General features: G+C 59.7%; 40 protein-coding genes and 3 pseudogenes. 21 read left to right on the forward strand and 22 right to left on the reverse strand.

Annotation, left to right across the window (positions count from 1 at the left end):
• Positions 1-157 precede the first annotated feature (157 nt).
• The 3 genes from DW49_RS0118080 to gabT form a co-directional block, all read right to left on the reverse strand.
• Positions 158-646: an Lrp/AsnC family transcriptional regulator gene (locus DW49_RS0118080; RefSeq protein ID WP_002555947.1), complete on the reverse strand. Its 489-nt coding sequence runs from the start codon at positions 644-646 to the stop codon at positions 158-160.
• Between the two features lie 47 nt (positions 647-693).
• Positions 694-1,350: an HAD family hydrolase gene (locus DW49_RS0118085; protein ID WP_024420216.1), complete on the reverse strand. Its 657-nt coding sequence runs from the start codon at positions 1,348-1,350 to the stop codon at positions 694-696.
• Positions 1,351-1,431: 81 nt separating this feature from the next.
• Positions 1,432-2,736 carry a 4-aminobutyrate--2-oxoglutarate transaminase gene (gene gabT / locus DW49_RS0118090; RefSeq protein ID WP_005613686.1) on the reverse strand — a complete coding sequence of 435 codons (1,305 nt, stop codon included), beginning with the start codon at positions 2,734-2,736 and terminating at the stop codon, positions 1,432-1,434.
• Positions 2,737-3,020: 284 nt separating this feature from the next.
• On the opposite strand from gabT, the gene DW49_RS0118095 reads away from it, so the two are divergent.
• The gene (locus DW49_RS0118095) at positions 3,021-3,950 is read left to right on the forward strand and encodes a 2-hydroxyacid dehydrogenase (RefSeq protein ID WP_024420217.1); all 930 of its coding nucleotides are present in this window, start codon (positions 3,021-3,023) and stop codon (positions 3,948-3,950) included.
• Positions 3,951-4,124: 174 nt separating this feature from the next.
• Here DW49_RS0118095 and DW49_RS0118100 read toward each other — a convergent pair whose 3' ends face one another.
• From DW49_RS0118100 to DW49_RS0118150, 11 genes are all read right to left on the reverse strand, one after another.
• Positions 4,125-5,582, reverse strand: coding sequence for an NAD-dependent succinate-semialdehyde dehydrogenase (locus DW49_RS0118100; RefSeq protein ID WP_005613681.1), 1,458 nt, complete (start codon positions 5,580-5,582; stop codon positions 4,125-4,127).
• A 114-nt stretch (positions 5,583-5,696) separates the two neighbouring features.
• Entirely contained in the window at positions 5,697-6,854 is a 1,158-nt protein-coding gene (gene argE, locus DW49_RS0118105) for an acetylornithine deacetylase (RefSeq protein ID WP_005613679.1), read from the reverse strand.
• Positions 6,851-8,005: an NAD(P)/FAD-dependent oxidoreductase gene (locus tag DW49_RS0118110; RefSeq protein WP_005613677.1), complete on the reverse strand. Its 1,155-nt coding sequence runs from the start codon at positions 8,003-8,005 to the stop codon at positions 6,851-6,853. Before DW49_RS0118110 ends, argE begins: the two co-directional genes overlap by 4 nt.
• On the reverse strand, positions 8,002-9,411 hold the full coding sequence (locus tag DW49_RS0118115; RefSeq protein WP_024420218.1) for an FAD/NAD(P)-dependent oxidoreductase: 1,410 nt from the start codon (positions 9,409-9,411) through the stop codon (positions 8,002-8,004). Before DW49_RS0118115 ends, DW49_RS0118110 begins: the two co-directional genes overlap by 4 nt.
• Positions 9,390-9,701 (reverse strand): (2Fe-2S)-binding protein, encoded by a 312-nt coding sequence (locus tag DW49_RS0118120; RefSeq protein WP_003382315.1) that lies wholly within the window; start codon positions 9,699-9,701, stop codon positions 9,390-9,392. Before DW49_RS0118120 ends, DW49_RS0118115 begins: the two co-directional genes overlap by 22 nt.
• Entirely contained in the window at positions 9,698-11,539 is a 1,842-nt protein-coding gene (locus DW49_RS0118125) for an ABC transporter ATP-binding protein (protein ID WP_024420219.1), read from the reverse strand. Before DW49_RS0118125 ends, DW49_RS0118120 begins: the two co-directional genes overlap by 4 nt.
• Position 11,540: 1 nt before the next feature.
• Positions 11,541-12,419 carry an ABC transporter permease gene (locus DW49_RS0118130; RefSeq protein ID WP_024420220.1) on the reverse strand — a complete coding sequence of 293 codons (879 nt, stop codon included), beginning with the start codon at positions 12,417-12,419 and terminating at the stop codon, positions 11,541-11,543.
• Positions 12,416-13,372 (reverse strand): ABC transporter permease, encoded by a 957-nt coding sequence (locus tag DW49_RS0118135; protein ID WP_005613662.1) that lies wholly within the window; start codon positions 13,370-13,372, stop codon positions 12,416-12,418. The genes DW49_RS0118130 and DW49_RS0118135 overlap by 4 nt, the downstream gene beginning before the upstream one ends.
• 32 nt (positions 13,373-13,404) lie before the next feature.
• On the reverse strand, positions 13,405-15,042 hold the full coding sequence (locus DW49_RS0118140; protein ID WP_003382322.1) for an ABC transporter substrate-binding protein: 1,638 nt from the start codon (positions 15,040-15,042) through the stop codon (positions 13,405-13,407).
• A 93-nt stretch (positions 15,043-15,135) separates the two neighbouring features.
• Positions 15,136-16,410 (reverse strand): NAD(P)/FAD-dependent oxidoreductase, encoded by a 1,275-nt coding sequence (locus tag DW49_RS0118145; protein ID WP_005613661.1) that lies wholly within the window; start codon positions 16,408-16,410, stop codon positions 15,136-15,138.
• A gap of 66 nt (positions 16,411-16,476) precedes the next feature.
• On the reverse strand, positions 16,477-17,145 hold the full coding sequence (locus DW49_RS0118150; RefSeq protein WP_003382325.1) for a haloacid dehalogenase type II: 669 nt from the start codon (positions 17,143-17,145) through the stop codon (positions 16,477-16,479).
• Positions 17,146-17,677: 532 nt separating this feature from the next.
• Here DW49_RS0118150 and DW49_RS0118155 point away from each other — a divergent pair.
• The 4 genes from DW49_RS0118155 to DW49_RS0118170 all read left to right on the forward strand — a co-directional run bounded on the left by DW49_RS0118155 (position 17,678) and on the right by DW49_RS0118170 (position 21,456).
• Complete coding sequence (locus tag DW49_RS0118155; protein ID WP_005613660.1) at positions 17,678-18,535, forward strand: GNAT family N-acetyltransferase; 858 nt, start codon at positions 17,678-17,680, stop codon at positions 18,533-18,535.
• 486 nt (positions 18,536-19,021) lie between these two features.
• A complete protein-coding gene (locus DW49_RS0118160) occupies positions 19,022-19,735 on the forward strand; it encodes a cupin domain-containing protein (RefSeq protein WP_005613659.1) in 714 nt (237 codons plus the stop codon).
• 436 nt (positions 19,736-20,171) lie between these two features.
• Positions 20,172-20,621 (forward strand): cupredoxin domain-containing protein, encoded by a 450-nt coding sequence (locus DW49_RS0118165; protein WP_024420221.1) that lies wholly within the window; start codon positions 20,172-20,174, stop codon positions 20,619-20,621.
• A gap of 127 nt (positions 20,622-20,748) precedes the next feature.
• Positions 20,749-21,456, forward strand: a complete 708-nt coding sequence (locus DW49_RS0118170; RefSeq protein WP_005613655.1) for a hypothetical protein — start codon at positions 20,749-20,751, stop codon at positions 21,454-21,456.
• A 98-nt stretch (positions 21,457-21,554) separates the two neighbouring features.
• Here the strand turns inward: DW49_RS0118170 and DW49_RS0118175 are convergent, their stop codons facing one another.
• Positions 21,555-22,058, reverse strand: coding sequence for a GNAT family N-acetyltransferase (locus DW49_RS0118175; protein ID WP_005613654.1), 504 nt, complete (start codon positions 22,056-22,058; stop codon positions 21,555-21,557).
• 395 nt (positions 22,059-22,453) lie between these two features.
• Here DW49_RS0118175 and DW49_RS0118180 point away from each other — a divergent pair.
• Together DW49_RS0118180 and DW49_RS1000000130480 are read left to right on the forward strand one after the other, a co-directional pair.
• Positions 22,454-22,905 (forward strand): annotated as a pseudogene (locus DW49_RS0118180) (hypothetical protein).
• Positions 22,906-23,022: pseudogene (locus DW49_RS1000000130480) on the forward strand (T6SS amidase immunity protein Tai4 family protein); the annotation flags it as partial.
• A gap of 72 nt (positions 23,023-23,094) precedes the next feature.
• Here DW49_RS1000000130480 and DW49_RS0118190 read toward each other — a convergent pair.
• The 3 genes from DW49_RS0118190 to DW49_RS0118200 all read right to left on the reverse strand — a co-directional run bounded on the left by DW49_RS0118190 (position 23,095) and on the right by DW49_RS0118200 (position 26,289).
• Complete coding sequence (locus tag DW49_RS0118190) at positions 23,095-24,639, reverse strand: phosphoenolpyruvate carboxykinase (protein ID WP_005613653.1); 1,545 nt, start codon at positions 24,637-24,639, stop codon at positions 23,095-23,097.
• A 179-nt stretch (positions 24,640-24,818) separates the two neighbouring features.
• Entirely contained in the window at positions 24,819-25,721 is a 903-nt protein-coding gene (hslO, locus tag DW49_RS0118195) for an Hsp33 family molecular chaperone HslO (protein ID WP_005613652.1), read from the reverse strand.
• A gap of 160 nt (positions 25,722-25,881) precedes the next feature.
• Positions 25,882-26,289, reverse strand: a complete 408-nt coding sequence (locus tag DW49_RS0118200) for an RNA-binding S4 domain-containing protein (RefSeq protein WP_005613651.1) — start codon at positions 26,287-26,289, stop codon at positions 25,882-25,884.
• Between the two features lie 167 nt (positions 26,290-26,456).
• Between DW49_RS0118200 and rimA the strand changes: the two genes are divergently transcribed.
• The 7 genes from rimA (at position 26,457) to DW49_RS0118235 (ending at position 34,281) form a co-directional block, all read left to right on the forward strand.
• Complete coding sequence (gene rimA, locus DW49_RS0118205; protein ID WP_024421346.1) at positions 26,457-27,239, forward strand: S6 modification regulatory phosphodiesterase RimA; 783 nt, start codon at positions 26,457-26,459, stop codon at positions 27,237-27,239.
• A gap of 16 nt (positions 27,240-27,255) precedes the next feature.
• Positions 27,256-27,732, forward strand: coding sequence for a retropepsin-like aspartic endopeptidase RimB (gene rimB, locus DW49_RS0118210; RefSeq protein ID WP_005613649.1), 477 nt, complete (start codon positions 27,256-27,258; stop codon positions 27,730-27,732).
• On the forward strand, positions 27,729-28,634 hold the full coding sequence (rimK, locus tag DW49_RS0118215) for a 30S ribosomal protein S6--L-glutamate ligase (protein ID WP_003318100.1): 906 nt from the start codon (positions 27,729-27,731) through the stop codon (positions 28,632-28,634). The genes rimB and rimK overlap by 4 nt, the downstream gene beginning before the upstream one ends.
• Positions 28,635-29,086: 452 nt before the next feature.
• Positions 29,087-30,418 carry a glutamate/aspartate:proton symporter GltP gene (gene gltP / locus DW49_RS0118220; protein ID WP_005613648.1) on the forward strand — a complete coding sequence of 444 codons (1,332 nt, stop codon included), beginning with the start codon at positions 29,087-29,089 and terminating at the stop codon, positions 30,416-30,418.
• A 93-nt stretch (positions 30,419-30,511) separates the two neighbouring features.
• A complete protein-coding gene (locus tag DW49_RS0118225) occupies positions 30,512-30,787 on the forward strand; it encodes a hypothetical protein (RefSeq protein ID WP_005613647.1) in 276 nt (91 codons plus the stop codon).
• 216 nt (positions 30,788-31,003) lie between these two features.
• Positions 31,004-31,252, forward strand: a complete 249-nt coding sequence (locus tag DW49_RS0118230) for a TIGR02647 family protein (RefSeq protein WP_005613646.1) — start codon at positions 31,004-31,006, stop codon at positions 31,250-31,252.
• A 182-nt stretch (positions 31,253-31,434) separates the two neighbouring features.
• Positions 31,435-34,281 (forward strand): class I adenylate cyclase, encoded by a 2,847-nt coding sequence (locus tag DW49_RS0118235; protein WP_005613645.1) that lies wholly within the window; start codon positions 31,435-31,437, stop codon positions 34,279-34,281.
• A 107-nt stretch (positions 34,282-34,388) separates the two neighbouring features.
• Here DW49_RS0118235 and rnk read toward each other — a convergent pair.
• Positions 34,389-34,734, reverse strand: a pseudogene (rnk, locus tag DW49_RS01000000128535) (nucleoside diphosphate kinase regulator).
• Here rnk and DW49_RS1000000133715 point away from each other — a divergent pair.
• A complete protein-coding gene (locus tag DW49_RS1000000133715; protein ID WP_229687548.1) occupies positions 34,654-34,824 on the forward strand; it encodes a hypothetical protein in 171 nt (56 codons plus the stop codon). The pseudogene rnk and the gene DW49_RS1000000133715 overlap by 81 nt on opposite strands.
• 107 nt (positions 34,825-34,931) lie before the next feature.
• Here DW49_RS1000000133715 and DW49_RS0118245 read toward each other — a convergent pair whose 3' ends face one another.
• A complete protein-coding gene (locus DW49_RS0118245; RefSeq protein WP_005613644.1) occupies positions 34,932-35,168 on the reverse strand; it encodes a DUF1289 domain-containing protein in 237 nt (78 codons plus the stop codon).
• 2 nt (positions 35,169-35,170) lie between these two features.
• Positions 35,171-35,503, reverse strand: a complete 333-nt coding sequence (gene cyaY / locus DW49_RS0118250) for an iron donor protein CyaY (RefSeq protein WP_005739883.1) — start codon at positions 35,501-35,503, stop codon at positions 35,171-35,173.
• Between the two features lie 206 nt (positions 35,504-35,709).
• Here cyaY and lptM point away from each other — a divergent pair, with 206 nt between their 5' ends.
• From lptM to DW49_RS0118280, 6 genes are read left to right on the forward strand one after another with little or no spacing between them, the layout of a single operon-like run.
• Positions 35,710-35,856: an LPS translocon maturation chaperone LptM gene (lptM, locus tag DW49_RS01000000128540; RefSeq protein ID WP_003377923.1), complete on the forward strand. Its 147-nt coding sequence runs from the start codon at positions 35,710-35,712 to the stop codon at positions 35,854-35,856.
• Positions 35,857-35,865: 9 nt separating this feature from the next.
• Positions 35,866-37,113 carry a diaminopimelate decarboxylase gene (lysA, locus tag DW49_RS0118260; RefSeq protein ID WP_005613642.1) on the forward strand — a complete coding sequence of 416 codons (1,248 nt, stop codon included), beginning with the start codon at positions 35,866-35,868 and terminating at the stop codon, positions 37,111-37,113.
• A gap of 4 nt (positions 37,114-37,117) precedes the next feature.
• Complete coding sequence (gene dapF, locus DW49_RS0118265; RefSeq protein ID WP_005613640.1) at positions 37,118-37,948, forward strand: diaminopimelate epimerase; 831 nt, start codon at positions 37,118-37,120, stop codon at positions 37,946-37,948.
• Positions 37,949-37,961: 13 nt separating this feature from the next.
• Positions 37,962-38,696: a DUF484 family protein gene (locus DW49_RS0118270; protein WP_003377929.1), complete on the forward strand. Its 735-nt coding sequence runs from the start codon at positions 37,962-37,964 to the stop codon at positions 38,694-38,696.
• Positions 38,697-38,698: 2 nt separating this feature from the next.
• Positions 38,699-39,598 (forward strand): tyrosine recombinase XerC, encoded by a 900-nt coding sequence (xerC, locus tag DW49_RS0118275; RefSeq protein ID WP_005613639.1) that lies wholly within the window; start codon positions 38,699-38,701, stop codon positions 39,596-39,598.
• The gene (locus tag DW49_RS0118280; RefSeq protein ID WP_005613638.1) at positions 39,591-40,283 is read left to right on the forward strand and encodes an HAD family hydrolase; all 693 of its coding nucleotides are present in this window, start codon (positions 39,591-39,593) and stop codon (positions 40,281-40,283) included. Before xerC ends, DW49_RS0118280 begins: the two co-directional genes overlap by 8 nt.
• Positions 40,284-40,357: 74 nt before the next feature.
• On the opposite strand, the gene sutA is transcribed toward DW49_RS0118280, so the two are convergent.
• Positions 40,358-40,690 carry a transcriptional regulator SutA gene (gene sutA / locus DW49_RS0118285; RefSeq protein ID WP_005613637.1) on the reverse strand — a complete coding sequence of 111 codons (333 nt, stop codon included), beginning with the start codon at positions 40,688-40,690 and terminating at the stop codon, positions 40,358-40,360.
• Positions 40,691-40,833: the final 143 nt, after the last annotated feature.

The raw sequence follows: 40,833 nt of genomic DNA on the forward strand, positions 1-40,833 counted from the left end.
GATTAATCGATCGATTTTTCAACAAATAGCGGCTTATTTTAGGAAAAGTCCGGCTATCGGCCACGGCGCGGTGAGTTGATCGGAGGATCCCTAGGAGATTATCCATTGTGGGATGCGATCTGGATTTGATCCCGTCGCATCCACACTTTACGCAGTATCAATGCCGCAACAACTTGCGTAACGGTACGCCGTCTTTCATGACCGGGGATTTGATGACGATGTAGCTGAAGTACTTGGAGATGCCGATGTTCTTGTCCAGCAGCTCTTCGATCACTTCCTGATAGTGCTGAATGCTGCGGGTCATGAAGCGCACCAGGTAGTCGTAACCGCCACTGATCAGGTGGCACTCCAGTACTTCGTCCACATGGCGGATGTTCGCTTCAAATTTGGCGAAGTCTTCGCGTTTGTGGTCGCTCAGGGAGATTTCGGTGAACACGGTGACCGATTCGGTGATTTTTGCGAGGTTGAGGTGCGCCTTGTAGCTGGAGATGTACCCAGCCGACTCCAGACGTTTGACGCGCTGCAGGCAAGGGCTCGCGGAAAGCCCGACGGCGTCGGCCAGGCTGACGTTGGTCATGCGCCCGTCTTTCTGGAGTTCTACCAGGATATTGATATCAATCCGATCCAGTTTGACCAAGCCTTCCATCACCTACCTCTTGTATTGCCATTCACGGTGCCTACCTTCTAGCAAAATCAGCGCCGTAAAGACAGCTGATGCTGAGCAACGAGGTCGGCCATGCTGCTGATACAGATGTCTGCGGTACAGGGCTGGCGGTGCTGTTCGCGGCGGCGACGGATCAGACACAGCCCGCCCAGACCCGGCGCAGCGGCAGGCGGACGGGACACCAGCAGGGTGTCGCGGGTGTCCAGGTCCATCTCGGCGAGCCAGCGCGTGTCGTCCAGCGGGTGAGTGGCCCGCGACAGCAGGCTGTCCGGCTCAAGCCCCAGGCGCTCGTACAAAATGCCGCGATCCTGCAGGTCGCGGTCGGCGTACACCAGCAGTCGATAGAACTTGCGCAGATAAAGCATGGCGCCCGGCGCGTCCTCGAACAGCGTCCAGTCGGGCACTGAACGGGCGAAGGTCATGCCCTCTTCCCAACTGGTCTTGATGGCAAGGCGCTCGGCCAACTGACGGTGCGCAAAGCACAGCAGGCCGCTGAAACCCAGCTCGTCGAAGCGCGGATACAGCGTGCGCACCACGTCGTTGAATTCGGTCAGTATCGACTCTTTATCCGGTGTGTTCAGGCCGTTTTCCAGCAACGGCTGCAACGCCGCCCAGACACCTGAATCACGGTCCACCAGAACCTCGTCACAATCGATCAACAGTGCGCGGTAATCAATAAGCCCCATGGCAGGCAACGTCTCCATTCAACAATGATCCCCAGCGCTGGTGGTCGCAGCGTCTCGCGACAACCGCGACCACGCCGACGCTTAGCTGGACTTCAATACTCGTGCCAAGGCGGCATCGAGAATGCTCAGTGCTTCATCGATCTGCTGCTCGGTGGTCACCAGCGGTGCGAGGAAACGCAACACGTTGCGGTACACACCACACTTGATCACCAGCAGACCGCCGATGCGTGCCTGATCGATGACTTTCTGGTTGAGATCAGCGTCCGGGCTGCGTGCAGCGTCGTTCTTTATCAGCTCCATCGCCAGCATGAAACCGGTGCCGCGTACGTCGCCGATGCAGGCGTGGCGGTCCTTGAGCTTGAGCAAACCGGCACGCAGGTGCTCGCCCAACTGTTCGCCACGCGCCAGCAGATTGTCCTGCTCGTAGGTATCGATTACCGCCAGCGCTGCGGCGCAGGACAGCGCATTACCGCCGTAAGTGCCCCCCAGACCGCCCGGAAGCGGTGCATCCATGATCTCGGCCCTGCCGACCACGCCCGACAGCGGCATGCCGCCCGCGAGGCTCTTGGCAACCGTCACCAGGTCCGGCTGGATACCGGCGTGCTCGAAACCGAACCACTTGCCGGTTCGACCAAACCCGGTCTGGATTTCATCGAGAATCAGCACGATGCCGTGTTGTTCAGTCAACGCGCGCAGGGCCTTGAGGAATTCGACCGGCGCAGTCAGAAAGCCGCCGTCGCCCTGAATCGGCTCGATCAGGATGGCCGCGACGCGATCCGGCGCGACCTGGGTCGCCAGCAGTTCATGCAACGCCGCCAGGGCCACTTCTGTGGTCACGCCGCGGTACTCGTTCGGGTACGGGGTGTGGAACACTTCCGGCGCCATCGGGCCGAAATTCTGTTTGTACGGCTGGCTCATGCCGGTCAGCGTGGTGCCGAGCAAGGTACGGCCGTGGAAGCCGCCGCGGAACGAGATGATCGCCGGGCGATTGGTGTGCGCGCGGGCAATTTTCACCGCGTTTTCCACCGCTTCGGCACCGGAGGTGAAGAACACCGCTTTGTGATCAATACCGCTCTGACCGGCGATCATCAGGCTCAGGCGTTTGGCCAGATCCAGGTAGGGCTGATAGGACGCCACCTGAAAACAGGCGTGGGTGACTTTGCTCAGTTGCGCCTGAATCGCCTTGACCACGTTCGGGTGGTTGTGGCCGATGTTCAAGACGCCGATGCCGCCGACGAAATCCAGATAGCGCTTGCCGTCGACGTCCCACAGTTCAGAACCCTGCGCGCGCTCGATGACCAGCGGGTGGGCTGTGACGATGCCACGCGGCACAAACTGGTCGCGCTGGCGGAGCAGATGAGGGGTTTCGTCAACTTTGCTGTTCATGGTTTTACCTATCGTGGGCCTGGCAGCCGGCGGGGTGGCTGCGATGTTGTTCAGGTTAAGCGTTCAGCGAAATGATCTACGCCGAACTTGCCCTCTCAGATGTCCAGATCAACTGTTTTTCGCCTCGCAAACGGCAGATTCCTTCATGCCCTGCGAGCACCACGCAATCTGCCGGGCAGCGCTGCTTTTCAGTCACGCCGACGCTCTGCAAAAGGCTGTTTCGACAGATCCTGCTTGCGACTTGCGGCATGATGGGGCTCCACTTTCATACTCAGGAAATGCCCATGCCCGCCCTGCTCTACAAAGCCGACCCCGCACGTGCCGAACGCTGGCGTGTCCTGTTTGCCGAGCACGCGCCGGACATCGAATGGCGCGTGTGGCCGGACATCGGCGACCCGGCCGATATCCACTATCTGGGTGCGTGGCTGGCACCTGACGACCTGCAGGAGCTGCTGCCCAACCTGAAAGTGCTGTTTGCGCTGTCGGCGGGCGTGGATCAACTGGACCTGAGCCGTATTCCGAAATCGTTGCCGGTGGTTCGCCTGCTCGACCCCGGCATCAGTCACGGGATGTGCGAGTACGCATCTTTTGCGGTACTGAGCCTGCACCGGGAAATGCTGCGCTATCGTCAGCAGCAGGTTGAAGGGCTCTGGAAAGCCCGACCATTGATACCGGCGAACAAACGTCGAGTGGGCGTGATGGGGTTGGGCTTGCAGGCGCAGCATATTCTGTCGAGCCTCAAACCGTTCGGTTTCCAGCTGTCCGGCTGGGCGCGCAGTGCGCATCAGGTCGAAGGTGTGACGTGTTACGCGGGCGAGGAGCAGGTGAGCGAGTTTCTTGGGCAGTGCGACATTCTGCTGTGTGTGCTGCCTTTGACCGCGCAAACCGAAGGCATCCTCAACCGCCAGCTTTTCGAGCGCCTGCCCGAAGGTGCCGCCCTGATCAACATGGGGCGTGGCGGGCATCTGGTGGAAGCGGACCTTCTTGAAGCACTGGACAGCGGCCAATTGAGCGCTGCGGTGCTGGACGTATTACAGAAAGAGCCAGCACCTGCCGATCATCCCTTCTGGCAACACCCGAAGATCCTGCTGACACCGCACGTCGCGGCCATGACCCAACCGGAAAGTGCCTTTCCCGGTTTGCTCGACAACATCCGCCGTTTTGAGCGCGGTGAGGCGATGCAAGGACAGGTGGATCGCGGGCAGGGTTATTGACGACTTGGATTAGCGTACACATAAGTCTCGTGGGAGCGAGCCGGGCGACGCTTCGCTTGCTCGCGAAGAGGCCGGTACAGCCGTTAGAAATAGGGCGTTTGCACCAACATCTTCGCGAGCAAGCTCGCTCCCACACCCTAAGAGCAGAAATCTGTCAGTAGGATTTTTTTGCCCTTACAACCCACCCACATGAAACGCTTTCACTTCCAGGTATTCATCCAGGCCGTAGCTGGAGCCTTCGCGGCCCAGGCCGGATTGTTTGATGCCGCCGAACGGGGCGATTTCCATGGAGATGATGCCGGTGTTGAGGCCGACCATGCCGAACTCCAGTGCTTCACCAAAGCGCCATGAGCGACGCAGGTCCTGGGTGAAGTAGTAAGCGGCAAGGCCGTAGGGCGTTGCGTTGGCCAGTGCGAGGGCCTCGGCTTCGTCGGTGAAACGCATCAACGGCGCAACCGGGCCGAAGGTTTCTTCGTTGGCCAGCAGCATGCCCGCATGGGTATCACCCAATACCGTTGGCTGGACGAACTGGCCGTCACCGTTGGGCAACTCGCCGTACAGCAACTTCGCGCCCTGGCTCAGCGCATCGTCGATGTGTCGGGCAATCTTGCTGACCGCTGCCGGGTTGATCAACGGGCCGATGGTCACGCCGTCTTCCAGACCGTTGCCGACCTTGAGTTTGGCGACTTCTTCCACCAGCCGCGCAGCGAAACGGTCGTAAATGCCGCTCTGCACCAGAATCCGGTTGGCGCACACGCACGTCTGCCCGGCGTTGCGGAATTTGCTGAGCATGATGCCGGCCACTGCCTGCTCCAGGTCAGCGTCGTCAAACACAATGAAAGGCGCGTTGCCGCCCAGTTCCAGGCTCAGGCGCTTGATGTGTTCGGCGCTCTGGCGCATCAGCAGACGGCCGATCGGCGTGGAGCCGGTGAAAGAAATCTTGCGCACCACCGGGTTGCCGGTCAGCTCTTCGCCAATGGCGGTCGGCATGCCGGTGACGACGCTGAACACGCCAGCAGGAATGCCCACGCGCTCGGCCAGCACCGCCAGCGCCAGCGCCGACAGCGGCGTGAGGTCCGACGGTTTGACGATGATCGTGCAGCCTGCGGCCAGGGCTGGCGCGCATTTGCGGGTGATCATGGCGTTGGGGAAATTCCACGGGGTGATCGCAGCGCAGACACCCACCGGCTGCTTGAGCGTCATCAAACGACGATCAGCGCTGGGTGTGGGAATGGTTTCGCCGTACGAGCGGCGCGCTTCTTCGGCGAACCATTTGACGAAGCTTGCGCCATAGCGGATCTCGCCACGCGACTCGTTCAGCGGCTTGCCCTGCTCAAGGGTCATGATCAGCGCGAGGTCTTCGACGTTGTCGAGCATCGCCTGATGCCAGCGCTCCAGCAGCGCCGCACGCTCGGCGGCAGGACGCGCGCGCCAGGCAGGCCAGGCACGCTCGGCGGCTTCAATGGCGCGGCGGGTTTCAGCGCCTTGCAGGGCCGGAACCTGCGCGATCACCTCGCCGGTTGCCGGGTCGCGGATGGCCAGGATTGCACCATCGTCAGCGCTGATCCATTGCCCATCGACGTAGGCGCGGTCCACCAGCAGGCTGGGGTCTTTCAACTGATTCTTGAGCATGGTCGAGTCCTGTTTCGGGGTACCTGCCAGTCTAGGCAGGCGTCGCAGTCCAGGATGCTGAAAGCAGGATAACGGCAGCGTCCGATGCTGAAATTCGCGTCCGGACGGCAGCCTCTACTGCTTCAGCGAGCCCAGCAGGCTTTGCAGAAAGCGCTCACCCGCATCCATCTGACTCTCATCGATGAACTCGTCCGGCTTGTGCGCCTGTTCGATGGAACCCGGCCCGCACACCACCACCGGCACGTTGAGCCGTCCGGCAAACAGCCCGCCTTCGGTGCCGTAGGACACCTTGATGTGTTGGGTGCCCGGCTCGGCAAACGCGTGCAGCATGCGCACCGCCTCAACGCTTGGGTGAGTCTCAAGCGCGGGATACTCGTTCATCACTTCGATTTCGATGGCGGCCACTCCCGACAGCTGCCGTGCTTCACGCACCAGCACTTCGGCGCGCTCGCGCAGTTGCTCCAGCAGCACGTCGGGATTGTCCCCCGGCAGGTTGCGGTACTCGAATTCCATGGTGCACAGGTTGGGCACAATGTTCAGCGCCTTGCCGCCATCGATACGGCCGATGTGCAAGGTGCTGTAGGGGATGTCGTAACCCTCGTCGCGGCTGCCCTGCTGCTCGATCCGTTTCTGGCTGTTGCGCAGTTCGGCGATGAAATCGCTGGCCAGGTGAATCGCGTTGACCGCTCTGGGTGCCAGCGAAGAATGCGCCTCCTGGCCTCGGCAGAAGGTGCGATACGACGCCTTGCCTTTGTGCCCGACGGCAAACTGCATCAGTGTGGGTTCGCCCACCACGCACAGGAATGGACGCACCGGCGCAAGGTGCAATACGTCCAGCAGACGCCGCACGCCAACGCAGCCGATTTCTTCATCGTGGGACAAGGCCAGTTGCAGCGGACGCAGCAGGGTCATCTCTGCCGCATTGAGCATGGCGTCGATGGCCAGCGCAATAAAGCCCTTCATGTCGCAGGTGCCACGGCCATAGATACGGCCGTCGCGCAGGGTGGCCTGAAACGGCGGCATCGTCCATGCCTGGCCGGCAGCCGGCACCACGTCGGTGTGCCCGGAAAGCAGCACGCCCGGCACATCACGCGGGCCGGTGCTGGCGAACAGGTTGGCTTTCTTGCCGGTCTCATCCTTGACGATCAACGACTCGATGCCCTTGCTGGCCAGCAGCTCGCGGACGTATTCGATCAACGCCATGTTCGGCTCCGACGACACGGTGTCGAAGGCGATCAGGCGCTTGAGGATTTCCAGTGCACGGGGGCTCATGAGGCTTTACTCGCGTGTTCGGTAACGATGTCAAAACGGCGAATGTCGAACGGGCTGATCGAGGTGCTGGTCGTGCCGGTGCTGATCAATTCAGCCATCACGTCACCCACACCGGGGCCGAGCTGGAAGCCGTGCCCGCAGAACGCGAACGCATAAAACAGCCCGTCTACCTTGCCGCTGCGGCCCATCACCGGCAGTGAATCGGGGGTGTAGCCTTCGATGCCGCTCCATACGCGAATGATGTTCAGGTTACCGACACCGGGCAGCAGACGACGCATCTGCTGGACCTGATTGACGATGCTGCGTGGCTCGACATAGGCGCGACGATTGACCATGTCCGGCTTGCTGCGAAAGCCACCGCCAATGACAATATTGCCGCGCGCGATCTGCCGGAAATAAATCACTTCGTGGGGGATTTTGGTGAACACGCCGATGACGGTCGGCAGCGCATAAGGCACCGGTTCGGTCACGGCCATCTGCGGGCCATTGGTTTCCAACGGCACGGGTTCGCCAAACTGCGCGGAGAGTTTTTGCCCCCACGCGCCAGCGGTGATCAATAATTGATCAGCCGTGAAGATACGCCCGTCAGTGGTGGTGACTTCAAATTCGTTACCGACCTTTTCGACATGCGCCACTTCGGTACGCTCTTCGATCCGCGCCCCGGCACGAATCGCTGCACGCGCAAAAGCAGGCGCGGCCAGACGCGGGTTGGCGTGGCCATCGTGCGGCGCGTAGGACCCGCCCTTCACGTCAGACCCGAGAAACGGAAAACGCTCGTGCAGCGCTTTGCCGCGATAGATTTTCAGGTCCAGCTCACGCGCTTCTGGCGCAGCGGCATAAGCTTCCAGCTCAGCAATTTCGTCCTCGCGATAGCAGACGCGCATGTGCCCGCTGGGCAGAAATTCCAGGTCTTCGCCGATCAGTTCCGGCAAACGCTGCCACAGTGCACGGGAACGGTTGGACAGCTCAAGTTGCCCCAGATGACGACCCTGACGCCGCACGTTGCCAAAATTCACGCCGCTGGCGTACTGACCGACCACGTCACGCTCCAGCAGGGTCACCGACTTGCCGCGCTGGCGCAGAAAAAACGCCGACGCCGAGCCCATGAAGCCGCCACCGACAATCAGCACATCGACTTTCGGTTGTTTCATGACACCACCTCGTCTATCAGCATCGACAACGGTTTGACCGGTGCCTGACCGCGCTGCCGGCCCACCTGCTCGACCGGCACACCGGCTTGGGCGGCGATCACCTCGGCCCCGGCCTGCGAGCAATAGCGGCCCTGACAGCGGCCCATGCCGACGCGGCTGAATGCCTTGGCGCGGTTGACTTCGCAAGCGCCTTTTTCACGCACCACGCCACGCAATTCGCCTGCGCTGATCATTTCGCAGCGGCAGACAATCGCCTCATCAGGCAGCGCCGCCGCCTGAGCAGCAGGCCACGGGAAGGCTTCGGCCAGCCCGACGCGGAAGCGGTCCATGACCACCAGGTTTTTGCGCACCTCTTCACGGTGCGAGTTATCCACAGGTCGGCCAAGGTCTTCCAGCAACGCCATTGCTGCCAGCCGGCCCGCCTGCTCGGCCGCATCGGCACCGCGAATCTTCGCGCCGTCGCCTGCGGCATATACACCTTTGACCGAGGTGCGGCCTTCTTCATCGACGGCCAACACCCATTGCCCGGAGGCGTCATCGAAGCGCAACTGGCACCCGGCCAGGTCAGCGAGCTGGGTTTCCGGGCGCAAGTGATAGCCCAGCGCCAATGCATCGCAATCGACAGTCAGCGCGTTGCCGTTGGCGAGCTTTACCCGCACGCCGGTCACGCCGTCCTGCTCGCTGCCCATGATCTCTTCAGGCTGCACGCCCAGATGCACCGGCACTTTGGCGCTGTACAACTGCGCCAGCAGTTTCATGCCGTTGAACAGCAAACCGGGGCGCGCCAGCAACTTGGGCATCGCGCCGATGCGCTTGCTGAACGGTGACGTGTCGAGCACGGCGGCCACCTCGGCACCGGCTTTGACGTACTGGCTGGCGACCAGATACAGCAGCGGCCCGCTGCCCATGAACACCACGCGGCTGCCGATGGAAACCGACTGCGACTTGAGCGCGATCTGCGAACCGCCAAGGCTGTAGGTGCCTGCCAGTTGCCAGCCCTTGATTGGCATCAGACGGTCGGTAGCACCGGCGCAGAGTATCAGCGCGTCGTATTCGACCACGCTGTGCACGCCCTGGCTGGCGCAGCACAGTTCACCCTGCGTGAGGTTCCAGGCCAGCGTATCAGGGCGATAGTCGATCTGGTTGCGCAGGCGGTCGAAGCTCTCGTGCAGGTCGCGCGCCTTGGCCGCTTCAGTGCCGTACAACGCCGAGTAATCACGCTTGAAGCCTTCGGGCTGGCGGCGATAGATCTGCCCGCCGTCACGGCGGTTTTCGTCGATCAGGATCGGCTTGATACCCGCAGCCAGCAGGGTTTGCGCACAGCGGGTGCCGGCCGGGCCAGCGCCAATGATGACGACTCTGGGGCTGGCAGGGTTATGAACGTCTAACCGTGAAGAAGTGGCCATTTCGCCTCCGGCTGGGTGGTGACGATGTCGAGTCCATCGCGAACTTCGTTGGAGCAGGCGCGCAGGCGCTCGCCGCTGCGGGTCCAGACCCAGCAATCCTGGCAGGCGCCCATCAGGCAAAAACCGGCACGCCGCCCCGAGTCGAACTCAGACTGGCGCAGCGTGGCTTTGCGGGTCAGCAACGCAACCATGAGGGTGTCGCCCTGCAAGGCTTCGATGGGCGCACCATCGACCAGCAGGCTGACAACCGGGCGATCACGCTCGCCCAGTCTTACAAAACGGCCACTCATGCGTAGGCTCCCACGGTCACAGGATTAAGGTTTTCTTGTACAGCTTGCAGTTCGTCGCTGTCGCGATGGCAAAGAATTTCGCTGCCGCCTGCGATGCGACGACGGCCAGGCGCGGTCTTGTTGCACAGGCCTTCGACACGCGCCGGGCAGCGATTGAGAAAGGTGCACAGCTCCGGATTGTTAGCCGGGGCGCTGATCGGCGGCAGTTTGCCGCTGGTCACGCCACAGCTTTCCAGCCAGCCCTGACGCAGTTCCGGCACCGAGTGCACCAGCAGGTCGGTGTACGGGTGGAACGGCACGTGGCTGAACGCTTCGCGGCTGCCCTCTTCGACCTTGTGGCCGCTGTACATCACCACGATATCGTCGCACAGCGCGCGGACGGTGGAGATGTCATGACTGATGAACAGGTAGGAAACACCCAGCTTGCGGCGCAGTTCGCCGAGCAGTTCAAGGATGCACGCACCGACCACGGTATCCAGCGCCGAGGTAACTTCATCGCAAAGAATAAGGTCTGGTTTGGCGGCCAGCGCACGGGCCAGGTTGACGCGTTGCTTTTGCCCACCCGACAGTTCGTTGGGGCGCCGCTCGGCCAGCTCGCGTGGCAGACGCACCAGATCCATCAACTCGTCGATGCGCTCGCGCAGCGCCTTGCCCTTGAGACCGAAATACATTTTCAGCGGTCGGGCGAGAATCGCACTGACACTGTGCATCGGGTTAAGCGCGGTGTCGGCGTTCTGGAACACCATCTGGATGCGCCGAAACTGCTCTTCGGTGCGACCCGCCAGGGTGCCGGACAATTCAGCACCATCAAACGTCAGGCTGCCGTGGGCCGGATCCAGCAGACCGGCTACTACGCGGGCCAGGGTCGATTTGCCCGAGCCCGACTCGCCAATCACGCCGATGGCCTGGCCACGGCGGATGGTCAGGTCGATGTCTTCCAGCACGCGAATCATCGGCATGCCTTGCAGGTTCTTCTTGCCGTAGCCCGCGGTCAGCCCCTTGATGGTCAACAGGGTGCTGTCCTTGACCACCTCGCTGGCCGGTTTCAGCACTTTATCCGGCCGGGCCGCTGCCAGCAGGCTGCGGGTGTACGGGTCTTCCGGGCCTTTGAGCAGCGCCGCCGTACTGCTCTGCTCGATGATCCGCCCGCCGTTGAGCACCACGATCTGGTCGGCCATCTGCGCCACAACTGCAAGGTCGTGGGAGACATAAACCGCCGTCGCACCGCGCTCGCGCACCACACGCTTGAAGGCGCGCAGCACGTCGATCTGCGTGGTGACGTCCAGTGCGGTGGTCGGTTCGTCGAGGATTACCAGCAACGGGTCGCTGATCAGCGCCATCGCCGCCATCACCCGCTGCAACTGACCGCCCGACACCTGATGCGGATAACGCTGGCCGATGGTGTCCGGGTTGGGCAAGGCCAGATCGCGGAACAGCTCGATGGCCTTGGCCTGCAAGTCTGCACGACTGCCCAGACCGTGAATCAGTGCGCCCTCGATCACTTGATCGATGAGCTTTTTCGCCGGGTTGAACGCCGCGGCGGCACTTTGCGCGATGTACGAAACGCGGTTGCCACGCAGGCTCTGCAACTGGCTTTCGGGCAGGCTGAGCATGTCATGCTCGCCGACCTGAACCACGCCGCCGGCCAGTTTGCAGCCGCGCCGGGCATAACCCAGCAGTGCCAGCGCAATAGTCGTCTTGCCCGAGCCGGACTCGCCGATCAACGCCAGCACTTCGCCTTTTTCCAGCGCGAAGCTGACGCCTTTGACGATTTCCAGCTCACCGTGATCGCTCTCGGCAACCACGCGCAGGTCTTGTACGCGAATCAACTGGCTCATCTCAATGCCCTCCCGAACGACGACCACGCCGTGAGGCCAGCCGGTCGATGAACAGGTTGACGCCGATGGTCAGCGTGCCGATCGCCAGCGCCGGAATCACGATGGCTGGCGCGCCCTGGCTGAGGCCGCCGATGTTTTCGCGCACCAGCGAACCGAGGTCGGCATCGGGGGGTTGCACACCCAGCCCGAGAAAACTCATGCCGCTGAGCAGCAACACGATGAAACCAAAACGCAGGCCCAGATCGGTCAGAACCGGGTTGAGCATGTTCGGCAGAATCTCCCGGCAGGCGATGTACACGCGGCCTTCACCACGGGTGCGCGCCACTTGCACGTATTCCAGCGCCTCGATGTTCACCGCCAGGCTGCGCGCAATACGAAACGCCCCCGGCGAGTAGCTCAGCACCGCCGTACAGATCAGCAGCACTTCGGACGAACCGAACGCCGACACCATGATCAGCGCCAGCATCTTGCTCGGGATCGAGATAAAGGCGTCCATCAGGCGGCTGATGATTTCGTCCAGCCATTTGGGCGCAACCACCGACAGCAACGCACACAGGGTGCCGATGCCGCTGGCCAGTACCGCCGAGATTAACGCCAGGCCCACCGTAAATTTCGCACCGACCAGCACCCGGCTGAGCATGTCGCGGCCCAGGTAATCGGTGCCGAACGGATAGACCGCGCTCATGTTTTCAAACATGTTGTCGGACACCACTTCGCCAACCGGATGCGGCGCGAGCCAAGGGCCGAACAACGCGACCATCAGCCAGAGAAAGCACACCGTTGCGCCCAGCAGGCCCAGCCAGGAAGTCGGGCGGGACGCTTTTTTGCGCAGCGCCGGTTCCGGCGCGACAGGCGTCGATTTCGCAATGAATTGAGTCATTGGGTTCTCAGCCTCGGATTGGAAAGAATTGCACACAGGTCGGCCATCAGCACCAACCCAAGATAAGCAGCACAAAACAGCATGGTGCAGCCCTGCACCAGCGCCATGTCACGGTTGGTGACCGCGTCAACCATCAGGCTGGCGATGCCTGGGTAGTTGAAGATGGTTTCAACGATGACCACACCGCCCAGCAGGTACGAAAGGCTCAGCGCCACGGCGTTGACGATCGGCCCGATGGCGTTGGGCAAGGCGTGACGCAACACGATACGCACCGGGCTGACGCCTTTGAGGCGGGCCATTTCCACATACGGGCTGTCCAGCTGGTCGATGACGGCGGCGCGGGTCATGCGCGCCATCTGCGCCACGATCACGCAGCACAGGGTCATCACCGGCAACGCGTAGGTGCGCATGAACTGCCACGGCGAGGTGACATCAAAGCCGTAGGACAACGCCGACAGCCAGCCCAGGTTGACGGCAAAAATCAGTACGGCCAGCGTCGCCACGAGAAATTCGGGAACGGCCACCAGCGACAGCGTGATGAAGTTCAACGCGCCATCGAGACGACCACCACGGCCCATCGCAGCGCCGATACCCAGTGTCAGGGCGACCGGCACCGAGACCAGCGCGGTGGTCGCGGCCAGCATCAGGGTTTTCGGAAAGCGTCCGGCAATCAGCTCGGAAACCGGCATCGCGTTGGACACCGATTCGCCGAAGTTGCCACCGAGCAGGTTCATCAGCCAATGCAGATAACGCACCACCCCGGGTTGGTCCAGGCCCAGTTTTATACGCAATGCCGCGACCTGTTCAGGGGTCGCGAATTGCCCAAGAGCCTGTTGTGCAGCGTCGCCAGGCAGTACCGCCGTAATGGCGAAAACCACGATGGAAACGATCAACAACGTCACGATCGCCGCGCCCAGGCGCTGCACGATCAACCAGAGTGTGTTGCTATTCATCTGCATCCCTCCCGCTCGGTTCAGCGTTGCATTTACGCGTCCAGCCAGACCTGCTCGCTGAACATGTAGCCCATGAAGCCGCCCAGCGGGTTGCTGGAATAGCCCTGGATGCGCTTGTCCACGCCGTCGATGTTGCTAATGAACACAGGGATGCCGATGCCGCAGTTCTGGCTGACCAGAGTCTGCATGTCGCCGTACATTTTGGCGCGCTTGGCGTCGTCGGTTTCGCCACGGGCAAGCAGCAGCAACTGGTCGAACTGATCGTTTTTCCAGCCCGATTCGTTCCACGGTGCGGAGGACTGGAAGAACTGCGAGAAGATCACGTCGGCGTTCGGACGCGGGTTGATGTTGCCGAAGCTCAGCGGGTGCTTCATCCAGTGGTTGGACCAGTAGCCATCGCTCGGCAGGCGGTTGACGTTGAGGGTCAGGCCGGCCTGTTTGGCGGATTGTTGCAGCAGCACGGCGATGTCCACCGAACCGGTCGCGGCAGGCGATGCCGCCACAGCCATGGTGATCTTTTCCATGCCGGCTTTCTTGAGCAGAAACCTGGCCTTTTCAGGATCGTAGGCGCGTTGCGGCAAGTCGGCGTTGAAGTAACGCGAACCAGGCGCAATCGGGTGGTCGTTACCGACGCGGGCATAGCCACGGAATACAGCCGATTTGACCTGTTCACGGTCCAGCAGGTACTTCATGGCCTCGGTGAATTCCGGGCTTTTGCCGGGCATTTGGTCCTGGCGAATGATCAGGTCGGTGTAGTTGCCGGACGGCGCATCCACCACGCGGTGCCTGGCGCTGGCGGCAATGCGCGTGGTCGAACGCGGGTTGACCTCGTTGATCATGTGCACATCGCCGGAGAGCAGCGCGTTGACCCGCGATGGCTCATCGGAAATGGCGATGAATTCGATTTCGTCCAGGTAGGGCAGGCCTGGCTTCCAGTAGTTGGGGTTACGCGCACTGACCGAACGCACGCCAGGGTTGAATTCCTTGACGGTGAATGGGCCGGTGCCGATGCCTTTGCTGAAATCGGTGGTGCCTTCGGGCACGATCAGCAGGTGCGAAACCGCGAGGATCGACGGCAGCTCGGCGTTCGGCGAGCTGAGGGTGATCTGCACTTCCATCGGGCCGGTGGCCTTGATTTCGGAGAACTGCGCCATCAGCGGCAGGACTTTCGAGCCGGTGGCCGGGTCTTTATGGCGCGACAGGGAGAACACCACGTCGCCTGCGGTCAGCGCTTTGCCGTTGTGGAAGGTTACGCCCTGGCGCAGGGTCACGGTCCAGACGGTAGCGTTGTCGCTCTCGATTTTCTCGGCCAGTTCCATGTGCGGAACCAGGTGGCTGTCGAAACGGGTCAGGCCGTTGTAGAACATGAAATGGCGAACGTAGTCGGTGGACAGTGCGCCCTTGGCCGGGTCCAGTGTGTCGGCGGTGGAACTGGACATGCCCGCCACACGGATACGACCGCCTGGCTTGCCTTTGACAGGCGCATCGGCGTCATCGGCAAAGACCTTGCCCGCTGCACCGAACAGGCTGGTGGAGCCCGCGGCAACCACACCTGCGACACCCAGCATACGCAGTGCATCGCGACGCGACAGACCACGATTGAGACCCTCGAAAACACGCAGGCTGTCTTGGCCTGTGATCAACTGGGAGTCGGTTTTATTGTCAGCCATATCAGTTCTACCTGCCGAAAAGGGGAAATTCCGAGTTGCTCACGGTTGGCCGGAGCGTCCTTCATGCACACACGACGACGGTGAAACAAAAACTCAGTGGCGACTGTCCTGATAGCGGTAATAAGCGCCTACCAGGGGCAGAAACCAGGGCTTGCCGAAGTGGCCGGGAATCGCTGGCCAGTTCAGGTCTTTCCAAGGGTTGGCCTGCGCCTTGCCTTCCATAACCTCGGCCATCACCTGCCCCATGTGCACCGACATCTGCACGCCATGCCCGCTGTAGCCCATGGAATAGAAAACGCCGTTGTGCTCGCCTGCACGCGGCAAACGGTCGGACGTCATGTCCACTAGACCGCCCCAGCAGTAGTCGACCTTGACGTGTGCCAGTTGCGGAAACATCTGCACCATCGCCGCTTGCAGCACCTTGCCGCTCTTGGCATCGGAGCTGCTGTTGGACATGGCAAAGCGCGCCCGGCCGCCGAACAGCAGGCGGTTGTCCGGGGTGAGGCGGAAGTAGTTGCCGATCAAACGGCTGGTCACGTAAGCGCGCTGATGAGGGAACAGCTGGTTGATCAGCGCCTGCGGCAACACTTCGGTGACGATCACGAAACTGCCGACCGGCACGATGCGTCGGCGATACCAGCCCAACCCGCCATGCTGGCAGGCGCCGGTCGCCAGCAACACCTGCCCGGCCTGAATAGACCCCTTGGAGGTGTTGACCACAAAACCTCCACGGTTGGCTTTCCAGTCCTTCACTGTGGCGCCCTGATACACCTTTGCGCCGTGGCGCACAGCTGCATCGGCCAGGCCCAGGCCGAAACGGCCAACGTGCATCTGCACACCGTTGCGCTGCAGCAGGCCGCCGTGAAATTCGTTTGAATCGATTTCGCTGCGCACATCCTGAGCCGACAGCAACTCGACGTCGGCATCGACCTCACGACGAATCAGCTCGCAAGTGCGCGCCAGTCCTTCGTAATGCCCAGGCTTGGCGGCCAGTTTGAGCTTGCCGTTGCGCTTGATGTCGCAGGCAATGCCTTCTTGCTCGACCACCGTGACAACGCTCTGCACGGCACTTTCGTAAGCCTTGTAATACTCGCGGGCCTGATCGGCCCCCAGGGTTGCGCTCAACGACGCGTAGTCCTGAGCCACGCCAGTGTTGCACTGCCCGCCGTTGCGGCCAGACGCTTCGCCGATCACCCGGCCCGCATCCAGAACCACCACGCTGGCACCTTTCAAGGCCAATGCACGCGCCGCCGCAAGGCCGGTAAAACCGCCACCGACCACCACAACGTCAGCTTGCCCCTCCACTGCGCCATCCTGCGCGCCGGTGAAATCTGGAGCGGTGTCGAGCCAGTAAGACTCACTGCGCATTCTGTTCCCCTTGTCACTCATTGAAGAGCACCTTGAAAAATGCCGGTGTTGCCCGGGTTTGCCGGTTTAGAGACCGACCAGCCCGGCCAGCCCACCGATGTCCGGGATCTGGTGGTACTCGTAGAAGCTGTTGGCTGGCTGTTCATGGCCACGCGCCACGAAGGCCTTGTTCTTGATTTTCATGTCGTGTGCGGAGAACAGGTCGTAACGGAAGCTTGAAGACACATGCAAGATGTCTTCCGGGCCGCAACCGAGGTTGTCGAGCATGAACTCGAAGGCTGCCAGACGTGGTTTGTAGACCTTGGCCTGATCAGCGGTGAACACCTTGTGGAACGGCGCGCCGAGCTTATCGACGTTGGACATGATCTGGCTGTCGCTGGCGTTGGAGAAGATCACCAGCGGGATCTTGTCGGCAATCTTCGACAGGCCGGCCGGCACGTCGGCATGCGGACCCCAGGTCGGCACGGCGTCGTAATACAGCTGGCCTTCCTCGCGGTATTCAACATTCCAGCGCTTGCAGGTGCGAGCCAGTGCGACTTTCAGGATTTCGTCGTAAGGCATCCAGTCACCCATGACCTGATCCAGACGATACGCCGAGAAGTCCCTGACAAACTGGTCCATCTGTTCAGCCGGAACGCGGTCGGCGAAGATCTCGCGCGTCATGGTGCCCATGTGGAAGTTGGTCAACGTGCCGTAGCAGTCGAACGTAATGAATTTTGGTCGAAGAAAGCTCATTGTGTGCGGTCCTGAAAGTTCGTTGAGGTCATGGCATGACGAGCAATCCGGCCTCGTTCCAAGGGCGGTGATGCACGCTGCAGCACACCCTCATTACAACACCGTGAAATCAGCATATGGCGTTAAAAGTGATGGCTGCTTGATAGAAACCACCGTTTTGAGGTGCGCGCTCAGCAGACTTTGCGGGGCGCTCCAGCCTTGGGCAAACCCCTGTTTTCGGCGCTTTTTTGACCCTTTTCAGGGCGCTCAGGCTCAAACACGGGGCTTTGCACCGCAGAAACTGCGCCGCGCTACCGATTGCGGAGCGGGCAAATCCGGCCACGCTATAAAGAGCTTGATCCGGATAAAAAACCACAAGCATTTGCTGCCGAGCCCTCGGCCGATTTAAGCAGTAACTGTGGTCTGGCGAACGGCGGTTTGTGGAATCTGCCGAATGCGTTCCGCCCTCTTGTCACCTCTCGCCACAGGTGGGATACAACACACCTGCCGCACCTTTTATTTGCCTGTGCATCCTTATGGACGGAGACACATCATGCTCGCTCAGCAACGCCTCGACTTTGAATTTCGCCCCATGACCGCCGCCGATGTCGGCAACGCGCATGAACTGTCCATCGCCCTGAAGTGGCCGCATCGGCTTGAAGACTGGGCCATGCTGCAACGTGTCGCCCAGGGTTTTGTCGCGGTGCACAACGGCCGTTTGATCGGCAGCGCCTTTGCCTGTCATCAGGGCGAGTTCTCCACCATCGGCCTGGTGATCGTCAGCGACGACTATCAAGGCAAAGGTATTGGCCGCAAGTTGATGGAGCTGGCCGTCGGCAGCGTTCCGCCACGCACCGCAATCCTCAACGCCACGCTGGCGGGCGCGCCGCTGTACGAGAAAATGGGTTTTGTCAGCTTTGGCGAGATTCAGCAGCGCCAAGGGCAGGCGCAACTGCCGGATGCGACGGTATTAAAGGCAGAAGAAAGTTGCCGCGTGCTAAGCGAAGCCGATCACGCTCGCGTGCTAGAACTGGGCAATGCCGGTTCAGGCCTGGACCGCTCGGCCACGCTGGGCGATGTACTGAACAACCTCGAACACGCAGTCGGCATCGACCGTGACGGCCAGCTGCAGGCCTTCGCCCTGCTGCGCCCGTTCGGCCGCGGCCTGTGCATCGGCCCGGTGGTTGCCCAGACGGTCGAGCAAGCACGGCACATGATCGAACACCTGCTGGCCAGAGTGCCCTACGCCTTTGTACGCATCGACATACCCACTGACTGCGGCCTGGCGGACTGGCTGGAAGAAGCCGGCCTGAAACGCGTGGACAGCGTGACCTGCATGAGCCTGGGCGCAGTTCCGCAAGCCCGCGAAGGGGTGAGTCAGTTTGCATTGATAACCCAGGCGATCGGTTGAGCGCAGTCATAGCGTTCGACGGTGTGCGCAAGTCCCGAGAGGCCCATAGATCTGGCTTCTGCCCGGAGGGCGTGGGAGATGCAGGAGGTTACGACGGCTGCGATGGGCTGTGAAGCGGCCCCGAAACAGGCTATCTCGGCTGTGTCTGGTACACCGAGGCCGCCGGTTTTACTGTCGGTTCCCGACAGATCGTGGACAAGTCCACTCCTACGGCCTCCGGCCAGAATCAAAAGCAGAGTTATGCATAACGTCCTGATAGTCCCCGAAATGAAGCTTTTGTGGGAGCGAACCGGGCGACGCTTCGCTTGTTCGCGAAGACGGCGTTTCAGACGACACATTTCCGAAGAGTATATCGGCCCTTTCGCGAACAAGAATCTCCCACGGCCTTCGGCCAGAATCAAAAGCAGAGCTGTGTACAACGCTGAGCGTTCAGCGTGAGAACGATCATCGATGAATCATAAACCCTCACCCAGGAACTCACTTCCGATGCCCCAACCCACCGCACTAATCCTCGCCCGCGCCGACCTCAGCCCGGTAGAGACCGAATTCACCACCGGCCCGCTCGACGCACACGACCCCTTCAATGAAGGCCGTCGCACGGCGTTCATCGACGATCAGGGTATTGCTGCCGGCCTGGTCCATTTCAGCACATCGCTGTCCGTAGCCGCCTATCCCTACACCGAAATGCTGGTGGTGCATCGCGGCAGCGTCACGCTGACCTCAGGCACCGACAGCGTCACCCTCAGCACCGGTGAAAGCGCAGTGATCGGTCGTGGCACGCAGGTACGCATTGACGCGCAATCGGACAGCGTCTGGGCGTTCTGCGCATCCACTCAGGCCAGCGGGCCAGACAAATCCGGCATCACCGCCCTCGATCGCCTCGCCCTGCTCACGCCGTCCTCGCCGCCCGACCCGAGCATCATGATCAGCGCGCTGCCGCAGTGCCGCAGCAACAACCTGTTCGAAGACACCGCCAGCACCCTGCGCATCGGCGTCTGGGACTCCACGCCCTACGAGCGCATCTCGCGCCCACACAAAATCCACGAACTGATGAACCTGATCGAAGGCAGCGTAGTGCTGAGCCTGGAAAACGGCCCAAGCCTGACCGTGCACACAGGCGACACGGTATTCGTTGCAAAGGGCGCACCGTGCAAATGGACCAGCACGGGGTATGTGCGCAAGTTTTATGCGGTGACGTGAGATACAGGGTCGCGCCCTTCAGCTCTGTGGGGCGCTCTAACCTGCACACTTAGAAATTCTGCCAGCGCAGTTAATCCAACTCGACACTAAAACACAAGAACAATAATATTCATTAGCTGATTTGCAAAGAATCAGAAATTTCCTACTTTTCTTCCCAGCCCATCGTGCTAAAACATCACCAAGAATTGCGAAAAGTTAATCTTTTCTTCTGACCCGCCCAGCGGAACCGCCCATGTTTCAGCATAGGGTTTTCCTCTGTATACCTCCTACATCAAGAATGCTTTACAAGGGCGGCGCTCACACCTGCGCACTCACACTCCAGCAGTTTTTATCTGGACGACAGGCTGCGACCTCGAATTAATAGTGTGCAGTGCCGCCTTGCGTACACCTTATTTAAAAATACGAATTTAATTACTTCACTCAGGAACTACCGATCATGAAAACCAAAAACGTCTTACTGACCTCGTTCGCTCTCGCCACACTATGCGCCGTCGTTTCTGCGCACGCGGGGCCGCCGGTGACTGTTACATTTAAAAACTTGGGCACGGAGGTTGCCGAATATAAAGTTGTCACTCGCAACGAGATATCGACTCAGCTAAATACCAAAACGACTATTGCCCCAACAGTCCAACCTGGGGGTTCAGATAGTTACTCCACGCGAAGCACTCTATCACCGGATACAGGTTACGCCAGTGTTCGCTACGTCATGGGCTCCAAGGCTTGCGTATTCTCGACCACCTTCATAAAGCTTCCGGGTGCGGGGGGTGCCAAGGTGCCGAAATGGAACCGGACTGCAAACTCTGAAGGCGGCGCTGTCTGCACGGCGACGTCTCGCGCCACCAATTTCTCCACCTATGCGTGGGCTGCTGAATTCACCATGAAATAAGCTCCGGAGCGTGCGTGTCGCATTTTGACACGCACGTTTTCAGCAGAAAACTAAAGCTGGTTCTGGCCTGGCCGATACAGAGATTGAATATAAAGCCATGGATTGGCCTCAGCAGCGAGGACGCAGCATGATTGATACAACATCCATCGCACACCTCACCCATAACACCACAATAACGACTGTCGAGAAAAGTACCTCCGCCACGAATATAAGTTCCAACCTAAAAGAGCTCACTTCTGCACCAGCCATTGACGACGCCACCTTCTCGACATTGTCCAGCCAATTGAGCAATAGTGCCGCACGCGCCCAGGCTCGCGATAACAGCCTTGACATCAAAAGCCTGGGTTCTCTGGCAAAAAGCATCAGTGACAAAATTGCAGGCAACAGTTATTACGCCAATAGAAAACTGCACGACGCAGAGATACCGAATACGGACGACCCTGCACTGATCGAGAGGGCCAGGCAAGCGACTTCGTTCAAGAACGGGTCAGGAACGAATCCGTTCGCGGGGCTATCTCAGGATCAACTAAGCCTGATCATGTACGACGAAGACAGCGACTTCACCATTAACGAAAGAAGTGCTGCGTATTCAGAGCACTACGATCAAGAGCAAATATGGAAAAGGGCCATCTGCCAACGATATGTCGACGAATACAACGAAACCGGCAAAAGCACTCAAACGCTGGTGATGCTTCTCGCCCACTACAACCAGCTGCCCCCCATAGAAAAGGCTCAATACCCCGCCAATTACGCCGCGCTCATCACATCGGACGACAGCTCGGCCATGGACATTTTCAACGCGCGGAAAAGCCAGTCAGATATTCAGGAGGCTTGAGCGCCTACGACGGAGCACGCGGTTTCGCGTGTCCGGTATTGCTGTCGGCGTTCTGCTGAATTGCCGCTCGCCGACACAACGGCAATACGGCCATCTCATTAGTCGTGGCTCAGGGCCAACGTATAGAACTTGTTGTCCACCGCAATCAGCGGAAAGCTCGCAGGCAGGTCCTCTTTCTCTATCTCCCGAAAGCCGTGCTTCTCGTAGAAGCGATGTGCAGCGTGAAACTTGTCAGTCGTGCCCAGGAGCACCTCAGTAACGCCCCTGCGGCTGGACTCCTTGATCAAACGGTCCAGCAGCCTGGCTGCAATCGAGAACTCTTTGCCGCGAAACGGCGCGGCGACAAACATCTTACGCAGCGCTGCCTGCCCTGAACCGATGTCCTTGAGCGCGATGCTGCCGACGACGTGATCACCTTGCACCGCGACCCAGAAATCACCTGTGCCGGTCTGGTAAAACGTCGGAATCGCCTTCAGATCAGGCTGATCCTCGGCAGTAATGGGGATACCGAATTCTTCACGCTGGATGGGCAGGATCAATGCCGACACACCTTGCTCATCGTTCGGCACAAAACGTCGTACCTGAATTCCGGTCGCTGTCACAAACCACCTCCTTGTCATCGTCACAAATGGAAATCAGTATTCCAGACAAGCAAACGCCCCGACAAGTCGAAGCGTTTACCCGAGCATTTCCAGGGGGCGCACGTCGGTGCGGCGCCGGAGATGTTTAATTACAACATGGCCCCGGCACCTGTACATTACGACCGTAGCCAGTCAATCTCGACACTCGCGATTGAGGGCTCGATTAGCGCCTGCGCCATGTCGGGCAAATAGATGACGGTAAGCGTGAGATCTCGACCCTGTCCATTGAGGAGCTCACCCCATCAATCGAGTCAGATCGAGAGAAAACAGTACAACCGGGATGGAAACTTTATCATCTGCAGCAGGCCAAAAAACCACACGTAAAAAAAGCCGATCACTATAGAACTGGATATAGCATGCAAGCCTTCAAGAACCACATAAGGAAAAAACACTTCTGGCCTTTTTTATTTCTTTTTTTATATCGATTGCTTTAGTGATCTACGCCGACCTATTCAGCCTGCTCGACAACTCCAGCTGCCAGCACTATAACCACACAGAAAAATTAAATGGTGGCTCAAAATCTTTCAACAATAAACCGTTCACGATAGCTATTTGCGGGGCCGGGGTGAACAACAGTCTTTTTAATGGCGATGGCATGGAAAGGGTCCGGCTGACTATCTTCGACGATCAAGGCGAACTGTTAGCCAGGCGATACTATAAGGTTTTTTGGGGCGGCCAGCCCGGACATGAGCCGCTCAAGGTCTCCGAGGATAGTATTGTCTATCAAGATGACAAGGAGCAGATGGAGCACACAATGACGATGCCTCCCACACGCCTGGAATGGATTCGGGCAAGGCTTCCCCTGTAAGGGGTCAAGTTTGATTTACTGAAGTGCCTGGACCTCTATCACAGCAAAGAACTCAACGCCCTGGTAAAGGAGGTTGTGATAAAACCTGGCCACACTTATGTTCAAGACAATAAATGACAGATCCTGAAATTCGTAAAACGAAGGCAAAAAAAACCGCCTGATAAAGGCGGTTTTTTCAAGCAGCGCTACTTACAACTTCGGACCCGCAGCCTTGATGGCGTCGCTCACGTCGAACTTCTTGAAGTTCTCCACGAACAGGCCAGCCAACGCCTTGGCGGCTTCGTCGTAGGCGGCTTTGTCAGCCCAGGTGTTGCGTGGGTTGAGCAGGCCGGTGTCTACGCCGGGTACCAGTTTCGGTACGTCGAGGTTGATGGTGTCGAGGTGTTCGGTTTCTGCACCGATCAACGCACCGCTCTGGATCGCTGCAATCACGCCACGGGTGGTCGGGATGTTGAAGCGCTTGCCGACGCCGTAGCCGCCGCCGGTCCAGCCGGTGTTGACCAGGTAGACCTTGGATTTGAAGCCGCGGATGCGCTTGATCAGCAGTTCTGCGTATTCGCCAGCCGGACGCGGGAAGAACGGTGCACCGAAGCAGGTGGAGAAGGTGGACTTGATGCCCGAACCCGAACCCATTTCAGTCGAACCGACCAGTGCGGTGTAGCCCGACAGGAAGTGGTAAGCGGCTTGTTCTTCGCTGAGGATCGACACGGGCGGCAGGACGCCGGTCAGGTCGCAGGTCAGGAAGATCACGGCGTTTGGCTCGCCACCGAGGTTTTTCGGGGCGCGTTTTTCGATCAGTTCGCGCGGGTAAGCGGCGCGGCTGTTCTGGGTCAGGCTGCTATCGGCGTAGTCAGCGGTCTTGGTGACCGGGTCGAGTACGACGTTTTCCAGTACAGCGCCGTGCTGGATGGCTTTCCAGATGACCGGCTCGTTCTTCTCGGACAGGTCGATGCACTTGGCGTAGCAACCGCCTTCGATGTTGAACACCACGCCCACGCCCCAGCCGTGTTCGTCGTCACCGATCAGGTAACGGCTTTCATCAGCGGACAGGGTGGTCTTGCCGGTGCCGGACAGGCCGAAGAACAGGGTTACATCGCCCTCTTCGCCCATGTTGGCAGCGCAGTGCATCGGCAGTACGTCTACGGCCGGCAGCAGGAAGTTCTGCACCGAGAACATGGCTTTCTTCATTTCGCCAGCGTAACGCATGCCTGCGATCAGCACCTTGCGGGCGGCGAAGTTGATGATGACGGTGCCGTCGGAGTTGGTGCCATCACGCTCAGGGTCGCAGACGAACCATGGCGCGTTCTGGATTTCCCACTCGTCCTTGCCAGCCGGGTTGTACTGTTCAGGGTTGATGAACAGGCAACGGCCGAACAGATTGTGCCACGCTGTTTCGGTGGTCATCTTGACAGGCAGGTAGTGCGCAGGATCGGAACCTACATGAACGTGGGAAACGAAGCGCTCGCGCTCGGCAAGGTACGCACCGACACGGTTCCACAAAGCGTCGAATTTCTCGGCCGGAAACTTGCGGTTGATCGGGCCCCAGGCGATGGCGTCCTGGGTGCTCGGCTCTTCAACGATGAAACGATCGACCGGCGAACGGCCAGTACGATGGCCTGTCTCCACAACCAGTGCGCCAGTGTCGGACAGTACGCCTTCGTTGCGGGCAAGGGCTTCCTTGACCAGTTCGTCGGTGCTCAGATCGGTGTGCACAGCGTTGTTGATTTGCGTCATGAGGTTCCCCGTCGGCCTGTAGCCGAGTGCTCCAAACGGTTTTGTAGTAAAAAAACAACCACTACTACAGCGTAAAAGTGGGCCGGATTATGCCAGAAATGCCCAGAAATGGTAGGACCCTCCTGTCAGAACAGCATTACAGGGGCCCACACCGTATTCTGAGGCTGTTTACGCGTTGATTAATGACGCGTGTCAGATGGCGAATCGACACCGCCGCCAGCAAACAGCTGCGCAACGTCAGTGGCATCGAACAGGTAGCGCTCGTTGCAGAACTGGCAGTCGATCTCGATGCTGCCGTTGTGCTCGATAACCAGTTGCTGCGCGTCCTCCAGCCCAAGGCTGGCCAGTGCGTTGGCCGAGCGCTCGCGCGAGCAACTGCAGCGAAAGCAGATCGGCTGGACGTCGAACAGGCGCACCGGGTCTTCGTGATACAGGCGATGCAGCACGGTCTGGTTGTCCAGGCTGAGCATTTCTTCGGCCGTCAGGGTGCTGGCCAGGGTAACGACGTGCTCCCAGCTGGCATCGCGCTCTTCCGGGTCGGTGATCTGGGCGGCGGGCAGTTGTTGCAGCAGCAGGCCACGGGCGCGATGACCGTCAGCCTTGAGCCAGAAGCGGGTGCCCAGCTGTTCGGACATCACGAAGTAGTTGGAGAGGCTTTCCGACAGATCGACGCCGTCCAGCGCCACGATGCCCTGATAGCGCTTGCCCTGACGCGGATCGACGGTCAATGCCAGCGAGCCGTCCGGCATCAGGTCCTGCAGGCCTGCGCCAGGGGTGATCAGCGCTTCGTCGTAACGGGCAATGCCACGCAGCTCACGCTCGCTCGAGCACTCGACCATCAGCAACGGTACGGCGCCGCTGGAGCGCGCCTGCAGAATTAGCAAGCCATCGAACTTGAGGGTGCCGACCAGCAGGGCCGCGGCCGCCATCAGTTCGCCCAGCAGTTGCGCGACCGGCTCCGGGTAGGGATGTTTGGCAAGCACTTCGGCGTAGCTGCGCTCCAAGGCTACCAGCTCTCCACGAACGTCGCTTTCGTCGAAGATAAAACGCTGGGTGAAATCGATGTCCGGGAAATCATGCATAAGAAGTGGGTATCTGAGGTAATGACAGTGAATGGCTCGCGGCGGGAAAAGCGCCGTCCTGCACTCGAAAGTGGCTGGGGCCATACGGGTTGACCGGCATTTTATGAGCTATCCGGGGCGCTTCCAAGCCGGATGGCATTTCGAGCGCCGAGCGGAGCTTTTATTCGCTGTCCCGAGCGCCGCGGAAATCGAACAGCTGGCGACGCTGCTTCTTGGTCGGCTTGCCATCGGTGGTCACCCCCAGGTTGCCGGCCTTGCGCTGAAGGGCCGCATTTTCACGCTTGTCGATGCTTTCCGGGGTCTCGCGATAGAGTGTCTGCGCTTCCGGTGCGCCACGACGAACAATGGACAGCGCCTCGACGACCACCGTGCGCTCGTCGAAGCCCATGCGAATCTGAAACTCGTCGCCAAGGCGAGGTTCCTTGCCGGGCTTGCAACGTTCGCCGCGACAGTGCACCTTGCCGCTTTCGATAGCGGCTTTGGCCAGCGCACGCGTTTTGAAAAAACGGGCGGCCCACAGCCATTTATCCAGACGAACCTTGTCGTCCTCTTCCATCTTTTGTGCCATTTGAATTCCTCATCAGTGCGGCAGTCTGAACGTTATCCGGCTCATCAGGAAACGTGACTGCCTGCGGTTGCTGATCTGTAGCTATCAAGAACATGAAGTAACCGATCCTTGCTTGTCAAAATCAGCTATTCATCATTTTATGGCCCCGACCCCACATGGAGCGCGACGTGACAGATTTTCCAACTTCGTTGACCGCCCCCAAAAAGGGGTGTGAGAGCTGCACCGGCAGTCCGGAACTGGGCTTTTCGTTTGATTACGCCTACCAACCTATCGTCAACCTGCACGACCAGTCGATCTTCGCCCACGAAGCGCTGGTCCGCGGTCCGAATGGTGAAGGCGCGATGTCGGTGCTGAACCAGGTCACCGACCAGAATCGCTATCGCTTCGATCAGAAGTGCCGGACCACGGCCATCGCCGGCGCGGCAAAACTGGGGATGACCGAGCGTTTATCGATCAACTTTCTGCCCAATGCCGTGTATCGTCCCGAGCTGTGTATCCGCAGCACGCTGGAGGCGGCCAAGCAGCATGACTTTCCTATCGAGCGGTTGATTTTCGAGACCATCGAAAGCGAGCATGTGGATAACAACAACCATTTGAGCAACATTTTGCGAGAGTATCGCGAGTTCGGTTTCATGACCGCCATCGACGATTTCGGTGCCGGCTACTCCGGGCTGACCCTGCTGGCTGATTTTCAACCCGACCTGATAAAGCTCGACATGAATCTGGTCCGCGACATTCATCGTGATCGCGCACGTCAGGCTATTGTTCGTGGTGTTGTCACAATGTGTACGGACTTGGGGATTAAGCTCATCGCCGAAGGTATCGAACACATTGAAGAGCGGGATTTTCTGGCTGATTGCGGCATATCCCTGATGCAAGGCTATTTGTTCGCCAAACCTGCATTCAAAGCCCTGGCTCAGGTAGCACCTGAGGCTTGGCAGAAGCCTTGAGAAGTACGGAATCGCATTGAAAACATTTGATCACCTGACCGTTATCGGCCTGCGCGAGTGGGTGGCGCTGCCCGACCTTGGGGTCGCTGGCCTGCGGGCAAAAATCGATACCGGGGCGAGCACTTCAAGCTTGCACGCGACTGAAATCGAACCGTTTGAACGTGATGGCCAGAAATGGGTGCGCTTCAACGCGCACCTGGGCACGGTGGTGCAGTTGCGCCATCGCCGCTGCGAGGCGCAACTGGTCGCCATGAAAACCATTAAAAGCTCCAACGGCCAGGCACAGGTGCGTTACGTCATTCGCACCACGCTGGCCCTGGGTGATCGTATCTGGCCGGTGGAATTCACACTGGCTTGCCGCAGGTCGATGCGTTATCGGCTGCTGCTGGGCTCCAAAGCCTTGATCGACGGCCAACTGGTCGTCAATCCGGGCATCACTTATGTACAAGACAAGCCGGTGTTCCCGGCCTCTACTTCCTCAGGTGTTGCATGAAGATCGCTGTGCTTTCGCGTAATCCGCGTTTGTATTCCACACGTCGTCTGGTCGAAGCGGGTATCGAGCGGGGCCATGAGATGGTGGTGATCGACACGCTGCGCGCCTATATGAATATCGCCAGCCATAAACCGCAGATTCACTATCGCGGCAAACCGCTGGAGGGCTTCGATGCGGTCATTCCGCGCATTGGCGCCTCGGTGACGTTCTATGGCTGTGCGGTGTTGCGCCAGTTTGAAATGATGGGCGTGTTTCCGCTCAACGAATCCGTCGCCATTGCCCGCTCGCGGGACAAGCTGCGCTCGCTGCAATTGCTGTCACGCCGGGGGATCGGCTTGCCGGTCACCGGCTTTGCGCATTCGCCGGACGACATTCCCGACCTGATCCAGATGGTCAACGGCGCGCCGCTGGTCATCAAGGTGCTGGAAGGCACTCAGGGGATCGGCGTGGTGCTGTGCGAAACCGCCACGGCCGCTGAATCGGTGATCGAAGCCTTCATGGGCCTCAAGCAGGACATCATGGTTCAGGAGTACATCAAGGAAGCCGGCGGCGCAGACATTCGCTGCTTCGTGGTCGGTGACAAGGTGATCGCTTCGATGAAACGTCAGGCCAAACCGGGGGAGTTCCGTTCCAACCTGCACCGTGGCGGCAGCGCCAGCCTGATCAAGATCACCCCTGAAGAGCGCATGACCGCGTTGCGCGCAGCCAAGGTCATGGGCCTGAGTGTGGCGGGCGTGGATATCCTGCGCTCCAATCACGGCCCATTGGTGATGGAGGTGAACTCCTCACCCGGCCTGGAAGGCATTGAAGTGACCACCAGCAAGGATGTCGCTGGAATGATCATTGAGTACCTGGAAAAGAACAGCGGTCCGCACATGACCCGTACCAAGGGAAAAGGCTGACCGGGCAAAATAATGTCGAGCGCCCAGGGCATAACTCATCTGCGGATGAGCAACCTTGGGCGTTTTGATACCGTACATCTGTTAAATCCCCCGCGTAATCGATTCAGCATCACGATGTTCGCCCTTCCCCCGCGCATCTCCTCATCTGCCCGAAGACGACGTATTAGCCACCTTTACGCCGAATAGCCATCTTCTTGCCTGACACAAATCAACACATATTTGCGCATTTGTATGCCGATTGAGCATGAGGTAGTCGTTTACGGCATTAGACGTACACGCACGTCATGGGAATAGTTGCGACTTTTTTCGCCTGCTATAGAGCTGGGATGCTCGCCTGCGGTGACCTTCTCGGGACATTTCCAAAGGGAGCCCGTGCCCTGAAAGTGCTGTGAAAAGCACGCTCGGAGCATCGGTCTGGACTTGCCCAAGCCACTTCCAACAAGGGTAATAATATGAAGAAGGCAAAGCTGAGCCTGGCCTGGCAGATTCTGATCGGGCTGGTACTGGGTATCGCGGTGGGAGCACTGCTCAACCATTTCGGTGACGAGAAAGCCTGGTGGATCACTAATATCCTGCAGCCCGCGGGCGACATTTTCATTCGTCTGATCAAGATGATCGTTATTCCTATCGTGGTCGCATCGCTGATTTTCGGCATCGCGGGGATGGGCGACGCGAAGAAGCTGGGGCGCATCGGCCTCAAGACCATTCTTTACTTTGAAGTCGTGACCACCATCGCCATTCTGGTGGGTCTGGTGCTGGCCAACGTGTTCCATCCGGGCACCGGCATCGACATGAGCACCTTGGGGACGGTCGATATTTCCAAGTATCAGCAGACCACCGCTGAGGTTCAGCACGATCACGCCTTTGTTGCGACCATCCTCAACCTGATCCCGTCCAATATCTTCGCCGCCATGACCCGTGGCGAGATGCTGCCGATCATCTTCTTCTCGGTGCTGTTCGGCCTGGGGCTTTCGAGCCTGCAAGCCGAAGTGCGCGAGCCGCTGGTCAAGCTTTTCCAGGGCATTTCGGAAACCATGTTCAAGGTCACTCACATGATCATGAACTACGCACCGATTGGCGTATTCGCCCTGATTGCGGTGACGGTCGCCAACTTCGGTTTCGCGTCGCTGCTGCCGCTCGCCAAGCTGGTGATTCTGGTTTACGTGGCCATCGCCTTCTTCGCCTTTGTGGTGCTGGGGCTGATCGCACGGGCATTCGGCTTTTCGGTCATCAAGCTGATGCGTATCTTCAAGGACGAGCTGATTCTGTCCTACTCCACCGCCAGTTCCGAAACCGTGCTGCCGCGCGTGATTCAGAAGATGGAAGCGTACGGCGCGCCGAAAGCGATCTGCAGTTTCGTGGTGCCCACCGGCTACTCGTTCAACCTCGACGGTTCGACGCTTTATCAGAGCATTGCAGCGATATTCATTGCCCAGCTGTACGGCATTGACCTGTCGATCAGTGCGCAATTGATGCTGGTACTGACCCTGATGGTCACCTCCAAGGGCATCGCGGGCGTGCCGGGCGTGTCCTTCGTCGTGCTGCTGGCGACACTGGGCAGCGCGGGCATTCCGCTGGAAGGCCTGGCGTTCATCGCTGGTGTCGACCGGATCATGGACATGGCGCGTACGGCCCTGAATGTGATCGGCAATGCGCTGGCCGTGCTGGTCATCTCGCGCTGGGAAGGCCTGTACGACGACGCCAAAGGCGAACGCTACTGGAACTCCCTGCCGCACTGGCGCAGCAAGGAATCTGTTGCGCTGGGTCAACCGACAGCGGATTGATCTTCCGGCCTGCGTGCTGAAAAACCCCGGACTTCCGGGGTTTGTTGTTTTCAGGTCGCCGGTTAGACTGCCCGCCTTACTTGAGGATTTACCATGACCGACGCAATCGAAAATGACGAAGAAGAATTTGCCGCCTCGACCCTGATCGAAGCCATCGAGAACCAGATCGAATCCGGTAACCCGCCAGCGGCCAAGGCCGTGTTCAACATGCTCACGCTGGTCAATTATGAGCGTGACGACATTCTTGAAATGATGGCACACGTACTGGCAATCGAGATCGACGCCTTGCTCGAGCAGGACCGTGCGTTCGATACGCAATGGTACGAAGCAGCGCTGCGCGCCCTGCCTGAGCTGCCGCCCGAGAAATAATCACCCGGCCGGTCACGCCGAGAATATATATGCTGCAAACACGCCAGACGCTGACTACACTGCAAATGCCCCGCCGCCGCTCAATCCTCCGGGGCTATCACGCCAAACCGGCTTTAACGGTCATCCAGAACCGACGAGCGCAGACAGGACACGTCGATTCCAGAGCCCACCCGCCAGCCGGCCAGGTCGTACTACTATAAAAAGTCTGGAGTACCTATGTCGTATACCCCTGAGTTGGTTGCCGAACTGGAAATCCTTGCACTGTTCAATCTGGGAAACACCCAGGAAGGCCTCAAAGTCCACCACATAGCGGCCCCCGCTGCCGTCTCTGCTGCAAAAAGACTCTTCGAAAAAGGCCTAACGACTCAAGTTGATGGCGGCTACCTGACCAGCCTCGGTCTTGAATCCGCTCAGCACGCGCAGTCACTGCTGACCATTCTCAATGTCTCCAGACAAGCTGCCTGACGGTTGCCGGGCCTGCACACAAAAAAGCGTGGCAGGCCCTTTACTTATCTGAACGCCAGTCGATACAAGAAACTGGCGCCAGAATAACAACCCGACTGAATCCGCTTCTCTCGGCTGCAAACTTTCTTTGCCCTTTTGCTCAGTAAGTCCATGCCTGCACCAGCCAGGTGCCTTGAGTTGCGATGACGCGTAATCCTGAAATTCGCCCCGATCTGGATGAGGGCATTGACCGCAAGGTTCTCAGCCAGCTGCGTAACCGCTTCCTGTCGCTCAATGACGGGCGATACGCGCGTGCCCTCGAAGGCATGTCGACGCGCCAGCAAAGCGTATTGACGCTGCTGCCACTGTTCTTCCACGTCAATCATCCACTGTTGCCCGGCTATGTTTCGGGCAGCACGCCTGCCGGCGTATCGCATTATGAGCCAGACACCCTGGCACTGGCCGAGGCGCAACGCCTGACGCGCTCGTTCTCGTACAAAGCGCGACACGGCAACCCGCCGCAGCCGATTCACGGCCTGTTTCTGATGGGCAGCCTCGGTACGCTGGCCCAAGCTGATCAAAGCGATATGGACGTTTGGGTCTGCCATGACAGCGAACTGGACCCGGACGCCATCGCCGAACTGCGCAAGAAATGTCAGGCCCTTGAAGCCTGGGCTGCCACCATGGGGGCAGAGGCGCATTTTTTTCTGATCGACCCGCAACGCTTCAAAAGCGGCGAGCGCGACTCGCAGCTAAGCTCTGACGATTGCGGTACCACCCAGCATTATCTGTTGCTCGACGAGTTTTATCGCACAGCGATCTGGCTCGCCGGGCGCACGCCGATGTGGTGGATGGTGCCGGTCTACGAAGAGCAGAATTATGAGGATTACACCTACACCCTGCTGAGCAAGCGGTTCATCCGCGCCAGCGAAGTGCTCGACCTCGGACCGATGTCGCACATCCCCGCCACAGAGTTTATCGGCGCAGGGCTATGGCAGCTGTTCAAAGGCATCGGGTCGCCTTACAAGTCAGTGCTCAAGCTGCTGTTGATCGAGGTGTATTCCAGCGAACATCCCCGCGTGCAGTGCCTGAGCCTGCGCTTCAAACAGGCGGTGTTTGCCAATCAACTGGACCTGGATGAGCTGGACCCTTACGTGGTCGTGTACCGCCGTATCGAAGAGCATCTGCAGGCGCGCAACGAGCCCGAGCGTCTGGAACTGGTGCGGCGCAGCCTGTATTTGAAGGTCAACAAAAAGCTTACCGGCTCGACCCGCCAACGCAACATCGGCTGGCAACGCGTGCTGCTTGCGCGCCTGACCTCGGAATGGGGCTGGGATGAGCGGCAATTGACGTTGCTCGACAGCCGCAGCCAGTGGAAAGTGCGCCAGGTGGCCAGCGAGCGCCGCGCGCTGGTCAATGAACTCAATTACAGTTATCGCTTCCAGACCCGCTTCGCCAGGGCACAAAGCACCGACGATACGCTCGACGCCCGCGACCTGACCATTCTGGGCCGGCGCCTGTATGCGGCGTACGAGCGCAAGGCGGGCAAGGTCGAGTTCATCAACCCGGGCATCGCCCCGGACCTTGCCGAAGACACGCTGACGCTGGTGCACTCGCCTGACAAGCGCGAGCCGGGCAAACATCAGTGGGCGCTGTACAACGGCAACCTGGGTATTAATGAGTGGGCAAACTTTTCGCCCATCAAGCGCAGCCGGGAATTGCTTGAGCTGCTGGCCTGGTGCCACCGAAACAATGTGATCGATACCACCACCCGCGTAGCGCTGCACCCCGGCACCAGTGACCTGAGTGAATTCGAGCTGTTCAACCTGCTGGGGGCCTTGCAGCAGAGTATTGAGCTGCCACTGCCCGAGGTCAGCGACGACGAGCTGCTCAAACCCAGCGCGCCCAGCGAGATATTGCTGCTGATCAATGTCGGCGTCGATCCGCTCAGGCATCACCGCGATCTCAATATTCTGATGACCACCGAGCGCACTGATTCGCTCAGTTATGCAGGCGTTCGGGAAAATCTGGTGCTGACGCTGGACCAGATTACGCTCAATACCTGGAACGAAACGCTGGTCAGCCGCTACGACGGCCCGCACGCGCTGCTCGACTGCATGAGCGAGTTGCTCGGCAGCTTGCCGACGAGTGGTAAACAGCAGCAGATTCGTGTGCGTTGCTTTTGCCATAACCGCGCGCCTGCCATCGCCCAGCGTGTCGAAGAGCTGATCAGCACAGCGCAATTGTTACTCGCCAGACAGCTGAACCACCGTTATCTGATACAGGTGCAGCAGCAGTATCACGTACTGGAGATCAAGCCAGGCCAGGTCGGCCATGTGGTGGTCAACAGCCTGCCAGGGTTGTTCAAGTACCTGGGCGAGGAACTGCCGCGTTACAGCCCTCTGCATCTCGACCCTCAGGCACTCGACGGGCATGACCTGACCCTGATCCTGCCGCTCGGGCAGCCGGAGTGCATTCAGGTGTTTTACCGGGTCAACGAGCCGGATGCGGATCTGTATGTGCTGGACGAGCACAATTCGCTCTGGCACCAGCGTGTGCCTTATCACGATGAGCAGAGCCTGTTGACGCCCCTGCAGCGCTTTTTTCACTCGCTGGTCTATCGTCGTGGCGCGTCGTTGTCGCTGGATGACCCGTCCGAGCCGGTTTCGCTGGAAACCCTTTACTATCAGATCCTGCCTTCCGGCCCGGGGCACGCCCGGCGTGTCGAACATCGACTGGCCCCGACCGCGACGGACCGGTCGTTCTATGACGTGCAGGCAATCATCGAAGAAACCTCGCCGGGGCAGCTCAACGCCACCCTGTATTGCGACAACAGCGAGTTTTCCGAGCTGGAATACGGCGATCAATTGTATGCAGCCGTTGCTCGGCAAATCCTCGGCAAACGCCTGGAACCGCAACGCTATCGCTGTTACATCACCGACCTGGACCTCTCCGGCCTGCTGGATGGCAAGCACGGACAAACTATCCTCTTCCTGCGCCATAAGGCCGAGCTGGAGACACTGTTGAACGAGGCGATGGAGCAGGCGTGACGCTGGAGCGTACGGAACGATAACCTCGACTATCATGCGACGCTCCGCGTCCGATCTTGGGTATGCGGCACGACACGGCAGGCATTCAGCGGATGCAACGCCTTGGGTTACTCGTACTCGCCCGCCGCTTCCGGCTGATATTCGACCGCCAGCAAGGTCAGTTTGAGGGTCTTGCCGCCCGGTGCAGGCCAGTCGATATGCTGGCCGACGCAGGCCGAGCAGGGCCGAACCCATTGGGGCCAGGACCGATACGGTGCCCTCTGCGCCGGCATCCTGCGGATAGACCAGTTTGAGGTGGTAGTCCTTGCCACTGACTTCTTCACGGCAATGTACACGCGAGTTCATGGTCACAACGCCCGCAGGCACTTCATCGTGGCCAACCACGTGTTCGGCGCGGTCCAGTTCGGCCTGCAACGCCTGGAGGCCCGGCGTGTTTTCGTCCTGGCTGCCGATGAAGCTCTCAAGACGTTGTACGTCGAGCCGGGTGAGGATGATCGAAGGTGCTGTGGTCATGGTCTGGGCAGACTCCTTTATTCTCCATGAATAAAACAAAACCCCGCCGGGGCAGGCGGGGTTTTACGGGCTTCTCGATCTGGAGAAGCAGGGTCTGACACTAACACAGCGCAACAAATACACAACCCGACCCGGCGCTAGCCAGCGGCTTGCCCAACCTCGGCAGCGGCCCGGCGCTGGTCTGCATTGAGGCGGATCTGCCGACGCCGGTCGTCATCGGCCGAGCGCCATTCGCGGATGTCTTCGACGTGGCGAAAGCACCCCAGACAGACTTTCTGCTCGTCAAGCCGACACAAGCTGACGCAAGGTGACGCCACGGCAGGGCTGACGTTGCTGAAAAGCGGCTTGGGCGGTCGTGCAGGTGTCTGGCTCACAATCAGATCTCGGAGAAATCCAGGTCGGCGCCAGCTTGCTCAAACGTCATGCGCGCAAGCATCTCGCTGAGCAGTTCGTCGCTGGTGTCACACGCCCAACGGCTTCCTTCTTCATCGTAATCGAAGTGAAAACCACCCGATTTGGCTGCCAGCCAGAGCTGACGTAGCGGCTCCTGACGGCTGAAAATAAGCTGCGAGCCACCTTCGAACTTGACGGTTAATACACCGGCCGAGTTTTCCAGATCGACATCCAGACCACTCTCGTCGAAAACGTCTTCGATATTCTGCTGAGTCGCATCGACCAGGTCGTGGAATCGCGCTTCGGTCAAACTCATTACGGGAACCTCGATAAGTGTCTGCTGATAGCGCAGAGGGGCAAGATACGGACGCTGCCAGGCAAATGCAAAGCTTACCCGCCAGTTGGTGTTACGAGAACGGTTTAATGTCCGAGGCCCGCCAGACGGGAAGCCCATCGCATAGGCAAGCTGCCGGGTGGTCGGTATACTCGGGCGCAATTAATGCTTTTACAAAGGATTTCGCCATGAAGCGCCTGATCTCTTCGCTTGCTGCGCTTGTCGCGGTCGCTTGTCTTGTTACAGCCTGTGGCCAAAAAGGCCCGTTGTATCTGCCGGATGACACCAAAACCCCGGAAGAACAAGCCAAATCGCAATCGCACAAGCACCTTTAAGGGAATCCCATGGACGCCTTCAACTACCGCGACGGTGAGCTGTTCGCGGAAGGGGTAGCATTGTCTGCCATTGCCGAGCGTTTCGGCACGCCGACCTATGTCTATTCGCGCGCTCACATCGAAGCGCAGTATCGTGCCTTCGCCGACGCGCTGAGCGGCATGCCGCACATGGTCTGCTTCGCCGTGAAAGCCAACTCCAACCTGGGTGTGCTCAATGTCCTGGCGCGTCTTGGCGCCGGTTTTGACATTGTGTCGCGTGGCGAACTGGAACGTGTGCTGGCCGCTGGCGGCAAAGCCGAAAGAATCGTGTTTTCCGGCGTCGGCAAGACCCGTGAAGACATGCGTCGCGCCCTTGAAGTCGGCGTGCACTGTTTCAACGTCGAATCCACCGACGAGCTTGAGCGCCTGCAGGAAGTCGCCGCCGAACTCAATGTTCGTGCGCCGATCTCGCTGCGCGTCAACCCTGACGTGGATGCAGGCACCCACCCCTACATCTCCACGGGCCTGAAAGAAAACAAATTCGGTATCGCCATCGCGGCAGCCGAAGACGTTTACATTCGCGCCTCGCAGTTGCCGAACCTGGAAGTGATCGGCGTCGATTGCCATATTGGCTCGCAGCTAACCACGCTCGAGCCGTTCATCGATGCGCTGGATCGCCTGCTCGATCTGGTTGATCGCCTGGGCGATTGCGGCATTCACCTGCACCATATCGATCTGGGTGGCGGCCTGGGCGTGCGTTATCGCGATGAAGTGCCCCCGTTGGCGGGCGATTACATCAAAGCGGTGCGCGAGCGCCTTGCCGGGCGTGATCTGGGCCTGCTGTTCGAGCCAGGGCGCTTTATCGTGGCCAACGCGGGCGTGCTGCTGACCCAGGTCGAGTACCTCAAGCATACCGAGCACAAGGATTTCGCCATCGTCGATGCGGCGATGAACGACCTGATCCGCCCTGCCCTTTATCAAGCCTGGATGGACGTCACGGCGGTGCGCCCGCGTGACAGCGAACCGCGTGCATACGACATCGTCGGGCCGATCTGCGAAACCGGCGATTTCCTTGCCAAGGGCCGCGAGCTGGCACTGGCCGAAGGCGATCTGCTGGCGGTGCATTCGGCCGGCGCTTACGGTTTTGTCATGAGCTCTAACTACAACACCCGTGGCCGTGCCGCTGAGGTACTGGTCGACGGTACCCAGGCGTTTGAAGTGCGTCGTCGCGAAACCGTAGCCGAGCTGTTCGCTGGCGAAAGCCTGCTGCCGGAGTAACCCCATGCTGCTGCGTTTTACCAAGATGCACGGGCTGGGTAACGACTTCATGGTCCTGGACCTGGTGAGTCAGCACGCGCACATTTTGCCCAAGCACGCCAAACAATGGGGCGACCGCCACACCGGCATCGGTTTCGATCAGCTGTTGCTGGTCGAGGCACCGAACAACCCGGACGTGGACTTTCGCTACCGGATCTTCAACTCGGACGGCTCCGAGGTCGAACAGTGTGGCAACGGCGCACGCTGCTTTGCCCGTTTCGTACTCGACAAGCGCCTGACCGCCAAGAAACAGATACGCGTCGAGACCAAAGGCGGCATCATCGAGCTCGATATCCGCAGCGACGGGCAAATCAGCGTCGATATGGGGCCGCCGCGCCTCGTGCCGGAAGAGATCCCGTTTCAGGCTGCAGAGCAAGCCAAAAGCTACTCGCTCGACGTAGACGGGCAGACGGTCGAACTGGCGGCTGTGTCGATGGGCAATCCTCACGCCGTGCTGCGTGTCGATGACATCAACAACGCGCCTGTGCACACGCTAGGCCCCAAGATTGAACATCACCCGCGCTTTCCGGCACGGGTCAATGTCGGCTTCCTGCACGTTGTGGACCGCCAGCGTGCGCAGTTGCGCGTCTGGGAACGCGGCGCCGGGGAAACCCAAGCCTGCGGCACCGGGGCCTGCGCAGCGGCAGTGGCCGCCATCAGCCAGGGCTGGATGGATTCGCCGCTGCTGATCGACCTGCCCGGAGGTCGCCTGTCCATCGAGTGGGCAGGCCCGGGACACCCAGTCATGATGACTGGCCCTGCAACAAGGGTCTACGAAGGCCAAGTTCGTCTTTAAGCGAGTAACTACGATGACCGATCAGCCTCCCGCTTCAACCGGCACCCCCAGCGAATCGCCTGTCGATAGCGCAGCGCCAGACCTTGAAGCAGAAGCGGTCATCGCTTTTCTGCTCGAGCATCCCGAATTCTTCGCCGAGCATGACGAGCTGCTGGTGTCGATGCGCATTCCTCACCAGCGTGGCGACACCGTCTCGCTGGTCGAGCGTCAGCTCAAGCTGCTGCGCGAGCGCAACATCGAAATGCGCCATCGCCTCTCGCAACTGATGGACGTGGCACGCGACAACGACCGTCTGTTCGAGAAAACCCGCCGCCTGAACCTCGCATTGATGGACGCCACCAGCCTGGACGAGCTGGTGATCGCCGTGGAAGACAGCCTGCGCCAGGACTTTCAGGTGCCTTTCGTCAGCCTGATTCTGTTCAGCGACAGCCCGATGCCCGTGGGCCGTTGGGTGAGCAGTGCCGAGGCGCAGAAAGCCATTGGCGGCCTGATCGGCGAGAAGATCATTTGCGGCGCGCTGCGTGAACATGAGCTGGCATTTCTGTTCGGTGCCGAGCAAGGCAAGGAAGTCGGTTCGACCGCTATCGCCAGCCTCAACCATCTGGGCCTGCATGGCGTGCTGGCCATCGGCAGCCGTGACCCACAGCATTACAAAAGCTCGGTCGGCACGCTGTTCCTCAGTTATATCGCTGACGTGCTGAGCCGTCTGTTGCCCCGCTTCGCCCATTCGCTGCGTTCGGTCCGCTAGCTGTGGAACAGCATCTGGACGCCTACTGCATGCACCTGCGCAGTGAGCGCCAGGTGTCGCCGCACACGCTTGAAGCCTACCGACGCGACCTGAGCAAGGTTCTGGCGTTTTGCCAGAAAGCACAGCTGTCGAGCTGGAATGATCTGGATATCCAGCAACTGCGCAGCTTCACAGCCCGCCAGCACCAGCAAGGCCAATCCTCGCGCAGCCTGGCGCGGATGCTGTCGGCGGTGCGCGGCTTCTACAAGTATCTGAACCGTGAAGGCCTCTGCCAGCACGACCCTGCCAACGGCCTGTCTCCGCCCAAAGGCGAACGACGCCTGCCCAAGACGCTGGATACCGACCGCACGGCGCAATTGCTGGACGGTGGCGTTGAAGATGATTTTCTGGCTCATCGCGATCAGGCCATCATGGAGCTGCTTTACTCATCAGGGTTGCGGCTGTCCGAACTGACCGGCTTGAACCTCGACCAGTTGGACCTGCGCGACGGACTGGTGCAAGTGCTGGGCAAAGGCAGCAAGACGCGCGTATTGCCAGTCGGCAGCAAGGCACGTCAGGCGCTGGAAACCTGGCTGCCGCTACGCGCCCTGACCAATCCGCAGGACGACGCCGTGTTCGTCAGCCAGCAAGGCAAACGCCTCGGCCCGCGCGCCGTTCAACTGCGGATCAAGACCGCCGGTGAGCGCGAACTGGGGCAGAACCTGCACCCGCACATGTTGCGTCACTCGTTTGCCAGCCATCTGCTGGAATCGTCACAGGACTTGCGCGCGGTGCAGGAGCTGCTCGGTCACGCGGACATCAAGACCACGCAGATATACACGCACCTGGACTTCCAGCACCTGGCCACTGTCTATGACAGTGCCCACCCCCGAGCCAAGCGTAAAGGAGCTGCAGATGATTAAGCTGGTGACGTTCGATCTCGACGACACGCTTTGGGACACCGCGCCTGCCATTGTCGGCGCAGAAGCCGCGCTGCGTGACTGGCTGGCCGAGCATGCGCCAAAGCTCGGGCCGGTCCCCGTGGAGCATCTGTGGGAAATCCGCTCACGCCTGCTGGACGAAGACCCTTCGTTCAAGCACCGGATCAGTGCACTGCGACGCCGCGTGCTGTTTCACGCCCTTGAAGATGCTGGCTACGACTCCGACGAAGCTCAGCAGCTAGCCGACGAGAGCTTTGACGTCTTTCTGCATGGCCGCCATCAAGTGCAGATTTTCCCGGAGGTGCAGCCCACTCTGGAAATTCTCGCCAAGACCTTCACGCTCGGCGTTATCACCAACGGCAATGCTGACGTGCGTCGCTTGGGGCTGGCCGACTACTTTGCCTTTGCCCTGTGTGCCGAGGACCTGGGCATCGGCAAGCCCGACCCGGCACCGTTTCTCGAAGCGTTGCGCCGTGCAAAAGTCGATGCCAACGCCGCCGTGCACGTCGGCGACCACCCCAGCGACGACATTGCCGGCGCACAACAGGCGGGCATGCGCGCCATTTGGTACAACCCGCAGGGCAAGGCCTGGGACGCAGATCGCTTGCCGGATGCCGAGATTCACAACCTGTCGCAACTGCCGGAAGTACTGGCGCGCTGGGCCTGAAAACGGCCTGAAATGCCCACAATAGAAAAAGCCCGCAGCGACGGCGGGCTTTTTCTCATACAGCGTCTGCCACTTTAAATCGGGCGGCTGCCGTATTTGTTGTCAGGCTTTTTCGGCGGATCGGCGACCACATTGGCCTCCACTTCCTGCACCTTGCCGCCACGCGCCAGGAATTCTTCCATCGCACGCGCCAGAGCATCACGCTCTTTGTTCTTGGCTTCTACGCTAGGCAGCTCGTCAATCGAGACCGCAGCCTTGGCCTTGCCTTTAGCGGGCGCTGCCGGGACGTCGGAATCGTCTGGTTCGGCCGAGTCGTCTTCCGGGGAAGCAGCTGCAAGCCCCTCACCGTCCTCTTCGCCTTCCAGGTCGTCTACCAGATCGTCGTTAGTATCGTCGTCGTCGCTCATGTTCTACCTCATGACTTACGAAAGCTGATTAGTTATAGCCCAACCGCCCAGAATTGCTAGGGTCTGTTCCCGTTTCCACGTAACCCATTGATCCCTATGAGAACAGGCCCGTATAATCTCGAGATCGGAAGAGCGTCGTGTAG

The sequence above is a fragment of the Pseudomonas avellanae BPIC 631 genome, assembly GCF_000444135.1.
GTDB classification, from domain to species: domain Bacteria; phylum Pseudomonadota; class Gammaproteobacteria; order Pseudomonadales; family Pseudomonadaceae; genus Aquipseudomonas; species Aquipseudomonas avellanae.

What these genes read in the sequence shown, in the direction of transcription:
- DW49_RS0118165 (WP_024420221.1), top strand. Translation starts at nt 20,172, where the DNA reads ATGAAAACCAAAAACGTCTTACTGACCTCGTTCGCTCTCGCCACACTA.
- DW49_RS0118145 (WP_005613661.1), bottom strand. Translation starts at nt 16,410, where the DNA reads ATGCGCAGTGAGTCTTACTGGCTCGACACCGCTCCAGATTTCACCGGC.
- DW49_RS0118135 (WP_005613662.1), bottom strand. Translation starts at nt 13,372, where the DNA reads ATGAATAGCAACACACTCTGGTTGATCGTGCAGCGCCTGGGCGCGGCG.
- DW49_RS0118085 (WP_024420216.1), bottom strand. Translation starts at nt 1,350, where the DNA reads ATGGGGCTTATTGATTACCGCGCACTGTTGATCGATTGTGACGAGGTT.
- dapF (WP_005613640.1), top strand. Translation starts at nt 37,118, where the DNA reads ATGCTGCTGCGTTTTACCAAGATGCACGGGCTGGGTAACGACTTCATG.
- DW49_RS0118200 (WP_005613651.1), bottom strand. Translation starts at nt 26,289, where the DNA reads ATGGCACAAAAGATGGAAGAGGACGACAAGGTTCGTCTGGATAAATGG.
- rimK (WP_003318100.1), top strand. Translation starts at nt 27,729, where the DNA reads ATGAAGATCGCTGTGCTTTCGCGTAATCCGCGTTTGTATTCCACACGT.
- DW49_RS0118270 (WP_003377929.1), top strand. Translation starts at nt 37,962, where the DNA reads ATGACCGATCAGCCTCCCGCTTCAACCGGCACCCCCAGCGAATCGCCT.
- DW49_RS0118095 (WP_024420217.1), top strand. Translation starts at nt 3,021, where the DNA reads ATGCCCGCCCTGCTCTACAAAGCCGACCCCGCACGTGCCGAACGCTGG.
- DW49_RS0118120 (WP_003382315.1), bottom strand. Translation starts at nt 9,701, where the DNA reads ATGAGTGGCCGTTTTGTAAGACTGGGCGAGCGTGATCGCCCGGTTGTC.
- DW49_RS0118110 (WP_005613677.1), bottom strand. Translation starts at nt 8,005, where the DNA reads ATGAAACAACCGAAAGTCGATGTGCTGATTGTCGGTGGCGGCTTCATG.
- lptM (WP_003377923.1), top strand. Translation starts at nt 35,710, where the DNA reads ATGAAGCGCCTGATCTCTTCGCTTGCTGCGCTTGTCGCGGTCGCTTGT.
- DW49_RS0118155 (WP_005613660.1), top strand. Translation starts at nt 17,678, where the DNA reads ATGCTCGCTCAGCAACGCCTCGACTTTGAATTTCGCCCCATGACCGCC.
- DW49_RS0118190 (WP_005613653.1), bottom strand. Translation starts at nt 24,639, where the DNA reads ATGACGCAAATCAACAACGCTGTGCACACCGATCTGAGCACCGACGAA.
- DW49_RS0118130 (WP_024420220.1), bottom strand. Translation starts at nt 12,419, where the DNA reads ATGACTCAATTCATTGCGAAATCGACGCCTGTCGCGCCGGAACCGGCG.
- DW49_RS0118160 (WP_005613659.1), top strand. Translation starts at nt 19,022, where the DNA reads ATGCCCCAACCCACCGCACTAATCCTCGCCCGCGCCGACCTCAGCCCG.
- hslO (WP_005613652.1), bottom strand. Translation starts at nt 25,721, where the DNA reads ATGCATGATTTCCCGGACATCGATTTCACCCAGCGTTTTATCTTCGAC.
- DW49_RS0118100 (WP_005613681.1), bottom strand. Translation starts at nt 5,582, where the DNA reads ATGCTCAAGAATCAGTTGAAAGACCCCAGCCTGCTGGTGGACCGCGCC.
- DW49_RS0118125 (WP_024420219.1), bottom strand. Translation starts at nt 11,539, where the DNA reads ATGAGCCAGTTGATTCGCGTACAAGACCTGCGCGTGGTTGCCGAGAGC.
- gabT (WP_005613686.1), bottom strand. Translation starts at nt 2,736, where the DNA reads ATGAACAGCAAAGTTGACGAAACCCCTCATCTGCTCCGCCAGCGCGAC.
- DW49_RS0118225 (WP_005613647.1), top strand. Translation starts at nt 30,512, where the DNA reads ATGACCGACGCAATCGAAAATGACGAAGAAGAATTTGCCGCCTCGACC.
- DW49_RS0118080 (WP_002555947.1), bottom strand. Translation starts at nt 646, where the DNA reads ATGGAAGGCTTGGTCAAACTGGATCGGATTGATATCAATATCCTGGTA.
- DW49_RS0118280 (WP_005613638.1), top strand. Translation starts at nt 39,591, where the DNA reads ATGATTAAGCTGGTGACGTTCGATCTCGACGACACGCTTTGGGACACC.
- gltP (WP_005613648.1), top strand. Translation starts at nt 29,087, where the DNA reads ATGAAGAAGGCAAAGCTGAGCCTGGCCTGGCAGATTCTGATCGGGCTG.
- DW49_RS0118230 (WP_005613646.1), top strand. Translation starts at nt 31,004, where the DNA reads ATGTCGTATACCCCTGAGTTGGTTGCCGAACTGGAAATCCTTGCACTG.
- DW49_RS0118235 (WP_005613645.1), top strand. Translation starts at nt 31,435, where the DNA reads ATGACGCGTAATCCTGAAATTCGCCCCGATCTGGATGAGGGCATTGAC.
- lysA (WP_005613642.1), top strand. Translation starts at nt 35,866, where the DNA reads ATGGACGCCTTCAACTACCGCGACGGTGAGCTGTTCGCGGAAGGGGTA.
- DW49_RS0118170 (WP_005613655.1), top strand. Translation starts at nt 20,749, where the DNA reads ATGATTGATACAACATCCATCGCACACCTCACCCATAACACCACAATA.
- DW49_RS0118150 (WP_003382325.1), bottom strand. Translation starts at nt 17,145, where the DNA reads ATGAGCTTTCTTCGACCAAAATTCATTACGTTCGACTGCTACGGCACG.
- DW49_RS0118115 (WP_024420218.1), bottom strand. Translation starts at nt 9,411, where the DNA reads ATGGCCACTTCTTCACGGTTAGACGTTCATAACCCTGCCAGCCCCAGA.
- sutA (WP_005613637.1), bottom strand. Translation starts at nt 40,690, where the DNA reads ATGAGCGACGACGACGATACTAACGACGATCTGGTAGACGACCTGGAA.
- cyaY (WP_005739883.1), bottom strand. Translation starts at nt 35,503, where the DNA reads ATGAGTTTGACCGAAGCGCGATTCCACGACCTGGTCGATGCGACTCAG.
- argE (WP_005613679.1), bottom strand. Translation starts at nt 6,854, where the DNA reads ATGAGCCCCCGTGCACTGGAAATCCTCAAGCGCCTGATCGCCTTCGAC.
- DW49_RS0118140 (WP_003382322.1), bottom strand. Translation starts at nt 15,042, where the DNA reads ATGGCTGACAATAAAACCGACTCCCAGTTGATCACAGGCCAAGACAGC.